Here is a 57671-nt window from a genome sequence, read left to right on the forward strand (position 1 = left end):
AAGATGACAATCTTGGCCCACAAATTTGTGATGCGTTGACCCGCGTTCCGGGGATCCACCATATTCTTGAAGTGGAAGACCGCAGCTACACTGATATGCACAATATTTTTGAGCAGACGCTGGAAGCCTACCGCGAAACATTGGTCGGAAAAACTTTCTGTGTTCGAGTGAAGCGCCGTGGTAAGCACGAGTTTTCTTCTGGTGATGTTGAGCGGTATGTCGGTGGTGGCCTCAATCAACATATTGAAAGCGCCAAAGTTAAACTGAACCACCCTCAAGTGACCGTTCATCTGGAAATTGATCAGGACAAACTAACACTGATCAAAGCGCGTCATGAAGGGTTGGGCGGCTTCCCAATCGGTACGCAAGAAGATGTTTTATCTTTGATTTCGGGTGGTTTTGACTCCGGTGTATCGAGCTATATGCTGATGCGTCGTGGTTGTCGCGTACACTATTGCTTCTTTAATCTCGGTGGTTCAGCCCACGAGATTGGTGTTAAACAAGTTGCGCATTATCTGTGGAATCGTTTTGGTAGCTCTCATCGGGTACGTTTTATTGCCATTGATTTCGAACCCGTGGTCGGAGAGATTCTCGAAAAAGTTGAAGATGGCCAGATGGGCGTCGTCCTAAAACGTATGATGGTGCGTGCAGCGTCTCAGGTTGCTGAGCGCTATGGCGTACAGGCGTTGGTTACTGGTGAAGCTCTGGGGCAGGTATCCAGTCAGACACTGACTAACTTGCGCTTAATTGATAATGCTTCTGACACTTTGATTTTGCGCCCACTTATCTCGCATGATAAAGAGCACATCATTAATTTGGCGCGGGAAATTGGTACTGAAGATTTCGCGAAAACCATGCCAGAATATTGCGGTGTTATCTCAAAAAGCCCAACAGTAAAAGCTGTTAAGGCCAAGATTGAGGAAGAGGAATCTCACTTTGATTTCTCTATTCTGGACCGTGTTGTCAGCGAAGCCAAAAATGTTGATATCCGTGAAATCGCCGAGCAGAGTCGTGAACAGGTCGTCGAAGTTGAAACTGTTGCAGAGTTGGCCGATACCGATGTGTTACTGGATATCCGTGCGCCGGATGAACAGGATGAAAAACCGCTGAAACTCGATAGTATTGAGGTTCGCGCTTTGCCTTTCTATAAGCTGAGTTCGCAATTTGCCGACTTGGATCAGAGCAAAACTTATTTGCTGTATTGCGATCGCGGTGTGATGAGCCGTTTACAGGCGCTGTATCTGCGCGAACAGGGATATTCTAACGTGAAAGTCTATCGCCCTTAAGAGTGTGATATGTCAGCAGCTACTGCGCTTTGCCATTTCGGGATTGCGCAGTGCCCAAGCCTTGTATCATCGCCCCACCTGAATAATTCTCAGCCTTAAAACAAGCGTGGGGCGACCCTGAGGCTATTTAAATTCAACTAAATCGTCAGGTTTGATATTTGGTACAGTTGGTGAGAATGGGCAACAAATACCACCAATATCGCTGGGATCAAAACAGCGACCGTCTGGAAAACAGACTTTAATATTAAATTTGGGTATAAGAATTTTACTGTTTAATGGCGACTCAGCAGCTAGGGAAACAGAAGAAAATAGGCTAAACGAAGCCATTAATGTACTAGCTAATAATAAATTTTTCATATTTTCACCTTATTTATTTTAGATTAGCATATTAAAGTAGAATTAGGATGTATCAGTAATTCTAATTTGTTAAGTATCTCTAACTAAATTTGATGTTATATGAACTCTTCACTGCTCACAATAATTAAATAGATGTTCATTATTTTGCTTTTCGTAATGATTTTTATTTCCAAGTGTCATTATTAATATTTATATTATTGATTAATATTGTTATTTTGTTTTTTGATATCACTAAAATCATAGTGGGAATATTTTTGTTTTCCGCTCTATAGCTATATTAACTGATAACAATTTCGTCTTTTTGATTGATTGAAAGCATGAGGTAAGAGTGAGTTTATAAATGATTTAAGAGTAAAAGCCGCTGATGGTAAAGAAATACTAACTTGATTCATAAAAACACTATAAGATGAGACACTATTAATAACAGTGTCCCCCTTCTTTATTTACAGTGACTTATTTACTCGCGGTAGTTATAAATTCCCGGCGGCAATACTAATTGCCAGGCAATTTCTTCTGCTTTCTCGCGTCCAAGCAATAAGAAAACAATCTTTAGGGCGAAATCGATGGACGTTCCCGGCCCTTGGCTGGTCACTAAATTAACCCGTCGGTCATAAACTACCCGCTGATCCATCCATTTAGTCGTAGCGATTTTATCTTTCAGCCCCGGAAAACCTGTCATATTGCCCACCGGGAACAGATTGTGATGTTCAAGCACTAAGGCGGGGGCGGCACAGATTGCCGCAACCAAGCGGCCTTCATTATGTGTTTGCTGCACAGTCGCGACTAATAGTGGGCTGTCACGAAAGCATTCTGCCCCTTTGATGCCACCGGGCAGTACCACCACATCAAATTTTTCATCTGCGACATCAACTAGTCGAGCATCAGCCAATAACCGCACACCGCGCGAACAGACGATTTCTAATGCGCCATCGCTGGCGACACTGGCTGTCGTGACCTGAATTCCCGCGCGTACCAGAATATCAATCGTGGTAACTGCTTCTGTTTCTTCGCTACCAGGAGCCAGGCAAACCAGCGCCGATACGCTCATACTCATTTTCCTTACGCTTAATTAAATCATACAGCCGGGAGTTTTCCGGTAATGTCATACCGTGACTGCGTGCTCGGCGTAATAAATAGCCGGTGATATAGTCTATTTCGGTGTGCCGCTGACAGCGTAAATCCTGCAATAGGGAGGAGATATTATCGGCCGTATTTTGGATAACGTCGTTAACATAGCTGAGCAGACTGTCTGTAGAGGTATGGTAGCCCTCCATCTCCATCACACTGGCAACTTCAGCGCATAGACGAGCAATTTGATCTGGATAGCGCTGCAAATCACCATTGCGGCAGTCATAGAGACCGGTCAGTGGGTTAATCACACAGTTTACCGCCAATTTTTGCCAGCACGCAGCTGAGATATCGTTGTGCCAGGCGACATCGGGCAATGCTTGATGGAGAACATCGGCCAGATGGCTGATATCCATTGCGATAGGAACTGTCGGGCCGATATGCGTTATGCCACTCGCCACATGGACAATCGTGTTACCGTCCCGACGCGCGGCATGGGTTGTGACACCATGTAGAAAAATATGCTCATCACGAGGCAATTCTTCCTGAGTTCCCATCCCATTATGTAACAGTAAAATCTGACATTCAGGGTGGAGTTTAGGTAGTAAAGCGGTTACGGCGCTGGAAACTTGCCATGCTTTTAAGCAAACCAGCAGTAATTCACTTTTCGACAAGTGCTCTGGGTCATTAGTGGGGAGGTTTTGGTTGAATGCTTCACCACTTAACGTAATGACATTGACCGAACAAAAGGGCTGCGGTACACGTAACCAGCCTTGTACATCATGGCCTTGCTGGTATAACGCTGATAACCATAATTGCCCAAGAGCTCCGCAACCAAGCACAGTAATTTTCATTGAGACCTCCTTGGTGTGAGCGCAATACACTGCTTCTTTCTAAGTGTTATGCTTTGATTATAGACTTTTTGGTCATTAAAAGCAGAGTTAGCTACACGCGGGATTAGCGAAGAACACTGTAATTGCAGTGGCTTGACTTTGTCTGCGGGGATAAAGCGGTTATTATGCTCGCCATTCATCTTATCAGGAGGAGGGAATATGCCATCTTTCGACATCGTATCTGAAATTGATATGCAGGAAGTGCGTAACGCCGTTGAAAACGCCACCCGTGATCTGGCGAACCGTTGGGATTTTCGTAATGTTCCAGCGAGTTTTGAATTAAATGAAAAGAACGAAAGTATCAAAGTAGCCAGCGAGTCTGATTTTCAGGTCGAACAGTTACTGGATATTTTGCGTGCTCAACTCAGTAAACGTGGCATTGAAGGCGCGGCACTGGAGATCCCAGAAGAAATGGATCGCAGCGGCAAAACCTACAGTGTAGAAGCCAAGCTGAAACAAGGCATTGAAAGTGTGCAAGCGAAGAAGCTGGTTAAGCTGATCAAAGACAGCAAATTGAAAGTTCAAGCTCAAATTCAGGGTGAACAAGTTCGTGTCACCGGTAAAGCTCGTGATGATTTACAGAGTGTCATGGCCTTGGTTCGTGGTGCTGATCTGGGGCAACCCTTCCAGTTCAATAATTTCCGTGACTGATATTTAGCTGAATCAGGTACAAAGGTATTGACCACCTTTGTACCTTCTTTGGATTTATAGCGCGTTGACTAACTGCTCCAACTGACTGCGATTGGTTTTTTTGGTATCCACTTTGACGTAAGCACTGCGCTCTGCTGTCACGACAATAGCTTCTGTAACACCCGGTTGTGCTTTGATTCGTTCTTCCAATGCCGAGTCTTTTACCGCCAATTCTGACAAGGTGATGCGCAGGCTACTGACGTAAGGGGGTTCTTGCATGGTAGCACTGACGGCAAACCACACTAGTGCGATAACCGCTCCGGCGGCAAACACCATACTCGCGCCTTCCAGACCAAATATCCAACCCCCTAAACTCCCGCCGATAGCCACACCAATAAACTGGCTGGTGGAGTAAATTCCCATAGCGGTGCCTTTATAGCCAGCAGGCGATTCTTTACTGATTAATGACGGCAATATAGCCTCCATCACGTTGAAAGCAATAAAGAATAACTGTACACCGGCAATGATGATCCAGAGCTGCTGCCCAGCAGACCATAGCACGACTTCGGCGGCAAATAGCACAGCAACGCAGCCCATAAACACGTGCTTCATGCGGCGTTTGACTTCGGCATAGATAATGAATGGTACGACGGCGGCGAACGAGACCAACATAGTCACTAAATAGACAATCCAATGCTGAGCAGGGGCTAATCCGGCGCTGGCCATAATTTGTGGTAAAGCAACAAAGCTCGACATCAGCAAAATATGCAGGCACATGATGCCGAAATTGAGTTTAAGCAGCCGGCTATTATTAAGCACTTTGCTCACACTGCCTTTGACGATACTGGATTCGCGGTTAAGCACGTGCTTATCCGCATCAGGTACTACGGCTAAAGTGATGACAATACCCAATAGCGCCAGTATGGCTATTCCCCAGAATAAAGCTTGTAAACCAAAAGCATGGGTTACTATTGGCCCTATCACCATCGCAATGGCAAAGGTGATACCAAAGCTGACACCAATAAATGCCATCGCTTTGGTTCGATTTTGTTCGCGAGTCAGGTCAGACAGTAGCGCCATGACGGCAGCCGCGATAGCACCGGAACCTTGCAATGCACGACCCAGAATGATGCCCCAGATAGAATCACTCAGTGCAGCAATAACACTTCCCAAAGCAAATACCAGCAAACCACCGACGATCAGGGGTTTGCGGCCAATACGATCGGAAATCAGCCCAAAGGGGATCTGGAAAATAGCCTGTGATAGACCGTAGATGCCAATGGCAATACCAATCAGAGCCTCACTGGCACCGGAAAGTGCCATGCCATAGGTGGTGAGAACCGGCAACACCATGAACATGCCCAGCATGCGCAGGGAGAAAACCGTACCCAGCCCCCAAGTAGCCCGAAGCTCTAACGGGGTCATTTTATTGTCGTTCATTACCACCTCAGAAAAACCAATTGCGCTATTGTAATGATGTTAATGCCAACCGGTAAATCTATTGATGTTTAGAATGTATTACCGGCGATATTTTAAGCATGAATTAGTAGGATATCGTCTCTATAAGGACACACTTTACAAATAATGGGATTGACTGTTATAGGCACATGCGAACATAGAAACAGGCAGATAGAGAAATGGGTATGTGTAAAAGGCAGGGGAGGGCCAAAATACAAAGCGGCTGGTAGGTTATCTGCCTACCAGCCGCTCACATTATTTTCTTACATCAACCCGATGGACCTTACCCGACGTAAGTCAGCAATCCAGCCGAGGAGGGGACGTTGAAGTCAACCGACATCATAACGCTCAATGACGTAATCGCAATGATAGAGAAGACAAAGAGTTTTCTCGCCCAAACGATGTCATTGGTTGCCTTGTAACCGCGCAACGCCATACCCAACCACCAGACACTGACCGCCGCAGCCACAACCAGATATTTATAACCGGCATAGCCACTTAACGTCAGCATCAAGGTTGCCACCATAAATGCCAGAATATAAAGGGTAATATGGTTTTTGGTGACCGATATTCCTTTTATGACCGGCAGTACTGGAATGTTGGCAGCTTGATAATCCTTAAAGCGGAAAATCGCGATGGCATAAGAGTGCGGCATCTGCCACAAACTGAAGATCAGCAGCAGGATCAACGCACCCATATCGAACTGCCCGGTAACGGCACAGTAACCAATCACTGGCGGTGCGGCACCTGACAAGCTACCAATTAACGTGCCATAGACTGATTTACGTTTCATATAGAGGCTATAAACCCCGACATAGATAACGAAACCGATGACTGCCAGCATCATTGCTAATGGATTGGCGGCGACGTAGAGCAACAGCATGCCAGCAATACCCAGTACTGATGCATAAATCAGGCTCACTTTCGGATCGATAAGCCCTTTGACCAGGACACGATTCTTCGTTCTCTCCATGATACGGTCGATATCACGGTCGATATAGTTGTTAAATACACACCCGGAGGCAACAACTAACGAGACACCGAACAGGGTGGCGAGAAAAAGGGGGTAATCAATCACGCCTTTGGAAGCGAGGAGAAATCCCCCAACGACAGAAATTAAATTGCCGAAAATAATTCCTGGTTTAGTTACTTGCAGGTATTGCTTAATCATCACATGCAGCTCTTCAGTCAACCATCATATTGATGTTGAGGTTGTACATAATCCAGAGTGAGCCCACAACAACGATTGCGATAATCATAGCGGTGAACAGGAACGCCACCAGATTCCAACGTTCTTCGGACGATCCATTCATATGCAGGAAGTACACCAGGTGCACAATAATCTGCACCACGGCTAAACCGACCACTGTGGCCAGAATAGTCGTATGGGAGGCGGTACCGCTCATCACCATAGCAAATGGAATAACTGTCAGAATGACCGACAGAATGAAGCCAATAAGATATGACTTCAAGCTACCGTGGCTGGCTCCACCGTGAGTAGTTGTTGGATGACTCATTACATGGCTCCTAACAGATAGACAACGGTGAATACGCAGATCCAAACCACGTCCAAGAAGTGCCAGAACAAGCTCAGACACATCAGGCGGGTACGGTTCGTCTCATTCAGGCCGCGTTTTGCTACTTGAATCATCATAATGATGATCCAAACCAGGCCAGCAGTAACGTGAATACCGTGGGTGGCAACCAGTGCAAAGAAGCTGGACAGGAACGCACTGCGGTCCGGACCATAGCCTTCAGCAATCAGGTGATGGAATTCATAGATTTCCATTGCCACAAAGCCTAGGCCGAACAGGAAAGTCAGACCTAACCAAGTGTTTACTTGGTTTTTATGGCCTTTATTCATGCCCAGCATAGCGATGCCGTAAGTAATACTACTGAACAGTAACAGGAAGGTTTCGACCAGAACAAAGTTCAAGTCGAAGATATCCCGTCCTGAAGGACCGCCAGCGGTCCCGTTTACCAGCACTGCATAAGTTGCGAATAAGGTCGCAAACAAAATACAGTCGCTCATCAGGTAGATCCAGAAGCCGAATACTTTCGTCGCTCCCGCATCGTGATGCCCATGCTCTGCATGGGCGACGTTGTGGTTAGTCAGAGTTTCAGTTGACATGATTCACGCCTGCTTTGCTGATTTGTTCATAATGAAGATCTTCAATGCGCTCAACTTCTGCAACCGGCACATAGTAATCAACATCCTCGTCGAAGCTTTTCACAATCCAGGTCACAATCATGCCGACGAAGCCAACGATGGCTAGCCACCAGATATACCAGATCATGGCAAAGCCAAAGATCAAGCTGAAGCCAGCAATAATCACACCTGCACCGGTATTCTTCGGCATGTGGATCTCTTCGTATTTCGCTGGGCGTTTGTATGCTTCGCCTTTCTCTTTCATATCCCAGAATTCGTCACGGTCAACAACTTCAGGAACAACGGCGAAGTTATAGAACGGCGGTGGGGAAGAGGTAGACCACTCCAGTGTACGGCCACCCCATGGGTCACCCGTCAGATCGCGATTTTGCTCGCGGTCGCGAATACTGACAAACACTTGGATAACCTGACACAAGATACCGCATGCAATCAGTGCTGCACCGCCTGCAGCTACCATCAACATCGGGTGGAATTCCGGGTTGATGTCTTGGCTTAGACGACGGGTCATACCCATGAAGCCCAGTACGTACAGCGGCATAAAGGCGACGAAGAAACCAATAATCCAGAACCAGAATGCACGGATGCCCCATTTTTCATTCAGCGTGAAGCCGAAGGACTTAGGCCACCAGTAAGTCAGGCCAGCGAAGCAACCGAATACCACACCACCGATAATCACGTTATGGAAGTGCGCAATCAGGAACAGGCTGTTATGCAGGACAAAGTTTGCACCCGGAACGGCGAGCAGAACACCGGTCATCCCACCGATAGAGAAGGTGATGATGAAGCCAACAGTCCACAACATTGCAGAGTTAAACTGAATGCGGCCTTGGTACATGGTGAACAACCAGTTGAAGATTTTCACCCCAGTAGGGATGGAAATGATCATCGTGGCTATACCGAAGAAGGCGTTAACGTTGGCACCGGACCCCATGGTGAAGAAGTGGTGTAGCCAAACAATAAACGACAGTACGGTAATGGCGATGGTTGCCCAGACTAAAGAGGTGTAACCAAACAGACGCTTTCTTGAGAAAGTCGCAGTCACTTCGGAGAACACACCGAATACTGGCAGCACCAAAATGTACACTTCCGGATGGCCCCAGGCCCAAATCAGGTTGATGTACATCATCATGTTGCCACCCATATCATTGGTAAAGAAATGGGTGCCAAGGTAACGGTCCAGTGTCAGTAACGCGACGGTCACTGTCAGGATTGGGAAAGAAACGATAATCAAAATGTTGGTGCAGAGTGCCGCCCATGTGAAGACAGGCATCTTCATCATCGACATGCCTGGTGCACGCATTTTCAAAATAGTCGCGAAGAAGTTAACACCGGTCAACAAGGTCCCAAGACCCGAAATCTGTAGACTCCAGATCCAGTAATCGACCCCGACACCAGGGTTGTACTCTTTACCCGACAGTGGCGGATAAGCCAACCAACCGGTTTGTGCGAATTCACCGACCCCCAGAGAGATGTTAATTAACACCACCCCGACGACAAAGAACCAGAAGCTCAGTGAGTTCAGGAACGGGAAGGCGACGTCACGAGCGCCGATTTGTAGCGGTACAACCACGTTCATCAAGCCGACGACAAAAGGCATCGCCATGAAGAAAATCATGATAACGCCGTGCGCCGTGAAAATCTGATCATAGTGATGAGGCGGGAGGAACCCAGCCTCACCAGCTGAAGCAAGTGCTTGCTGGCTGCGCATCATGATAGCATCGGCAAAGCCACGCAACAGCATGACCATGGCGACCAGAATGTACATGATACCGATTTTTTTATGGTCAACCGAGGTCAGCCATTCGCTCCATAACCATTTCCATTTGCCAAAATAGGTCAGAGCGGCGACAAGAGCCAGCCCACCCAGAACAATTGCAGCAACGGTAACCATAATGATTGGTTCGTGTAGCGGAACCGCATCAAGTGTTAATTTTCCCAACATCGTTTTATTCCTCGGCTCCGGCGTGAGCGGCGTGTTCGCCCATATCCATGCCCTGGCTCATGTCCATACCTTTATGGGGGTCATTGCCTTTCTGGTGCATGTTCATATCGCCCATAAACTTGCCAATAATTCCTTTAAACAGCTCCGGTTTAACACTGGAGAAATACTCAACCGGGTTATTTTCACTCGGTTCAGCCAGCTTATTGAAATCGTCAGTGGTATTAAGGGTATTTGGCGATTTTTTCACTTGTGCGACCCACTGGTTGAAGTCTTCCTGCGTTGGTGTCGCTATCGCAGTAAATTTCATACCAGAGAAGCCTTTGCCGCTGAAGCTACTGGAAATACCATTGTATTTACCGGCTTCGTTGGCGATCAGATGCAGTTTGGTTTGCATCCCGGCCATCGCATAAATCTGCCCGCCTAACTGAGGGATAAAGAACGAGTTCATTACTGAGTTAGAGGTGATTTTGAAGTTCACCGGAACATCAGTAGGGAAAGCCAGTTCATTTACTGTAGCAATACCTTGTTCTGGATAGATAAATAGCCATTTCCAGTCAAGGGAGACCACTTCAATAGTGATCGGTTCTTTGCCAGCCACTTCAAGCGGTTTGAACGGGTCAAGTTCGTGGGAGGTTTTCCAGGTTATCGTTGCCAAAATAGCGATGATAATGATTGGAACAGCCCAAACAACAAGCTCAATTTTGTTGGAATGGGACCAGTTTGGGGTGTAGGTCGCACTTTTGTTGGACGCGCGGTACTTCCATGCAAAAGCAAACGCCATAAAAATAACCGGAACTACGACGATCAACATTAAACCGATAGCAGTAAGTATCAGTGTTTTTTGTTCGACTCCGATTGCGCCTTTGGGATTCATCAATACCATATCGCAACCACTGAGCATTACCGTGGCTGCTAATAAAGACAACATACCCATATTTTTAATGTATTTCTTAAGTCTCATCTAACGACCTCAATTACAAAAGGGCTCTATTGTCGTTTCATGTGTGCGGGCATTTTACGGGAAGGTTGCAGGACTGTAAACATGCTTAAGATTGTGTCAGCGGCTTGTTGACACTTTATGTTAAGGGGGTCACAGATGTTGCCATGCGTGACAATTTACTAATAGCAACAATATGTTGGCGATAGTGACTGGTGGAGAATCGCTAGATGTTAAGGAAAAACAACGGTAATTAGCGTTTTATTCATGGGAAATACTGATTTTAAATTATTACCTAGGCTTATTTTATGTAAATAATATGTGATGACACGGTAAAATAAAATATATTCAGGGGCGCTATAAATAGTCACCCCAGAATCATTTAACTAGAAATTATATTTAATTGAGTAAACGATACCGTCTTGTAAGAAATCTTCACCCAATTTGTTATAAGCATAACGGTACTGAATACCAGTAGTGAATTGTTTTACCGGTGTCCACCAAAGTGCAATGGCACCATTTACCCCATTACGGCCACCGTTACCTGCGGCATAACGTTCAGCGCGATTAAACTCCAGTTCATTCCAGTTGGTGATACTGAAGTTTTCATCGAATGCGGTGAAGTCATAACCTGCAACCCAGCCCACTACATAACCGTTATTACCTGAGTAATAGGTTTGGTCAACATAATGCAATGCGACGAAAGGTTTCATCCAGACACCTGCTACGGTGGCGTTATAGCCGATACCGTACAGGGTATTTACTTCGTGGAAGTTGCTGTAATTGTTACCTTCAGCACTCGGTAGCGAGTAAGTGCCATAAAGATGACCATACAGGTTGAAGCCGGAATCACCTAAATAGTAGCGGCCTGTTGTTTTGAAGGTATAGCGCTGGTTATCACCCGGTTGCGCCGTTTTTGAGTTGAATGGGTTTTCTAAATCAAAGAAGCCGTAGACCTCACCCCAGCTATAACCTGCACCACCTTCAAGTTCGATATAAGCAAAGTCATCTTTGTGCGAAGAATCACCTGATTTATGCGTAGTGCTGCGGGTCCAGTCAAGATAGTTCATGCTGATATTAGCAAATCCCCACTGGTATTCAGCTTGTACGGCGGGAGCCACCGTGACCGCAGTCAGCGCGACAGCGCCGAGAAGAATTTTACGCATAAATGCCTCTGTGTAGTTGAAAGATATCAGGAGAAATAAAAGGACACAGTCCTTAACAAAAAGTGCGCACATCATAGTCTCAGAGCACGAAAGGATAAATAGCTAGAGGTGATGCAAGTCTCATTTTGTGAATAATATTTTGCAAGTGTTGCTGTAATTTGTGACTTGGTTCAATAAATATGCAGGGTTCTTCCGAGAGTAGAATGAGTGGAGCGGGCTGATAAATGCAAAAAAGCCGGCACAAGTGCCGGCTTTGGTTAATGAGTGTGGTTTATTAAGCTAATTTTTCTCGTCTTAGCGCAAGATAATCCAATACCCCGCCAAGAACCATGCCGACCACACTGAGCTGAATGCCGCGTAGCAACAATATATCGGCTATTTGTGGGACTGCCGTCCAATCCAGAGCGTTACAGATCAGTAAAACTAACCATGCACCTAATAATATGCAGCCAATCGTTAAAAAGCGTAGCGCCCAACGATAAGCTGTTTTGAACGCCGTTCGAGGCATAAATTCATCTGTTTTCTGGGTATGTTCCAGCGTCTGTCGGCAGATATAAAGCAGAAGCAAGCCGGGAATCGCGGCAGCAATTGAAAACAAATAAAACAGCGGCCAACCGTGAGTCTCAACGAACCATCCAGCAATTGGGCCGACATAAACTCGACCTACCGCAGAAAGTGCCGATAACAACGCAAATTGTGTGGCGGAGAACGATTTATTACAAAGCGTCATCAGCAGTGCAACAAATGCCGCAGTTCCCATTCCCCCACACAAGTTCTCCAAGAAGATAGCGCTGCCCATGGAGATTATATTCTTGTCGGTGATGGATAATAGCCAATAACCAATGTTGGAGATCGCTTGTAAAATCCCGAAAATCATCAATGCGCGGAATAAACTCAAGCGCTGCATCAGCAAACCGCCATACAGAGCGCCAATAATAGTGGCAATCAACCCTAGCGTTTTATTAACCAGCCCGACTTCGCCGGCATCAAAACCGACTCCACGGATCAGGAACGTTGTACTGAGGCTGGCTGCAAATGCATCCCCCATTTTGTACAACACAATCAGCAGCAGAATCAGCCATGCATTATTACGACCAAAAAAATCACGCAACGGCTCAACAATTGCCTGCTCCAGCGTTTTTGGTGGGGCAATTCGAATCTCAGGTTCAGGGGCAAACAGCGTGGCAAACACCCCAATTAGCATTAACCCAGCCATCAGCCAGTAAGTGGATTGCCAGCCAAGATAGCGGTCAGCTATCCATAGCGCTAACCCACCCGACACCAACATGGCGAGACGATAGCCTAAGACGGAAACTGCCGCCCCTGTACCGCGATCTTCCGCTGCGAGCAAATCGGTTTTATAGGCATCAAAAACAATATCTTGTGATGCAGAGCAGAAGGCAACCAGCACGGCAATTGCGGCCAGCCACCATAAATGTTTGGCAGGCTCCATAAAGCCCATGGCGATAATAGCCACAATTAATAACAACTGACTGACCAGCAACCAACCACGTCGACGGCCAAGGAATGAGGGAGTGTAGCGGTCCATCAACGGGGACCAGAGGAACTTAAATACGTAAGCCTGACCGACCAGCGAAAAGATACCAATAGTTTTCAGGCTGACGTTTTCGACCGTCATCCAGGCTTGCAGCGTTCCGCCCGTAAGGGCCAGAGGAAGGCCTGAAGCAAAACCCAACAATAGCAGAACAAGAGAATTTCGCTGGGTAAAAAGATTTGAATAGCGATTGGGCATGTGAGACCTACATGCTCCACCCCATGAGCGGGGCAGAGCATTCTGTTAAGCAGTAATCATGATGTTAAACGCACAACCAATTAACGGGCATTTTGCTTGATAAAGCTGCTGACGCTAGTGTCTTGCGCCATATCGGCAATAACATCGCTTAATACGGTATTCACTGCGTCAGTAATCTTTTCATTGGTCGCAGTAAATGCGCCCTGAACATTGTAGCTGGCACGGTAATTCTTCACCTGTTTATTGCCATTTTTCGCGGTAGCGGTAATAGAAATATCGGCTTTCGTGGTGATGTTGTAGCGCAGGTTACCTTCTTGTACATCGGCATACAGTTGATTGACAACAATTTGCAGGTCAACAGGTGCATTAGTACCAATCATGTAACCACGGGCGGTCATTTGTTTTTCAAGCACTTCTTGTAACAGGAACCGCAGATCACGAGATGGGGTCAACACGACCAGTTGACCATCACGATTGACTTTAGCCAGCGCAGAGTCCTGACGCTGGTCTGCCCCATTAATGCTGATAGTAATCCCCATTAATGTTGGGTCTTGTGGTGGTAATACGACTTTTGGGGTGACATTCAAGGTGTTGTTACTGGCAGCACAACCCGCCAATATAAAAACAGCCAACAGCGGGAAAAGAATTTTCTTTAGCATGTTCACTTTCTCAATAGTTATGGAATTTTTTAATAATCAGAGCGGGATAGCAGCCATGTTATTTTGCAAGTTTGCAGTTGCCACATCATATCACCGCGATTGACGGGTGGAAGATCCCGATGCAGAGATATTCAGGATATTTTGTATCTGAAATGTTATAAAACAGCGAAAATCAACTAATATTGTAATAAATAGTAGGCAGTTTTCTGCCTCAGTAGTAAGGAGAGCATGATGATTTTGATTCGAGAACAAATTGAAGAAAAACTAAAAAGGGCATTCGAACCGGATCATCTGGAGGTGATTAATGAAAGTTATCGCCACAATGTTCCCGCGGGTTCTGAAAGTCATTTTAAAATTGTGATCGTCAGCAATAAATTTCAAGATCAACGCTTTCTGAATCGCCATCGCGCGATTTATAGTGCGTTGGCTGATGAGCTGGCAAGCACTGTTCATGCGCTGGCCTTACATACTTACACTCAAAAAGAGTGGGCGGGTTTACAAGATACTGTACCGGCTTCACCTTCTTGTCGTGGCGCGGGTACACTGGCTTAATCTGCGAGCGTAATCAAATACAAACCGGATAACAGTAGTAATTCTGGTCTGATTTAGGGTATTAGTAGGTGAGAATTTTGCGAGCGGCCTATAGGGCCGCTTCTGTTTCTGTATAGGCGACGTCTTAGTTTAATCGGTGCGCCGCAGGAGTTTTAGCCGAGGGAACGATTCACGCGTGAATTTTACCGCGACAACATTCGCTTGCTTTCCTCGACTCATAACCTGTGCGCCGCTATAATGTCGCGTCTTATTTTTCCGGAATGGTTTCGGGACGCTTCTGACATCTGGGATACTCGGTTCTGTTTAATGCGGCCGTCCCGGTTCTTAGAGGGTGTTTTCAGAGTTCGCATCATTCCTGAAAGGGTAATGGTGCTGCTTCGTTGCAGCTTCTGGAGTTGACCGAGCACTGTGATTTTTTTGAGGTAACAAGATGCAAGTTTCTGTTGAAACCACTCAAGGCCTTGGCCGCCGTGTAACAATTACTGTTGCTGCTGACAGCATTGAGAAAGCAGTAAAAAGCGAATTAGTTAAAGCCGCTAAAAATGTTCGTATCGACGGTTTCCGTAAAGGCCATGTGCCAATGAACATCGTTGAACAGCGTTACGGCGCATCAGTTCGTCAGGATGTGCTGGGTGATCTGATGCAACGTAATTTCGTTGATGCGATCATTAAAGAAAAAATCAACCCAGCAGGCGCGCCAAACTATGTGCCGGGCCAGTACAAGCAGGGTGAAGATTTTACTTATTCCGTTGAGTTTGAAGTGTATCCGGAAGTTGAGCTGAAAGATCTGGAAAGCATTGAAGTTGAAAAGCCAGTTGTTGAAGTTAATGACGCTGACGTTGATACCATGCTGGAAACTCTGCGTAAGCAACAAGCAACTTGGAAAGAAACTGACGCTGCAGTAACGGCTGAAGATCGCGTCACTCTGGATTTCACTGGTTCTATCGACGGTGAAGTGTTCGAAGGTGGCAAAGCATCTGATTTCGTGCTGGCAATGGGCCAGGGTCGTATGATCCCAGGTTTCGAAGAAGGTGTAATCGGCCATAAAGCCGGTGAAGAATTCACCATCGACGTCAACTTCCCAGAAGATTACCACGCAGAAAACCTGAAAGGTAAATCAGCTAAATTCGACATCGTGTTGAAAAAAGTTGAAGTGCGTGAATTGCCAGAACTCACTGAAGAATTCATCAAACGTTTCGGCGTTGCTGATGGTTCATTAGCGGGTCTGCGTGCTGAAGTGCGCAAAAACATGGAACGTGAGCTGAAAGGTGCAGTGCGTAACCGTGTTAAAACTCAGGCAATCGACGGTCTGGTTAGTGCTAACGAAATCGACGTTCCAGCAGCACTGGTTGAAGGTGAAATCGACGTTCTGCGCCGTCAAGCTGCACAGCGTTTCGGTGGTAACGAGAAACAAGCTGCTGAACTGCCACGTGAATTGTTCGAAGAACAAGCTAAACGTCGCGTTGTTGTTGGTCTGTTGCTGGGTGAGGTTATCAGCCAGCACGAGCTGAAAGCTGATGAAGATCGTGTGAAAGCACTGATCGAAGAAATGGCTTCTGCTTACGAAGATCCACAAGAAGTGATTGAGTTCTACAGCAAAAACAAAGAGCTGATGAACAATATGCGCAATGTTGCTCTGGAAGAACAAGCCGTAGAAACTCTTCTGGCTAAAGCCAAAGTAACTGAAAAACCAACGACCTTTAGTGAACTGATGAATCAGACCACGACTGCGTAATGTTTTTTTAGCGTAGTAAACTGATTAAGCCCGTCGCCTTTGGCTACGGGCTTTTTCTTTTAGTAACAATAATCCCTCAATAGTATGATTAATCTGGCATGTTTCGCTGTAATCTGCGCTATATTTGAAAAGTGAAATGAAGTCATTAACAAATAATTTATTAATACGGCGTCGGGATTACGGCAGGGATCGCGAACGATGGTTAGGTTGAAAAATGTGTGTGGGACTTGAAAAAGAATATTAATCCCCCAATTAACTTAATAGACGTTCATATTCGATGTTGATAAAACACTGGCTGAATACCACCGTCAAATGAGTCTGGATAACCAGACTGTTTGCATGCGACCTTGATGCATGAACATAGTCATCATTGCTTATCTCAAGTAGAATCGGTTATGAATGGCGCCAAAGTAAATTCTATTAGGAGACGGTAATGTCATACAGTGGCGAACGAGATCAATTTGCACCTAACATGGCTCTGGTGCCAATGGTAGTTGAGCAGACTTCACGTGGGGAGCGTTCTTACGATATCTTCTCCCGTCTGCTGAAAGAGCGCATCATTTTTCTGACCGGTCAAGTTGAAGACCATATGGCCAACTTGATCACAGCGCAAATGCTGTTTCTGGAAGCAGAGAATCCGGAAAAAGACATTTTCCTGTATATCAACTCACCAGGTGGGGTGATTACTGCCGGGATGTCAATTTATGACACCATGCAATTTATTAAGCCTGATGTCAGCACTATTTGTATGGGCCAGGCGTGTTCGATGGGCGCATTCTTGTTGACTGCGGGTGCCAAAGGTAAACGTTTCTGCCTGCCGAATTCGCGGGTGATGATTCATCAACCGTTGGGCGGCTTCCAGGGCCAGGCCACAGATATTGAAATTCATGCAAAAGAGATTTTAAAAGTGAAATCACGCATGAACGAACTGATGGCGCATCACACGGGAAAATCTCTCGAAGAAATAGAGAGAGACACTGAGCGCGACCGTTTCCTGTCTGCCGAACAGGCTGTAGAATACGGTTTAGTCGATTCTGTGTTCACCCGTCGTGACTAACGACTTATTTCTGTGAGCCGATATACTATAGTGAATGTAAATAGAACAAATCGCGATGCTTAATTAGCCAAGTTGCGTATTGTTTGTTCACTCCATATGATGTCGACTGTCCGTTGAAGGCTAACGTGGCGTACAGAAGTTGCGAGAATAGTCTCCCTGCCGCAGGTTTTCGATGTGGCAGATATTAAAGAAGAGGTTTGCTGATGACAGATAAGCGCAAAGACGGTTCTGGAAAGCTGCTGTATTGCTCTTTCTGCGGCAAAAGCCAGCATGAAGTGCGTAAGCTAATTGCCGGGCCGTCAGTGTATATCTGCGATGAATGTGTCGATTTGTGTAACGACATTATTCGCGAAGAGATCAAAGAAGTCGCACCGCACCGCGAGCGTAGCTCGCTGCCAACGCCACACGAAATTCGTCGCCACCTTGATGATTACGTCATCGGGCAAGAACCGGCGAAAAAAGTATTGGCGGTTGCGGTGTATAACCACTACAAACGTTTACGCAATGGCGACACCAGCAATGGTATCGAATTGGGTAAAAGTAACATTCTGCTGATTGGCCCGACAGGCAGTGGTAAAACGCTGTTGGCGGAAACGCTGGCTCGCTTCTTGGATGTGCCATTTACGATGGCAGATGCAACCACACTGACTGAAGCCGGTTATGTGGGTGAAGATGTTGAAAACATCATTCAGAAGTTGCTGCAGAAATGTGATTACGATGTGCAGAAAGCACAGCGCGGTATCGTCTATATCGATGAAATTGATAAAATTTCACGCAAGTCTGATAACCCATCTATCACCCGTGATGTGTCGGGTGAAGGTGTGCAACAGGCCCTGTTGAAATTGATCGAAGGGACTATTGCTGCTGTTCCGCCGCAAGGTGGCCGTAAACATCCTCAGCAGGAGTTTTTGCAGGTTGATACCTCTAAGATTCTGTTTATCTGTGGTGGTGCTTTCGCGGGCTTGGATAAAGTTATCGGGCAGCGTATTAACACCGGTAGCGGTATTGGCTTTGGTGCCACAGTAAAAGGTAAGTCAGAAAAGGCGACTGAAGGTGAATTATTACGCCAGGCAGAGCCAGAAGACTTAATTAAATTCGGTTTAATCCCTGAGTTTATCGGCCGTTTACCTGTTGTAGCGACCTTGAGCGAGTTGAGCGAAGATGCTCTGATTCAGATTCTAAAAGAGCCGAAAAACGCTCTGACGAAACAATATCAGGCATTGTTCAATCTTGAAGGGGTAGAGCTTGAGTTCCGTGATGAAGCGTTGACCGCTATCGCTAAAAAAGCGATGGCGCGTAAAACCGGTGCTCGTGGCCTGCGTTCTATCGTAGAAGCTGCTTTGCTCGATACCATGTATGACTTGCCATCAATGGACAGTGTGGAAAAAGTCGTAGTAGACGAGTCAGTTATTGCTGGTCAGTCTGCGCCAATGCTAATTTATGGTCAGCCTGAAGCTCAAGCTTCTGGCGAATAATTAGCCAAATAATCCAGATGGTTAGTACGACAATGGGGGATTTTATCCCCCATTTCTTTTTCCTCGCATTGTAATCGTTGAATGTAAGACATTCGTCCCCATATACTCAATTACCTATTTAGTGAAACTCGTGATGATTCGTGTTTCACGAGATTCCCAGTAATCTGGCGGAAGCTAAACTAAGAGAGAGCTCTATGAACCCTGAGCGTTCCGAACGCATAGAAATCCCTGTATTGCCTCTGCGCGATGTGGTGGTTTATCCGCATATGGTGATTCCACTGTTTGTCGGCCGGGAAAAGTCGATTCGGTGCCTGGAAGCGGCAATGGACCATGATAAAAAAATCATGCTGGTTGCGCAGAAAGAAGCCTCAACTGATGAGCCTGGTATCAACGATCTGTTTTCAGTCGGCACTGTAGCCTCAATTCTGCAAATGCTTAAATTGCCTGATGGCACAGTCAAAGTGCTGGTTGAAGGGCTACAGCGTGCGCGTATTACCACGCTTTCCGACAGCGGTGAGCACTTTGCTGCTCAAGCAGAATATTTAGAATCACCGGTGATGGACGATCGCGAGCAAGAAGTGCTGGTTCGCACGGCGATTAATCAGTTTGAAGGTTACATCAAACTGAACAAAAAAATCCCACCAGAGGTACTGGCTTCATTGCACAGTATTGATGATGCAGCACGTCTTGCTGACACTATCGCGGCACATATGCCGTTGAAATTAAATGATAAGCAAGCTGTTCTGGAAATGTTCGATGTGACCGAGCGTCTGGAATATCTGATGGCGATGATGGAGTCTGAAATTGACCTGTTGCAGGTTGAAAAACGGATTCGTAATCGCGTCAAAAAACAGATGGAAAAGAGCCAGCGTGAGTACTATCTGAATGAGCAAATGAAAGCTATTCAGAAAGAACTGGGCGAGATGGATGACGCACCAGACGAACATGAAGCATTAAAACGCAAAATCGAAGCGGCCAAAATGCCGAAAGATGCGCGTGAAAAAACAGAAGCTGAACTGCAAAAACTGAAAATGATGTCGCCGATGTCGGCGGAGGCCACCGTTGTTCGTGGTTACATTGATTGGATGTTGCAGGTTCCGTGGAACAGCCGCAGTAAAGTGAAAAAAGATCTGGTCAAAGCGCAGGAAGTTCTGGATACCGACCACTACGGCTTAGAACGTGTTAAAGATCGTATTTTGGAATACCTCGCAGTACAAAGCCGGGTTAGCAAAATTAAAGGGCCAATTTTGTGTCTGGTAGGGCCTCCTGGGGTAGGTAAAACCTCCTTGGGGCAGTCTATTGCCAAAGCAACCGGGCGCCAATATGTGCGCATGGCATTGGGTGGCGTGCGGGATGAAGCGGAAATTCGCGGTCACCGCCGTACCTATATTGGTTCTATGCCAGGTAAATTGATCCAGAAAATGGCAAAAGTTGGAGTGAAAAACCCACTTTTCCTGTTAGATGAGATCGACAAAATGGCATCTGATATGCGTGGTGATCCTGCCTCTGCATTGCTTGAAGTATTAGATCCAGAACAAAACGTCGCATTTAACGATCACTATCTGGAAGTGGATTATGATCTGTCAGATGTCATGTTTGTAGCAACGTCTAACTCCATGAATATTCCGGCCCCACTGCTGGATCGTATGGAAGTTATCCGTCTGTCTGGCTATACCGAAGATGAGAAACTCAATATTGCCAAGCAGCATCTGCTGCCAAAACAATTTGAGCGCAACGCCATCAAAAAAGGCGAGCTGACCATCGACGATAGCGCCATTATGAGCATTATCCGTTATTACACCCGTGAAGCAGGGGTACGTAGTTTGGAACGTGAAATCTCCAAACTGTGTCGGAAAGCGGTAAAAAATCTGCTGATGGATAAAACGGTTAAGCACATTGAAATCACAGGCGACAATCTGAAAGATTTCTTAGGTGTACAGAAAGTCGATTATGGCCGTGCTGATACTGAAAACCGTGTTGGTCAAGTCACTGGCTTGGCATGGACCGAAGTCGGCGGCGATTTGCTGACTATCGAAACGGCCTGTGTTCCGGGTAAAGGTAAACTGACTTACACCGGTTCGCTGGGCGAAGTCATGCAAGAGTCAATTCAGGCCGCATTGACGGTGGTGCGCGCACGTGCAGATAAATTGGGCATTAACCCTGATTTTTATGAAAAACGTGATATTCACGTGCATGTGCCTGAAGGTGCGACACCGAAAGATGGTCCAAGCGCAGGTATTGCAATGTGTACCGCATTGGTTTCTTGCTTGACCGGTAACCCAGTTCGGGCCGATGTGGCGATGACCGGCGAAATCACTTTACGTGGTTTAGTATTACCTATCGGTGGTTTAAAAGAGAAATTACTGGCCGCTCACCGTGGTGGGATCAAAGTGGTGCTGATTCCAGATGATAATAAACGTGATTTAGAAGAGATTCCGGATAACGTTATTGCTGATCTGGAGATTCACCCGGTTAAACGGATTGATGATGTTTTAGCCATTGCTTTGCAAAATCCAGCCTTCGGGGCACAGCCGGTAGCGTCAAAATAGTGACGGATCGCAAAAAGTATTGATAAAACTGATGCTGGTGAGTGAAATGCTACTTGCCAGCTATTTTTTGTGCGGCTAAGTTAGTTCGGCTGTCTGGCAAAAGTTTAAGCCTTTGGGCTGCTTGCTAAGGTCGGGCAGGATTGATATAACAGCTGCGCTGTCGTGTTGTCCGTAGGGATTTTCGGCGCGACGATAGAATTCTAAAGGGGATGAAAGAGTGAATAAGTCACAACTGATCGACAAAATTGCCGCAGGTGCTGATATTTCTAAAGCGGCCGCTGGGCGCGCATTGGATGCAATTATTTCTTCTGTTACTGATACCTTGAAAGATGGGGATGAAGTAGCTCTGGTTGGTTTTGGTTCTTTTACAGTTCGTGAGCGTGCTGCACGAACTGGCCGTAACCCTCAGACTGGTAAAGAAATCAGTATTCCAGCAGCTAAAGTACCAGGCTTCAAGGCCGGCAAGGGTCTGAAAGACGCTGTAAACTGATTGCCGCGTCAATTCTCACCTGCGTTTGTGTTAAACAATAACCTGACGCAGTTGAGCTGGTAAGGTAAGATACAAGGCGCATCGTTAATGATGCGCTTTTTTTTCGTTTAGGCAGTTGAACTGACTTAGCGCTGAACTTACGTAACATTCTGGTTTGTCGAAAAAATGTCGGTAGCCTTTTGAGTAAAAAATGCAGTAGTAAGAAAGTACAATAAGCAGTTTTAACGCGCAGCAGCACGAAGGGCTGTCGCAAGGAATGCTGGGTTTATTTAGACCTGCGCAACAGTTTTAATCCATATTACAGCGGAGTATTGTCACATTATGATGGACAATTTACGCGCGGCTGCTAATAACGTCGTGCTCAAAATCATTCTGGCCTTGATCATGTTGTCCTTTATCCTGACTGGGGTTGGCAGCTATCTGATTGGTGGTTCCAACGACTTCGCCGCCAAGGTTAATGGCCAAGAGATTAGTCGTGCTCAGTTAGAACAGGCTGTACAGAGTGAACGTGGCCGCTTGCAACAGCAATTAGGTGAACAGTTCTCCGCACTGGCTGCGAACGAAGGCTACATGCTGCAACTGCGCCAGCAAGTTCTTGGGCAGTTGGTCAACAATATGTTACTTGACCAATATGCTAAAAAACTGGGCCTGACAGCGAGCGACGAACAAGTTAAAGATGCCATTCGCCAGGCACCTTATTTCCAAACTGATGGTAAGTTCGATAACAGCAAATATCTTGAGCTGGTTAATCGCATGGGTTACACCCCAGATCAATTTGCTCAATTACAACGTCAGCAGCTCATTAATCAACAATTGCTGCAAGCCTTTGGCGATACTGGTTTTGTTCTTCCTGTCGAAGCACAAGCCATGTCAGAGCTGATTTTGCAGCAACGTGAAGTCCGCTTGGCAACCATCGACCTTAAAGCTCTACAAGCACAGCAAAAAGTGACCGATGAAGAGCTGCAAGCCTACTATGATCAGAACAAAAATAGCTTCATCGCGCCGGAACAGATGAAAGTCAGTTTCATTGTGATGGATGCTGCAGCGATGCAGGACAAGATTACGGTTACCGAAGAAGACATTTCTGCTTATTACGACCAACACAAAAGCAGCTACACCCAACCAGAACAGCGTAATTACAGTGTTATTCAGTTTAAAACCGAAGCAGAAGCCAAAGCTGCACTGGATGAACTGAAAAAAGGTGCTGATTTTGCCGCGATGGCAAAAGAGAAATCTACCGATATCATCTCTCGTAAGAATGGCGGCGAATTGGGTTGGTTGGAGCCAGAAACTACTGCGGATGAACTGAAACAAGCTAATCTGACTGAAAAAGGTCAGTTATCTGATGTAGTTAAATCTTCTGTAGGCTACTTGATTGTCCGTTTGAATGACATCAAGCCAGAGCAAGTTAAACCATTATCTGAAGTGCATGATGCGCTGGCTAAACAGGTTAAGCAGGAAAAAGCGGTTGATGCTTATTACGCGTTACAGCAAAAAGTGAGCGAAGCGGCAACCAGTGATAACGAGTCTTTGGCCTCCGCCGAAGAAGCAGCAGGGGCTAAAGCCAAACAAACAGATTGGTTTACCCGTGATACGGTACCCGCTGAAGTTAATTTCAAACCTGTTGTTCAAGCCATCTTTGATGGCGGTTTAGTGGGTGAGAATGGCGCACCGGGTAGCAACTCAGATGTCATCACTGTTGATGGTGATCGTGCGTTTGTTATTCGTATTGATGGGCATAAACCAGAAGGTATTGAGCCATTCGCTCAAGTTCGTGATCAAGTTGCTGAATTGGTGAAACGCCAGAAAGCAGAACAACTGGCACGAGTTGATGGTGAGAAGATCCTAACGGCGCTGAAACAAGGTAAAGGCGAAGAAGCCATGAAAGCCGCGGGTATCAGCTTCGGTGAGAAGAAAACCTTGTCGCGGGCACCAGATGATGATCAACTGGTGCAGACCATCTTTGCATTGCCTCATCCGCAAAAAGACCAACCGGTTTATGGTTTGTCTCAGGACCGTCAGGACAACATTGTATTGATTGAACTGTTATCAGTGACGCCGGGTAAATTGCCGGAAGGTGAAATGAAAACCTTTATTGCTAAAATGCAAGAGGGTTCCAGCGGTGTCACTTTTGATGCGTTGATGGCTAACCTGCACAAACAGGCGACTATCAAGATGGGGCCTGCGGAGCAGCAGCAACCGCAATAAGTCTCGCATTCATTTGCAAATCGATGTAACAACGAAAGGTCGCTTTGGCGGCCTTTCGCATATCTGAAATCTGTCATTTGCGGTGAGTCGGGAGGTACGGCAAGGTAGTCATGCTGTCAAATACAAGGAGGACACAGCATGAAATCCCTAGGAAAATTATTTGTAGTTACGTTGCTATTAACCGGTTTAAATATCCACTCTCCAGCCCACGCAGTAGCTGCAAGTTCCGCCAGTAGCTCCCCGCAAGAAAAAGTGCTTCATTCGTCAGGTAAGGTGGCCGTATCCAGTAACGCATCAAAAGTGGTACAGGACAAAATGACGGTAACCGCTACAGCGGACAAGCACTCAGCAAATAAAGCATCAGATAGTCTACAAAGCCAAATTGATATTAATCGTGCTGATGCAGAACAGTTAGCGCAGTACCTCAATGGTGTTGGTAGGAAAAAAGCCGAGGCAATTGTTAGCTATCGCGAGCAATTCGGCCCTTTTACAGAGGCTGAACAACTGCTTGAAGTCCCGGGGATTGGTCCCTCTTTTCTAGAGAAAAATAGCACCAGAATTAAGATATAAATAGGGCAGTCAGGCAGATTCGAGAGAGTGTTTGCCTGACTATTTTCATAACGAATAATTCCCAGTATTTCATAATGTAAGTCGCAAAGGTGGGGTAAAACTGTGATGCTGATCCAGATTATATAGTCAGCGTGCTATGAAGTGTTTTTCCTCTGCTAATCTTTCTTTTTGAGGTCATACCAGTTGTGCCCGTCACTCTATAATTACAATTAACTGTCTGGAGAAGCTCGTCGTCATGCATACTCATATTAAAGTTAGGGGTTTCCATATTGATGTTTTTCAACATGTTAATAATGCCCGCTACTTAGAGTTTCTCGAAGAGGCGCGTTGGGAGTGGCTTGAGGGAGAGCCAGCAGCACAGTGGATGGCGGAACACCAAATCGCTTTTATCGTAGTTAATATCAATATTAACTACCGACGGCCTGCAGTATTGGGTGATCTGTTGCGCATTGATAGTCAGCTATTGAGGCTGAATGGTAAAAGCGGCGTAATGAAGCAAACTGTCACACTGGAACCAGAGTCTATTGCTGTCGCTGATGCGGAATTGACTTTTGTTTGTATTGATTTACGTAGCCAAAAGGCATTGCCCATTGAAGGGGCGCTGCGCGAAAAACTTGAGGAGTTTGTGAATCGGGAGCGCTAAAAGAAACGGCTTTGCTATTTATAATCATAACGAATTATTGCTTATTAATAGCTACCTCGGCCGGATAGCACGAGGTAGCGACAATAAAGAGTTAAATCAATCCGGTTTTTTGCTTTAGGCTCAGCAGAACATTAGATTTATTCGCCAGATAAAACTCTAACCCTTTAGCACGCAAATGACATGCGGCACATTGGCCGCAGCCATAACCCTGAATTCCATTGTAACAGGTGAGGGTGTTATGGCGGACTCGTTCGAGTTGCTGATAATAATCGGCTAGGGCCCAGGTTTCGGCCTTATCTAGCCACATCAAAGGCGTGATGAACGCGATATCTCGGCCAATACCTAAATCTATGGCATGGTTGAGTGCTTTAACGAACTCATCCCGGCAATCTGGATAGCCGGAGAAATCAGTTTCGCAGACCCCAGTGATGACGGCTTCAGCTTGTACCTGATATGCATAAATAGCCGCTAAGGTAAGAAATAAAATATTACGGCCAGGGACAAAAGTACTGGGAACAGCATCTTTTTCGTCCTCACTGTAGAGAGGGACGGGGATACTGTCGCGGGTCAGGCTACTAACCGCTAACTCATTGAGCATACCGACATCCAGGACTTTGTGAGCCGCAGCACCAAGTTCAGTTGCCAATTTTTGGGCAACCTCTATTTCTGCACGGTGGCGCTGCCCGTAATCGAATGTAATACAGTGGACTTCATCATATTGCTGTAATGCTTGGATTAAACAGGTGGTGGAGTCTTGCCCACCACTAAAAACAACGACGGCGCGTGTCATGCTATTACCTCGTGCGGCTGTGGGATTTAAGGACGTCATCCCCTACAGCAAAATTAAGAACTGACAGTATGGTACTCAGTTAGCACGAGAAAAGGTAGCAAGGTGCGTTTGGCCATCAGACTGTAGTTGGGGGGAGCCACGCCTGACTAAAGTCGAACCAGCCGTAAGCAGTTAACGTAACACCATTAATTCGTGGTGGGGCATTGACCTGATATTGATAGTTAAACAGTGGCAGAATCAGCCCTGACAGCATTAACTCATTGTAATGTGCGCGCAATTGGCGAAAGCGCTCTGGAGAGGGTTCGATTTGCTGAATACGGGTCAGCGTTTTTTGCTGCTGTTCCCACTGTTCGGGTGAGAGAATGCCACGCCACAGCGGGTCAAGCCGGAGCCAACTTTCCATCGTCGCTTCAGGTGATTCACCAACTAAATGGTCTGCAAGCAATAAGTCAGCTTCTTCAATTTGGCGAATACTTTTCCACTGCTTATCATTGTTGGCGCGAATATCTAATGTGCAGCCGTGAACAGCCAGAACTGTTTTGAGTTGCATGGCGACCGTCTCAAGCTCCATTGGCGGCTGATAAACCAATACCAAATGGTCTGGCAGTGGTGGGTCTTCATTGGTGCTAAATTGTGGAATAGGCCAGCCCGGCAGCATCTCATGGCTGGGGGTGATAATACCGCGCTTGATGGAAAGCTCCTCCAATATTCCAGAGGTTTGCACGATCATCAGTAACTTAGCGGTTTGCTGCGAAGTCATATGATGTCGGTGCTGATTAATTGCCAGATAGCAAAAGCCAAGGCTCATACTGCGCTGGACAGGGCGAACCAGAGGGAAATCCTCTTCTTGACCGATGGTGATGCGCACCGGATGCTGACAACTGCCATCGGTTGAGGGGATCGCCAGACTTGGCGTTATCCAGTATTCGATGATTTCCAGATAAGGGTGCTGCAAATGGTAAAATTCATGCTGTTCTAATCGCACCAGATGCGGTTCAAACGTGGCTAGCTTAAAAGGGCCAGCCCCTAGCAGCGGATGCTCTGGATGAAATAACCGGCAGGGTAAATCAGCTAATCGGTGAGCCAGCCAGTAATCAGGCCGAGAAAGCGTAAATTGCAGACACAGAGCATGGGGCAGGGTAATAGTTAAAATATTGGCGAAACTAGGCTGACTGCGCGTATTTTCCTGCAGCAGTGTCAGTGTTTGTAATAATTGTTCGCCACGGATGTGTTCACCGTTATGCCAGCGCAATTGGCTACGTAAAAAGAATTGCCAGATTAAACCATCTTCACTGACGTGCCAGTGATGGGCCAGATCGGGTTGGGGCTGTGGGTCACCGGTATTAAACCGAGTCAGGCCCGCATGTAACGTATAAATTAAGTGTTGTTCAGCCCGGCCTGTGGCGGTAAGAGGGTTTAATGGTTCAAGTTTGCGGTAGTAAGGGATTCGCAATATTGGGCTATCGGCTTGCCACTGCCCACCCATATGCGGGTTCAACAACGCTTGGAGGCGTTCAGGTTCCAACTGAGCTAATTCAAATGCGGCTTGATGATCACCTTGCTCAAGAAAGATTTGCAGATAACTTGCCCTGAGTATTTCCGGGCTTTTCAGGCATTGCAACTGCGCGCGTTTTCCTCGGCCAACCTGAGAGTGCCAACTGAGCCAGTCGTTCGCTTGTAGTTGCTGAATCAGGGTGCGAGCATGACGTTCACTGCAAAATAGTAGACCCGCAATTTCACCTACCGTGGTAGATACCTGCTGGTCTGCAAACTTCTTGTATAGACGCTGATATTGGGCAAGTCGGTGAATAATGCGCATAATTAATAACCTATTCCATTAGGGCTATCTTATCTGCCAATTCGAATCTCACCAGCACTCGCATAAAAATAGACCACTGATTGAATCGATGCTAAATACAGAACAGTTTAAATTAATTGTTCACTATTAGTTCCGTAAATATTACGCCATAATTTTATACATATCACCAGTTTCACTCTTTATGAGGTTTTGAATGTACCGTTTAGCCGCTTTTGATATGGATGGAACTTTACTGATGCGCGACCATAATATTGGTGGCGCGACATTGAACGCGTTACATCAATTGGTGGAAAATGGCATCATCCTGACCTTTGCGACTGGTCGACATTACATTGATATGAAAGGGATCTTATCCCACTCAGGTATTAACGGCTATTTGATTACGGGTAATGGTACTCGCGTCTGTGGCATGGATGGGGAGCCGCTTTATGGCATGGATTTGCCTGCAGAACTGGTGGAATTTGCTCTACACGCACCATGGCAAACGAATGCCAGTATTCATATCTTCCGTGATGAGGGCTGGTTTACTGACTGCAATGATTCCACCCTGTTGACGGCACATAAAACCAGTGGTTTCCGGTTCCAACATACTCAATGGGATACATTGCCCCTGACAGGCAATCACAAAATTTGTTTTATCGCGCCTCATGAAGAGCTGGTTGAGCTGAAAACTCAACTTGAGCAGCAAATGGGGGGGAAAGCTGACTTCTGTTTCTCTGCGCTGGAGTGTCTGGAAGTTTTACCCCTCGGTTGTAATAAAGGGGCGGCTTTGGAGCGATTAAGTCACCACCTCGATTTAACTCTGGCAGATTGCATGGCATTTGGTGATGCCATGAATGATAAAGAGATGTTGTCGCGAGTGGGTCGTGGTTTGGTGATGGGAAATGCATTGCCACAATTGAAGCAAGAGTTACCTCAATTACAAGTTATTGGACGCTGCGAGCAACAAGGCGTGGCGCACTATTTGCAACATTGGCTAAGTTCACCACACCTCACCTATTCCCCCGAATTCTGAGGTATATCCCAGCGTACTTTACGTTGGGGTAGCTATTAGCCAGCCGGATAACCATCCGGTTTTTTTCTTCCGAAAGGGGCCAGTGTCAAGGCCCCTTTTATCTGTCAGCTACAGGTTGTTTAACTCATGGCTGAAGGGGGTTAAGTCGCCGATATTACTGCTTACCCAGGGTGGGTTGTAGTAGGTATCAAGATAACGTTCACCGCTATCACAGAGCAAAGTCACAATCGCGCCGCTTTTACCCTCTTCGCGCATTTTCTTGGCCAATTGCAGCGCTCCCCAGACGTTTGTGCCGGTTGACGCTCCCACTTTACGGCCAAGAATACCTTCTAACCAATGAATGGTAGCGATACTGGCAGCATCCGGTACGCGTAACATACTGTCGATCACTTCTGGAATAAATGAAGGCTCTGCACGTGGCCGGCCAATACCTTCAATACGGCTCCCACAACTGCCAGTGACTGCGCGGTCACGATTGCAGAAGCAGTCATAAAATACTGAATTTTCCGGATCAACCACCACAAGCTGAGTATCATGACCTTGATAACGGATATAGCGGCCTAAGGTCGCCGATGTGCCGCCAGTACCTGCACTCATCACAATATAGTCAGGGACTGGGAAAGGTTCGCGGGCCATTTGGCGGAAGATACTATCGGCGATGTTATTGTTGCCACGCCAATCGGTCGCCCGCTCGGCGTAGGTGAATTGATCCATATAGTGACCGTTAAGTTCGCGCGCCAATTGTTCTGATGCGGCATAAATTTGCCCTGCACTTTCAACAAAATGGCAGCGGCCACCATAGAAGGCGATTTGTTCAACTTTACGTCGGGCGGTACAACTAGGCATTACTGCAATAAAGGGTAAACCAATCAGACGTGCAAAATAGGCTTCAGATACCGCGGTGCTTCCTGACGATGCCTCTATTATCGTAGTGCCTTCTTTTATCCAACCATTACACAAACCATAGAGAAACAGTGAGCGGGCTAAACGGTGCTTCAAACTGCCTGTTGGATGTGTACTTTCATCTTTTAAATAGAGATAAATGCCGGGAAAAGCGGGCAAGTTGAGTCGAATTAGGTGTGTATCAGCGGAGCGTTGAAAATCGGCTTCTATTTCGCTGATAGCGTTTTTTACCCAAGTATTGGTCATTTCATGGCCTGCGATGTAGGTAGTAAACTAATGATGACTAGATTAACGGTTATCAAAGAAAAAAACGTTGCCATTTTTCCTGCTTTATCGCCAAATGGTAGAAATTTATTCTATGGTTAATCGCTATGCTAGATAAAACTGACCGTAAACTCCTCTGTATGTTGCAAGAAGATTGCACACAGTCACTGCAAGTTCTGGCCGAGGCGGTCAATCTGACCTCCACTCCGTGTTGGAAACGTTTAAAGCGCCTTGAAGATGAGGGGTTTATTCGTGGGCGAGTCGCGTTATTAGATAGTGAAAAATTAGGATTAGGACTCACCGCATTTGTGCTGATCAAAACACAACAGCATAATAGTGGCTGGTATCAAGAATTCGTCGAGTTTACTAAGCAAATGCCAGAGGTGTTGGCGTTTTACCGTATGGCGGGTGAATATGACTATCTGATGCAGGTTGAAGTTGCCGATATGAAGAGCTATGACCGTTTTTACAAACGAATGGTTAATGGTGTGCCTGGGTTGATTGATGTGACTTCGAGCTTTGCGATGGAAAAGATAAAATATACAACCATGCTACCTGTGCCCGAATGATTTTTTGAATAAAAAGCTATTTTAATGATGATATTCTACTCTTAGTCGCTGTAGTGAAATACCGATGCTTTTCGGTGTCAAACCATGGAATAAAACTGCGTGAGATTGTTTGCACAATTAGGCTGGTATTTCCGCCGTGAATGGCGCCGTTACGTGGGCGCGGTATTGTTGCTGATCATTATTGCTATCTTGCAATTATTGCCACCTAAGCTGGTCGGGGTGATAGTCGATGGCATCAGTACAAAACAGATGTCGACTAATATGCTGTTGGTCTGGGTCGGCGTGATGCTGTTAACGGCGATTGTGGTCTATCTATTGCGCTATGTGTGGCGCGTCCTACTTTTTGGTGCTTCTTATCAATTAGCCGTAGAGTTGCGGGCAAAATTTTACCGCCAACTCAGCCGGCAGGCCCCAGGTTTCTATTTACGTCATCGCACTGGCGATTTAATGGCGCGTGCCACAAATGATGTTGACCGCGTGGTATTTGCTGCCGGTGAAGGGGTCTTGACGCTAGTAGATTCACTTGTGATGGGCTGCGCGGTGTTGATTGTGATGAGCACGCAAATTAGTTGGCAGCTCACCTTGTTGTCATTACTGCCGATGCCAGTCATGGCAGTGGTCATCAAATATTACGGTGACCAGCTACATCAGCGATTCAAGTCAGCTCAAGGGGCATTTTCTACCCTCAATAATCAGGCGCAAGAAAGTCTAACCAGCATTCGCATGATTAAAGCTTTTGGTTTGGAAGATAGCCAGTCACATCAGTTTGCGCAGGTCGCAGAGCAGGCTGGTGCGAAGAACATGTACGTTGCACAAATTGACGCCCGCTTTGACCCGACGATTTATATCGCCATCGGCGTCGCTAATTTATTGGCCATCGGCGGCGGCAGCTGGATGGTGGTGAATCACAGCATTACCCTTGGGCAGTTGACCAGTTTTGTCATGTACTTAGGGTTGATGATTTGGCCGATGCTGGCACTGGCATGGATGTTTAATATCGTCGAACGGGGCAGTGCGGCCTATAGTCGCATTCGCAGTTTGTTGGAAGAAGTGCCAGTGGTAAAAGATGGCGATATGGCTTTATCTGATGAGCGCGGCACTTTGGCGGTGAATATTCACCACTTCCAGTATCCGGGGGCTGAAAAACCATCATTACATGATGTGGCGCTGACATTGGCCCCGGGGCAAATGCTAGGACTCTGTGGGCCTACGGGGTCGGGTAAAAGTACCTTACTGGCATTAATTCAGCGGCAATTTGATGTTGATGATGGCTCGATTTGCTATCAGGGACATTCGCTGTCTGATATCCGCTTGCATGACTGGCGCGGGCGATTATCTGTGGTCAGTCAGACGCCATTTCTGTTCTCTGATACGGTCGCTGGCAATATTGCGTTGGGTAAACCCGATGCCACCCAAGCACAGATTGAACGGGCAGCCCGTTTAGCCAGCGTGCATGAAGACATTCTCCGTCTCCCGCAAGGTTATGAGACGGAAGTGGGGGAGCGTGGTGTGATGCTGTCAGGCGGGCAGAAACAGCGAATTTCTATTGCTCGCGCACTGTTGCTTGACACTGAAATTTTGATCCTAGATGACGCGCTTTCAGCGGTTGATGGTCAGACGGAGTATGAAATATTAAAAAATCTGCGCGAATGGGGCGAACATCGCACCGTTATTATCAGTGCTCATCGTCTTTCTGCTTTGACTGAGGCGAATGAAATTTTGGTGATGCAACAAGGTGGCGTGATGCAGCGAGGCACGCATAACGTATTGGTTAATCAGTCTGGTTGGTATAGAGAAATGTACCGTTATCAGCAGTTAGAGGCCGCTTTGGATGAGGGTGAATCGGAGGCCAAAACCGATGAGTAAAGTTCAGCAACCTCTACCAATACGGAAACTCTGGCCCACACTAAAGCGCCTGCTCTCTTATGGATCTCCGTACCGTAAACCTTTAGGGCTGGCAGTCTTCATGCTGTGGGTAGCGGCGGCGGCAGAGGTTAGTGGCCCCTTGCTTATTAGTTATTTTATCGACCATGTGGTTGCCAAAGGCACGTTGCCTCTGGGGTTGGTCAGTGGGTTGGCGTTGGCTTATTTGCTGCTGCAATTACTGGCTGCATCATTGCACTATTTTCAGGCATTGCTATTTAACCGAGCGGCAGTCGGCGTGGTTCAACGGTTGCGTATTGAAGTGATGGATGCCGCTTTGCGCCAGCCTCTGAGTGCTTTTGATACTCAACCGGTAGGGCAATTAATATCTCGCGTAACGAATGACACCGAAGTGATAAAAGATTTGTATGTGATGGTGGTGTCAACGGTGCTGAAAAGTGCAGCATTAATCGGTGCGATGCTGGTAGCTATGTTCAGCTTGGATTGGCGCATGGCGTTGATTTCGATTTGTATTTTCCCTGCGGTGCTGGTGGTTATGGCGATTTATCAGCGCTATAGCACGCCTGTTGTGCGCCGGGTTCGGGCTTATTTAGCGGATATTAATGACGGCTTTAATGAAGTTATTAACGGCATGGGTGTTATTCAACAGTTCCGCCAGCAAGCCCGTTTTGGGGAGCGTATGGAGTCTGTCAGTCGCGCGCATTATGTTGCGCGTATGCAGACGCTGCGTTTAGAAGGTTTTCTCTTGCGCCCGCTACTGAGCTTATTCTCCGCCATGGTGCTCTGCGGCTTGTTACTCCTGTTCGGCTTCAGCCCAGAAGGTTCCGTGGGGGTTGGGGTGCTGTATGCGTTCATTAACTATCTGGGGCGCTTGAACGAACCATTGATTGAGCTGACATCTCAACAATCCATCATGCAGCAGGCTGTGGTGGCAGGGGAGCGTATTTTCGAGCTGATGGATCGCACCCAGCAAGGTTATGGTACGGATGACAATCCACTGACCAGTGGTCGTATTCAAGTGAATAACGTTAGTTTTGCTTACCGTAGCGATAAAATGGTGCTGCAAAATATCTCCCTTGATGTGCCTTCTCGTGGTTTTGTTGCTTTAGTCGGGCATACGGGCAGTGGTAAAAGCACCTTGGCTAACTTGTTGATGGGCTACTATCCCGTGCAGAAAGGTGAGATTTTGCTTGATGGCCGGCCTCTATCGACATTATCACATCAAACCTTGCGCCAAGGTGTAGCTATGGTGCAGCAAGACCCCGTGGTTTTGGCAGACTCGTTTTATGCCAATGTGGCCTTAGGTCGTGATATCAGTGAACAGCAAGTGTGGGATGCTCTGGAAACGGTGCAATTGGCTGCCTTGGTCCGTGCCTTGCCTGATGGGTTGCACAGTTTGCTTGGTGAGCAGGGCAACACTTTGTCTGTTGGGCAAAAACAATTACTCGCGATGGCTCGGGTGTTGGTGCAGGCACCACAAATTCTGATTTTGGATGAAGCAACAGCGAATATTGATTCTGGCACAGAGCAGGCGATTCAGCGGGCATTACAACTTATTCGGAAAAATACCACACTGGTAGTGATCGCTCACCGCCTCTCAACCATTGTTGATGCAGATACTATTTTGGTATTGCACCGCGGTGTTGCTGTTGAGCAAGGGACACATCAAGCGCTATTAGCGGCTCACGGGCGCTATTATCAAATGTATCAGTTGCAATTAGTCAGTGAAGATTTAGCCGCCATTGATCAGGTGGAAACCGCTGCAAGTTAAGCAAGAGTCTGCGGAGTTGCTGGCTCCGCAGATTTTTTCAGTCAATATCTCCTAATTTCTTCAGCCCATAGCCCCGTAAACGCCCATCTACTATGAATTCCGCACCATAATCTGGCAGCGCAATCCTGAGCTAAAGGCGGAGTGCACTTCTGTGACGCGCATCGCACTATTATGGTGCACAAAAACTAGTCAATCTGCTTGATTCCTTCAGGCTGTCACTAAGCTGACTATCTCAACCTCCCTGTGTTCGCCCTTTTTGCATTAAATTCTCGTGACTGATATTTGTGGCATAGCCTTTGCTTTATCTGTTTCGTGGCAGACATGAATTCGACTTAATTCGAGAAGGGGCAAATATGAAGCTGGTTACCGTGGTGATCAAACCATTTAAGCTGGAGGATGTGCGTGAAGCCTTGTCCTCTGTGGGTATTCAGGGGCTGACCGTCACCGAAGTAAAAGGATTTGGTCGCCAGAAAGGGCACGCCGAACTTTATCGAGGGGCTGAATACAGCGTTAATTTCTTACCCAAAGTGAAAATTGATATCGCTATTGCGGATGATCAATTGGATGAAGTTATTGATGTGATCAGTAAGGCGGCCTACACCGGCAAAATTGGTGATGGCAAAATTTTCGTTGCTGAATTGCAACGTGTTATTCGCATTCGTACCGGCGAAACAGACGAAGCAGCACTGTAATTTGCAGGCTCAAATTTAGTGAATAGGGATGGGTTGATGATGAAAAAACTTTTATCCGTGTTGGGCCTGAGTTCGGTAGCGATGCTGCCCTCTTTGGCAATGGCCGCAGCACCGGCTGTAGCTGACAAAGCCGATAACGCTTTTATGATGATTTGTACCGCTTTAGTGCTGTTTATGACTGTGCCCGGTATTGCCCTGTTCTATGGTGGCCTGCTGCGTTCTAAGAACGTGTTATCCATGATGACTCAGGTCATGGTCAGTTTTGCGCTGATTTGTGTGCTGTGGGTGCTGTATGGTTACAGCTTGGCGTTCAGTACCGGTAATGCATTCTTTGGCAGTTTCGATATGGCGATGCTTAAAGGGATTGAGCTGACAAGCTTGAGCGGCACGTTCTATCAATATATCCATGTGGTTTTCCAGGCTTCATTTGCCTGTATCACGGTGGCATTGGTTGTGGGTTCATTCGCTGAACGTATTCGCTTCTCCGCCGTATTAATCTTTGCGGTGCTGTGGTTCACCTTCTCATACCTGCCAATGGCGCACATGGTATGGGGCGGCGGTTTCCTGGCAATGGACGGCGCGCTGGACTTTGCGGGTGGGACCGTGGTGCATATTAATGCCGCGATTGCAGGTCTGGTTGGCGCTTACTTGTTGGGTAAACGTGCCGGTTTTGGTAAAGAGGCCTTCAAACCGCACAACTTACCGATGGTCTTCACTGGGACCGCTATCCTGTATATCGGCTGGTTTGGTTTCAATGCTGGCTCCGCTAGCGCGGCTAACGAGATTGCGGCACTTGCCTTCTTAAATACTGTCGTGGCAACCGCGGGTGCCATCCTCTCTTGGGTCTTTGCTGAGTGGATTTTGCGTGGCAAACCGTCACTGTTAGGTGCATGCTCTGGTTGTATCGCGGGTCTGGTAGCGATTACTCCTGCGGCAGGGACTGTCGGAGTGGGGGGCGCATTGATTATCGGCTTGATTGGCGGGGTTGCAGGTCTGTGGGGTGTGGTACTGCTGAAAAAATGGCTGCGGGTGGATGACACCTGTGACGTGTTTGGCGTCCACGGAGTGTGTGGGATTGTCGGTTGTATTCTGACCGGTGTCTTCACCTCAGCTTCACTCGGCGGTACAGGCTATGCCGCCGGCGTCACAATGGGGCATCAAGTTGGTGTTCAGTTGTTCAGCGTCGGGGTCTGTTTAGTCTGGTCGGGTGTTGTTGCTTTCGTTGCTTACAAAATTGCTGACTTGGTGGTCGGATTGCGAGTACCGGAAGAGCAAGAACGCGAAGGTCTGGATGTTAACAGCCACGGCGAAAATGCATACAACCAGTAATGGCTGGCAAGTTAGAAAATAATAATTAATGATGATGGTAACAGGGGCGATGGAAACATCGCCCCTGAACTTTTCAAGGAACTAACGGTGTAAACGAATAACCCCTTCCTGAACCGTTGAGGCGACCAACACGCCTTCGCGAGTATAGATTTGCCCACGAACAAAACCGCGAGCGCCTGAAGTTGAGGTACTCTCCACGGCATACAATAGCCACTCATCCATACGGAATGGCCGGTGGAACCACATTGAATGGTCTATCGTGGCAATTTGCACACCCGGTTCTAGGAAACCAATACCGTGCGGTTGTAAAGCGGTCAGTAGAAAATTGAAATCAGAGGCATAACCCAGCAAATACTGATGAATTCGTAAGTCATCTGGCATTTTTCCATTGGCGCGGAACCAGACATAGCGATGGGGTTCATCAATTGAGCCTTGCAGGGGATTGTGGAATTTCACAGGCCGCATTTCTATCGGCTGAGGACCAATGAACTTTTCTCGTACTTTTTCGGGGATTAGATGGGCAAATTGACGAGCGATATCCGTTTCAGACATTAATCCCTCCGGCGGAGGAACATCTGGCATGGTATTTTGGTGCTCAAGACCTTCTTCCTGACCTTGGAAAGATGCTGTCATATAGAAGATAGGTTTACCATTCTGGATCGCGCTGACCCGGCGGGCACTAAAACTGTTGCCATCACGCAATGTTTCCACGTCATAAATAATTGGCTTGCTGCTATCACCCGGACGTAAAAAATAGCTGTGAAATGAGTGGACGAGCCGATCACTAGGGACGGTCTGCTTTGCAGCATAAATCGCCTGACCCACCACCTGACCACCAAACACCTGACGTAAGCCAAGGTCTTCACTTTGGCCACGGAAGAGCCTTTCTTCAATTTTTTCCAAATCGAGTAGATCGAGCAGTTCTTTTAATGCTTGGCTCATGTTGTGGCCTCTGATGATTGAGTTCAGCCACAGTGTGCTGAATCCGTTAGGGGGTCGTCAATATATTGCTGTGAAACTGCTACCTAACTGATACTTCTTTTATAAGGATTAGTCTGATAAATAGCTTAATTGGGCCGAGAACGGTAGGTGGTAGCATATTGTGCTATAATTAGCTAGCTAGGTGGTTGAAGCCACTTATTAAACGCGGGCTTTTCTGTGAGTAGCCAGCATCTTAATAATAAGAAGGAGTGCGACCTATGAAACCTTGGCAACCCATAAAATTTTGTCAGTTAGCGGGTGGGGCGATATTGGTAGTGAGCCTATCCGCATGTGCTCATCAGGGCGCAGATGTTCCGGTTCCAGCACCAGCTGGGATATCGACAGCCGCGGCACCTATTGCGCAACCTGCCGTACAAGGGACAGTGAATATCCGCGAGCGCATTGCCTTGCCACCTGATGCAGTTGTAACGGTGACGCTGTCGGATGCCTCACTGGCTGATGCCCCAACTCGGGTGATCGCTCAAAAAGCAATTCGTACCGAGGGTAAACAGGCACCTTTCACTTTTACCTTGCCGTTTAACCCATCAGAGATTCAGCCAAATGCACGTATTATCGTCAGTGCGGCGATTACGCATAATGGCCAGCTGATGTTTATCACTGATACCATTCAAGAGGTGATTAACAATGGCAACGGGACTCAGGCTAATCTGCTGCTGGTTCCAATGACTTCAGTCGCCATTGAAACAGCGCCGACTGCGACAACATCAGGTACTGGGACGATACAGTAATCCTATATAGCGCAGCAGGATAATCGTTATTCTGTTGCGCTAAAGTCATGTGTATTGCCAACGATATTGCTGTAAATCAATCCGTCCAGCTGGGGTTATTTCAATGCCCTCGGCCAATAATGCCTTTTTCTGCCTGAGATAATCTTCTCCGACTAATGATATTTCGCCATGGCGATTAATAACACGATACCAAGGGAGTGTAGAACCTTCCGGTAAGCGCTTTAACACCCCGCCAACTTGTCGTGCGGCTCTGGGGGAACCTATCAGCCGGGCAATATCACCATAGGTGGTCACTTGGCCGTAGGGAATAGCGGCGACCACATGAAATACGCGTTGGCGAAAGCTGTCTATTGTCGGCGTGTTGCTTTGCTCTGCCATCTGATTCTGAGCATCCGCTTCATCCCAGTTTGCAGTTTCTGTTTTTGATGATGTCACAGCATCCTCTTTATTTTCTGTTTTTGGCACAATGCGCTAGGAATAAATAATATCATCAGCGTTTTTTTTGCTAGAAGAAAATAAATTCAGCATTCATTAACAGATAGCTGGGTAAGAAATCACCGGTTAGCGCGGGTTGTCTTGCTATTTGGTGGGGCATGGTCGATAATGCCCGTCGCTCCAGAGCATAAGGAGCCGTTAACGTCAATGGAGGCCCTGTTGGTTCTCCCGCAACACTAACTTGTGAACTCGGTCAGGTCCGGAAGGAAGCAGCCGCAGCAGGCGAGGTGTGTGCCGGGATGTAGCTGGCAGGGCCTCCACCATTTCTAACGTATCACTCTTTTGTCTGATTAGTTCCGAAAGCAATTCAATGTGTCATGTTTCCATCACGTTTACTGGGATTTTCCAAACGAGGTATCTTTAAGTTTTGGGGATGAACTGCGCGGATAGGATATTACACGGTGTAGTAGGATTTTTCTTATTTCTATGTGTGTTAGGTTTTCTAATTACGCTTTAAGTTTAGCGAGGAATTAATAAAGTCTCTAAATTATTAGCGATAAGATCGAATGTTAATAAGTTAAATAGGGCAAAATGCACTTTTACTTAAATGCTCTGATCGGGTTCAGAACTTCACTTAATCACACATAGGCAATAACGCGGGATTAAAGATAACCTTCAATACCGTATCACTATCACGACATTTATCCCAAATTAAAACACGTACAAACCGCTTGCTGCATTGAAGCCGATAACGATTATCGGCTCAACGTTGTGTGTCTTAACCAGCGTTAAGCAGACTATTTCACATGTTGCCAGACAGTAGGCGGAATTTTATCATAAAGTTTATTCATTGTGAGTTCCGCTAAACGATGGTCAGCAGCTGAGTAAAACAATTCCAGCTCATCATCGGATAGTTCGTACTTATTTTTTTCAATTACACGCTCCAATGTATCAATAGTCGTACATTTTCTTAAACGCATCAGGTAGTCAGTTTTTGTCATGGTGATTTTTCTTCTCAATATACAAATAATATTAGGGAAACTATCCCTTAAGTTTTCATCAGGGTACAGATGTATTCCCCTGAGAAAAGTCTGAATAAACGGTCTTTGGTTTTTTGCCAGCGACGCAATTCAGGATCATTGATCCCATAACTACTAAACAGAGTATATGTATCGTCTAAATATTCTTCCACTAACTCTGAGAGATCGCCGCCGTCAGGGTATTTTATTTTAAAACTCATCACAAATGAAGCTATATGCTCGATCAAATCATTGAGTTGTAGGTTTACGGCAGATGTGGGGTCATTTACCCAGCCATGGTGGCTATCACCTAGAGTGGCAATGCCTTCATCATACAAACTCTCACATAAGAACTTCAATTGGGCAATGTCATGCCGCTTCGGTGAGTACTCATCCATATCATCCCCTCCGTAAATTCTTAATTCGGTGTTGATAACACAATGTGAGTAGATCGGTAATCATATTAACGCAGAAGCTTATCGGTAAAGTAAATAAGCTTGTCTTGCTATGAATATAAATCATTTCTCCGCTCACCGCGCAACTTTATTACTTAATCTTACAATTCGTCAGCGGTTGAAGGCCTGTCTTTGTTAATTATATCAAAGATGATTTTATCTGGATGTACAACAAATCTTACAGTATCTGTTAGTGATTCTTCAGTATTGATATCTAAACAAGGATTAAAAATATACCACTGATAACAGTAAGTCATTGAATAACAGCTAACTTCCAACTCGGTAATATCAAGAATTTCTAATGAACCAGCACTGTATCTGGCATTTTCAGAATAATACATTAAGCCGGAAACTAAGCTTCCTTCAATTTTCTGGATATTATTGCTGATAACATTCTTCAGTAATGAAATTGGGTAACACCCTGAGGTGAAATCGCCAGCTATTTCATTGTTCATTAATTGTCCGCTCATGGTGGTAAGAATAATTCATTACCGTGTTGCTATCGTTACAAAAAATGCGATGATATTTGTTTTCAACAACTATTGACATGATTTGAATCAGAAAATTCAAATTTAATGAGATTTATCAACCCAAATGGTTAGCGAACACATAGTGATGTTATTTGAATCACCCTCTCAATAACACGGTCTTGCAATAAAATAACAATACTTAAATAGAATTCTCAATATTTAAGATAATTACCCGCGATTAATTTAACACATCACTATTAATTTAGAATGCCCAACGAGTTTTATCAAGTGTGCGGTTGCCACTGGCGTTATTTTTTATTGTGTAATTTACCATTTTGCGAGCGTTAACGAGTCATTCTCACCGTAGAGTACCAAAATCCAACCAACCATAACCAGCCAAGCTCCCGTAAAGATAGTTTAATTTACTGTAACTAATCATGTTTGCAGTGCTTGTTATATCTACAGCGGTAATTTTCCTTCCTCCCGTCATCTTCATTGATCAGCTATCTCGCTAGAGTTTGTTACTAATGATATCGATAAGACATCCACCAGCTCTTGAATCGAAGTAAAACATGTGATGTTATATTGTATCAATTGTGGCTATGTGTTTCTTTCCGATATGAATAGATTATCTGCCTGGCTTAACTTTTTTTCTTACAGAACCCTGTTTTCACTTTCTTCATCATGGCGTGTTGCCGCCGTTGCACCGCTTTGCATATTGCTATGGTGCGCTATTTATTGGGCTAATGTACTGCCATGATAAATTTGAGAAATATCGAAATTGGATATGAGCAGCATGCTCTCACTCCTCCTATCAATGGTTGTTTTTTGGCCGGGTCTTTGACTGCCATCATTGGAGCAAATGGCACGGGAAAATCAACACTACTCAAAACATTGGCAGGTTTACAACCAACAGTCAGTGGCCAAATAGCATTCACTGGCGGTAAAGCCCCACAAATTGCCTATCTTCCCCAACAGGCTGAATTAGATAAGCAGTTTCCTATTGCTGTCCAAGATGTTGTGGCGATGGGGTGTTGGCCGCAAAGTGGATTACTCGGTGGGATTAATCTTCAATCACGTCAACGAATCAAGCAGGCACTGAGTATTGTCGGTATGCAGGATATGGCGCGGTGGCCCGTAGGGGAGCTTTCAGGTGGTCAGTTACAACGTGTGCTATTTGCTCGTCTGTTAGTCCAGCAGGCCCCCTTGATTTTACTGGATGAGCCTTTTACCGGCATTGATAGCCATACACTGCAATTATTACTTGAGGTTATTCATCGGTTACATAATGAGGGGCGAACAATTATTGCAGTTCTGCACGATATGTCGATGGTCGCAGAACATTTTCCTCATGCATTGTGGTTAACCCCTCAGGGCTATTGTTGGCAATCATCTGAGCAGGTTTTAGCGCAATGGCATCACTCTCACCATTCATCTTGTGCACTTTCCTCGTTGGACCTACATGAACCATTGAGAGTGATGAACTCATGATTTTGCTTCATTTACTTACCGACCCTTTTATCGATTTCGGTTTTATGCGCCGAGCTTTGATAGCTTGTTTAGCATTGTCACTAAGTTCAGCTCCTTTGGGCGTTTTCTTATTATTACGTCGCATGAGTTTAGTCGGCGACGCTTTGTCCCACGCAGTATTGCCCGGAGCAGCCATCGGTTATTTGATTTCAGGGATGTCACTGGTCGCCATGGGGATAGGGGGCTTTATTGCTGGGCTGGCCGTTGCCATGATGTCTGGATGGGTCAGTCGGCGAACACTCTTAAAAGAAGATGCCAGTTTTGCCGGCTTCTATCTTGGCTCTCTGGCCTTAGGGGTGACGCTGGTATCACTGCGGGGGTCCAGTATGGATCTGCTCCATGTGTTATTCGGTTCTATTCTGGCCGTTGATACCAGCGCCATGGCGATGGTCGGCATCATCACTACATCATCCATGTTGGTACTCGCGGTTATTTATCGCGCACTGGTGGTTGAATCGTTCGATCCTGTCTTTTTGCGCGTCAGTATGGGCCGTTGGTTGATGGTGGTCCACGCACTATTTTTGTCACTGGTGGTACTCAATCTTGTGGCTGGGTTCCAGATCCTTGGCACCTTGATGTCAGTCGGGTTAATGATGTTGCCGGCAGCTAGTGCGCGTTTTTGGGCTAAAAATCTACCCCAAACTCTGGGCGTAGCCATGCTAATTGGCATGATTGCCAGCATTGTTGGCTTGCTCTGGTCTTATTACGCCTCATTACCCGCCGGACCGGCAATTGTGCTGAGTGCCAGTCTGATTTTCTTTTTATCTATTCTATTTGGAACGCGAGGTGGCGTTTGGGTCACTGCGCGCCGTTGAGAAGTACCTGTCATTAAAGGAGAGTAAAATGAAGCGTTTACCTATCGCTTTGGCGGTGGCTGCCCTACTGTCAAGCCCATTGGCAATGGCCAAAACTGTTGAGGCCGTTGCCAGTTTTTCTATTTTAGGTGACATCGTCCAGCAGGTCGGGGGGGAGCATGTCAATGTCGTCACTTTGGTTGGAGCAGATGGTGATCCCCATGGTTTTGAGCCGACACCGAAAAATAGCAGGCAATTATCTAAAGCGGATGTGGTGTTTATCAGTGGGTTAGGGCTTGAGGGGTGGTTGGAGCGATTAATCAGTGCTTCAGGTTATAAAGGACAGGTTGTTATCGCATCAACTGGAGTCGACACTCGTAAAATGGATGAAGAGGGCAAAGTGGTGACTGATCCTCATGCATGGAACAGCATGGCTAATGGTATTAAATATGCCACCAATGTGATGAATGCATTAATTGTCGCCGATCCAGAAGATGCGGATTATTTTCGCAAACGGGGAGGGGAATATATTCAGCAGTTAGAAAAGCTGGATGCTTATGCCAAAGCCCAGTTTGCCGCGATCCCTGCCGGACAGCGAAAAGTACTGACCAGCCATGATGCTTTTGGTTATTTTAGCCAGGAATATGGGGTTCGCTTTTTGTCACCAGTCGGATTTTCTACGGAGTCTGAAGCCAGTGCCAGTGGTGTGGCGGCACTGATTCATCAAATCAAGCAAGAGAAAATAAAAACATATTTCATTGAAAATCAGACGGATCCACGTCTGGTTAAGCAAATTGCTGCAGCCAGTGGCGCTAAAGCGGGTGGGGAACTGTATCCAGAAGCGCTGTCTGATGTAGGTGGCCCGGCTGCGACCTATGCTGAGGCGTTTAAGCACAATGTAGATACGATTGTGGGCAGTATGAAGTAGTTGCAAGAATGAAGACAGTTCGGTCTCTGATTGATATCAGAGGCTGAATTTCAGTGCCTTTTATGACAGAAAAAAGCCCCGTTGGGCAGCAACGGGGCTTATTCGTAGGCATATAACTCAACATCAACGCTTTTTATGCGTACCTCCTTGAACCGCTTTAAAACGTGGGTTGCTTTTGCAGATAACATACACCCGACCACGGCGGCGGACGATTTTACAATCGGGATGGCGGTTTTTTGCTGAACGTAATGAACTCAATACTTGCATAATTAACTCTCAGAATTAGCTGGCTTTTTTGGTCAAAAAACTACCGAAACGTTGATGGAAGCGTGCTGTGCTGCCCTCTTTTGAAAACTCTTTTTGTTTACCGGTGTAATACGGATGAGAAGCTGAAGAAATATCCAATGTGACATATGGATACGTCTGGCCATCGCGTTCAATCGTGCGTGATGTGGCTATGGTAGAGCCGACAGTGAAATAGGTGTCAGCGCTGGTGTCGTGAAAAACCACTGTCCGGTAGTTAGGATGGATGGCAGGTTTCATAAGAACTCCATTTGTTATGTTATAATATAACAATAATTATGCGCCATTCACTTTCCAGTTTCAAGCCCGAATAAAAAAAAACCGCAGACTGATGCCTGCGGTTTCTCAATACGGATGACACTATAGTGGTGTTTCAGGCAACAACATGTAATCCGAGAACAGCAAAGATATTTGCCAACACCCCGACGATAATGGCGGCAATTGGGCCAGCAGCCAGTTTCATGACTGGGCGACCACAAATTTCGTTCAGGATGTATAAGCTGACGACGACAAAAATACCGGTGCCGGGCCAGATCTGATTAGCTGCATTGACCCCGCCAACTAATAGTGCAATTTCAAGAATTTGTGTCATGGCGGTACGAATATTGTCACCGGACATCTTTAAGGATGGGAAGCGGTTCATTGCTTTGCCAATTCGGCTCAGGCTGGTAATTTCCACCCCCATAGCGCCAGCGCCGAGGATGCCAGCTACCACCGGGTTTGGGGCAAGATAGCCCAATCCGAGGAACCAGTCACACCAGCCGTTAGTGCCATACACACCACTTATCATTGCGGTAGTAATAATCAGCGGCATAAAAGCAAGTGCCTGGACAATGGCCACAATGGCCGCTGATGTGATTTGCCCTTTGCCGAGCAATGCCGCGGCAATGGGTTCACCTGCAATCCAATGGTAGTGGGCAGTGATGGTGATCAGTGCTGCCATGGGCAATAGATAAATCGCATTTTTCCGAATACGTTTAATATTGTCATCAAATAGGCTGTGCTCAACTTCTTCGCCATGGCGCTTATCGCGAGAGGCAAAAAACAGCAGGCAAATCATGCCAAACAGCATCGCGATCCCTTCAGGACTGAGCGCAACTTCATTGCCGGCAATGGTGACCGGGTTAATGCGCTCAATCACTACGCGGGCCAAGAAGGCAATGATAATGGTGATTAACCCGGCTTTCTTGCCAAATTGATAACCGACGGCAATCGCGGGGAAGGCCACAAATGCATAAATTATGGGATCTCCCACTGATGCTAATGCATCGAGGAAATTTACTGGCAGATAAGCAAAACCTTTAATCAGACCATCCAGTGCAATCGTGACTAATGCACCATAAACCGTACCAATTAATACAGCCAGTTTAGTATTGCTCAGTGATACCCCAATAATATCGGCCGTCAGCAACACAATATGGATAACAATAATCCCGGTTGCCAACGTAATCGGCATTGCAAAGCCGGTGATAAAACCAATGCTGATGGCAAAAGATATACCGGCAAGTTCTTTGCGGCTCATATTGCCGTTCATAAACTCCGGCATTATAGGGCGCAATCCATCGTGATAAACCGCGATAGATTTATTGGCAAGAAAAGTGGCATATCCTCCCATTAACGAGAAAAGGATAATCTTGACTAAATTAAACGATTCCATATCACAATCCCATCAGGACCAATCGGCCCTAGGTTAATTTGTTTATTATTGTTGTTAGCTGTAACGCCAAATCCTTTGGATATAGGCAACAAAGTGACTAAGCGTTATTAATTGACAGCATTATTTGTCGGCCAGTAAAACGGCGCATAAAGCTTTAACTGAGTTTTCAACGCGGTCATTGGTAAACCCAAATGCTTTTTTTCCCTGTTCTATCAATTGACTCACATTCGCTTCTGAAGGTTGAGTCAGCGCATTGGCGATAGTGGCACATTTGTCGCGGCCAATCAGGGCATAGGCCATAGCCAGAGCACCGCCTGCGCCACTTTGGCAAGCACCGACATAATAATCGAAGCTACCATTTTTAACTTTCATGGCAGCATCCATGTCGGTGAATATTTCAGAAGAAACTTTCCCTGCACCATATTTAATTAAACAATCTTGTATTTCATTTTTATTAAGCTGCCCACCAATAGCAATTTTAAGCATTTCCACGTCCCCACTTTGAATATTATTTAAGCAGTCTGTATTTATTCCATTATTTGCTGGCATTAGTTAGTTGATGCCAGAAAGAGTGGCCATTTTGTGGTGCAGGAGCGGCAAAGAACTCACAAACTGTCGCGCCGACATCAGACATTGTTTTGCGGATCCCTAGCTGAATAGGTTTCTGCATTGAGCCTTGGGTGCCCGCATGATAAACCAGCAGCGGGACCTGCTCTCGTGTGTGTTTACTGTGGCCAATTGTCGGGTCATTACCGTGGTCAGCCATCACGACCAGACAATCACCTGCGGACATGGCTGAAATTATTTTGCCTAACATAGGGTCGACCAATTGCAGACGTTCAGCATAACGCTCGACATCTTGCCCATGCCCCGCCAAGTCGGTTTCCTGAATGTTGGTGCAGATAAATGCACTGCCGGCACGTTGAACCTCTTCCAATGTGATATCCAAAATAACTTGGGAATCAACCAATTGTTGGTAATTTCGCCCTGCTGGATTGGCAACAATATCAGCAACTTTACCGACTAAAACCGTTGGAATATTCACTTTCTCCAACTGGCGTGGAACTTGCACATCGGCATCAACACCATAACCGAGATGAATAACTTGAAAGCCGTTATCGTAAACTCCGGATTTTGGGCTATTGATGCCAATATAATGTTGTTGCTTCACTTCAGCAGCGCTGATGATTGCGAGACTGTCCGTCAGTTGCCCACCATAGGCAATCACGCGGTTCACTTCCACACAACCGCGCACTATCCTACCTATTTTTTCTACCTGAGAAAAATCAATGGCGCTTAAATTAGCACAAATATTAAATACTTGACCTAAATCTGCCTCAAGATTATCGCCAATGGCGACGCAGTTATTGACCCATAGAAATTGTAAATTGCTGCTATCACCTGGCGCACTGCGCTCTTCCACCCAATATCCCTGCTGGCGTAATGCATCAGCCACCAGTGATCTTAGGGTGGAAAATGGCATGCTTAAGGGCGAACGGGGCAGGGTACCCATAATTTCCTGATGGCCCATAAACGTATCTCCGCCCTCGTGTTGCAGTAGCGCGACACCAAAATTGGCCTGTGGATTATCTTGCATCACACTGTCATTGAAATCAGGTGAGCCAATATGCAGCGCATTGATTAACCCCAACGTCTCCAGATTTGGTAAACGTAACGTCGGGTAGGTTTGCAAAATGTGGGCGCAGGTATTGGCCTCTTTATCTTGTGGTCGAACGTCACAAACATCAGGCATGGCACCCACGCCAAAACTGTCGATAACCAGCACGATAAACTTACTCATAACCCCTCCTGTCCTCTGGACGTTGGAATGGTATTACCTTGACTATCATAAATACCCAGCAAGGTTGGCTGACCGCAGTGAATCCCAGCGACAAGAGCTACGTCACTGCGTGTGGCAAAAATTTGGGTACGAAAACACATCACAACCGGGCTACCAACAGTGAATGACTCGGTGAGGCTCAGCGTATAGTCGATGCTGTCATTAGCGGGTTTCAATACCTTGCTCATTTGCCATTGTTGGTCATAAACCAGCGCATTACTGAGGTGACCACGCCGATAATATCCGCCGCCATAGCAATAGCTTTTGCCTTGGTGACAATGCGAGATTTCAGTGAGATAGAGCATGGCGACTTGCTCGGGCTGATTGCCATGCTGATTGGACGGCATGGTGCCGGTCAATGAATGCCCCGGCTCGGCATGAGTTACACCAAAGCGAGCCAACTGTGGAAGACTTTCAACTCCCGTGGCCGAAGGGCCATTAACTTGCTCTACCTGTATTCCCTTTTGTTCAAGGATACTTTTTGCCTCAATTAAGGTATTGAGGTTGGGGCTGGGCAATGTTTTTCCTTTTTCATCATCAAACAACATGCAAGGAAAATGTGTGACGCCCACCAGACGAACACCGGATAAGGTTTTTATTTCATTAATAATGGAAGGTAGTTCTTCGAGGGCGAATCCCGCCTCTTGCCCAGGATAAATTAGGTCACTGTGGTGCCAAACTTTTAGTAATAAAGCCTGTTCTGTTTTTTGGCGTAGGGCCGCGGCGGCAATTTCCCGCGCTTTAGCGATGCTGTATACCGTGATCACCTCTGGCCGATGAGCCACAACATCATCCACCATTGCACTGGGGATTTGCACCAAATGTCCGACATGGGCCACTGGTAAGTGATGTTGGTAAAGCTGGCGTGCCTCTTTGAAGTCCACCGCCACGATACCTTGATAACCCCATTCGAGCAGTAGTTTGCAGAGTAGGGGGTTACGGCCAAACTGTTTACTCATCAGATAAAGTGTAATGCCATAACGGGCAGCGGTTTCCAGCAATAAATGGGCATTTTGCTTGACCTGATCGACGTCAATGACATAGCTATCGGGTTTAATTGCACCTTTCTGCCAGAGTAAAAGTGCTGCATCTATAAGTGCTGGATTCTGTTTTTGTAGTGCTTTCAATAGCATATTAAATTTCCAAATAGCGATATTTTATTATTCATTTTTTTGAATATTTAGCTTATGTAAATACAATTAGCTCTCTGCCTGCTGGGCAAGATGCAGGCCATATAGGTTGACGAGTAAATATCCTATTTCGTAATCGGGAACATTAAAGGTAAACAGCGAGAGTAAATCGTTATTAATTTCCCTGATATTGGCATAAATTTCTGCGGCTTCGATTTCTTTTAATATTTCTTCATCAATAGGGGGAATTGCCTGTCCTTGGTTGGCCCGCATCAGCGCATTAGCCATATGCGTTATCAGCATTTCTCCCTGAGGATGGCGAATAGAGAGTTGCCAGTGTTGTTCTAGGCGCTCGAGGACATTAAGCATACCGAGATAAACATCGGAGTTAATAACCTGCGCCTCATAGAGAATTTTTAATCTTGTTTCCATCTATCTTTCCTTGATACTGCTTGTCTTTATCTTCATTTTTATGAATATTTACATCATAGTAACTTATTTCCTTACTGCAAATACTCAACTCACCATTTGGCATAGAGATCACAATATAGTCACATTAATGGAATTGTCTGCTTTATCGCAGAGACAGTGCCCTGTTTTCTACTGCATCAGTGGGGCATTGATAAAGTAGAGATAAAGAAAAAGGCCGCTTTTGCGGCCTTTTAGGTATGACATCATCTGCTGTCAGTTTGAATTATTTCACTTATGCTCAACTGGATGTGCATGTTCTACATCTTCGCTTTTCCGACTGAAACGGCGGCGAACTACCACGAAGAAGACTGGAACAAAGAAGATAGCCAGTACTGTCGCGGTTATCATACCGCCCATAACACCAGTACCAACCGCGTTCTGTGCGCCAGAACCTGCACCGCTACTGATAACTAGCGGTAGAACCCCAAGGATAAAGGCCAGTGAGGTCATCAGGATTGGACGCAGACGCATACGCACGGCTTCCAATGTTGACTCAACCAAGCCTTTGCCTTCTTTGTCCATCAAGTCCTTGGCGAACTCAACAATCAATATGGCGTTCTTGGCCGATAGCCCGATGGTGGTCAATAAGCCGACCTGGAAGTAAACGTCATTTTCCAACCCACGCAGTGTCGCAGCCAGTAACGCACCGACTACACCCAGCGGAACCACCAACATAACAGAGAATGGAATCGACCAGCTTTCATACAACGCAGCCAGACATAAGAAGACCACAATCAGCGAGATGGCATACAGTGCTGGAGCTTGGTTACCAGACAAACGCTCTTGATAGGACATACCCGTCCAGTCATAGCCAATGCCGCTTGGTAATTTAGCCGCTAACTCCTGCATCAGATCCATTGCTTCACCGGTACTTTTACCCGGTGCTGCTTGACCCAAAATTTCCATGGATGGCAAGCCGTTATAACGCTCTAATCGCGGCGAACCATATTCCCATTTCGCGCTGGAGAAGGTAGCAAATGACACCATCTGGCCAGAACTGTTACGGACATACCATTTATCGATATCACCCGGCAACATACGGAATGGGGCATCAGCTTGTACGTAAACTTTCTTCACACGACCGCGGTCGATAAAGTCATTGACATAGCTGCCGCCCATAGCGGAACCCAGAGTGGTATTGATATCAGAAATGGCGACGCCAAGGGCTTGTGCTTTTTCCTGATCAACTTCCACTTTGAACTGCGGTGTATCTTCCAGCCCGTTTGGACGCATTCCCACTAACATATCGGGATGTTGCGCAGCCATACCAAGCAGTTGGTTACGTGCTTCAGTTAATTTCTGATGCCCCAAGTTACCTTGGTCAATTAACTGGAAGTCAAAGCCGGTAGCTGTACCTAATTCTACAATCGCTGGCAAGTTAAAGGCGAAGACCAAACCGTCTTTAATTTGTGAGAAAGCAGCAGAAGCACGGCCCACAATGGCTGGAACTTTGTTTTGCTCACCCGGGCGTTCGTCCCAGTTTTTCAGACTCACGAATGCCAGACCGGTGTTCTGACCTTGACCACTGAAACCGAAGCCGTTAACGGTAAAGACCGAGTTAACCACATCTTTTTCTTTGTCGAGGTAATAATCAGTCACCTGATTCAGTACATTCTGAGTACGTTCTTGGGTTGCCCCCGCAGGCATTTGTACCATGGTCAGGAACACGCCCTGATCTTCTTCTGGTAAGAATGACGAAGGTAAGCGCAGGAACAGCAAGCCCATACCAATCACCAGTGCCAGATAGATCACCAGATAACGGCCGGTGCTGCGCAGGATGTTGGCAACACTGTCGGTATAATGGTGGGTACTGCTCTCAAACATGCGGTTAAACCAACCAAAGAAGCCGGTTTTCGGGCCATGTTCGCCTTTGGCGATAGGTTTCAACATGGTGGCGCACAGTGCTGGTGTCAGAATTAATGCCACCATAACCGAGAGCACCATGGCCGAAACGATAGTGATAGAGAACTGACGATAAATCGCCCCGGTTGCGCCGCCGAAGAAGGCCATCGGGATAAATACCGCAGAAAGTACCAAGGCTATCCCCACCAATGCACCCTGGATCTGCTCCATGGATTTCTTGGTCGCTTCTTTCGGTGGTAGCCCTTCCTCTTGCATGACACGTTCGACGTTCTCGACGACCACGATGGCGTCATCCACCAATAGCCCTATCGCCAACACCATCCCGAACATTGTTAGGGTGTTTATCGAATAGCCAAAGGCAGAAAGGATGGCAAACGTCCCCATCAATACAACCGGTACCGCAATCGTTGGGATCAACGTTGCGCGGAAGTTTTGCAAGAACAGGTACATGACCAAGAACACCAGAATGATAGCTTCTACCAGTGTTTTAACCACTTCGTTAATCGAGATCTTAACGAACGGCGTGGTGTCATACGGATAGACTACTTTCAACCCAGCGGGGAAGAACGGCTGTAATTTTGCCAGTTCAGCTTTAACCGCAGCAGAGGTATTCAGGGCGTTAGCCCCTGTTGCCAACTTAATACCGATACCTGCTGCTGGCTTACCATTATAACGGGCAATGATGTTATAGCTTTCAGCGCCCAGTTCAACAATAGCCACATCTTTCAGACGAACCTGCGAACCATCGGTATTGACTTTCAGCATGATCTGGCTGAATTCTTCCGCATTGGTTAAACGGGTTTGCGCAATAATGGATGAGTTCAGCTCTTGGCCCGGTACGGGTGGTGTTCCACCTAACTGGCCGGCTGCAACCTGATTGTTCTGTACTTTAATGGCGCTAATAACGTCAACAGGTGTCAAACCGAAGTTATTCAGCTTGTGCGGGTCCATCCAAATACGCATCGCATATTGGGAACCGAACAACTGAACGTCACCAACCCCTGTCGTACGGCTGATCGGATCTTTAACGTTTGAACCCACATAGTCTGCAATATCTTCCTGTTTCATCGTACCGTCTTCAGAAATAAAGCCGGCCACCATCAGGAAGCTACTACTAGACTTTTCAACGCTCACACCTTGTTGCTGCACTTCTTGTGGCAACAGTGGCATGGCTAATTGCAGTTTGTTCTGGACCTGAACCTGAGCGATATCCGGGTCAGTGCCTGAGTTAAAGGTCAACGTCAACTGAACGTTACCGGATGAGTCGCTGCTCGAAGACATATACAACAGGTTATCGATACCGTTCATATTCTGTTCGATAACCTGCGTAACTGTATTCTGCACAGTTGTCGCATCGGCGCCAGGGTAGTTGGCGGAGATTGTAATTGCCGGTGGCGCAATGGTCGGATATTGCGCGACAGGTAATTTCATTATCGCCAGGGCGCCCGCCAACATAATTATGATAGCGATAACCCAAGCGAAAATAGGGCGATCTATAAAGAACTTAGCCATGAATTACCGGCTCCTTTTAAGACTTCTTCGCTGTATCAGCTGGGGCTGCTGCTTGCGTCTGCTCAGTAACTTCCTGCACTTTTACCTGCACGCCCGGTCTGATTTTCTGCAAGCCGGAAACAATAAGGCGATCGCCTGCTTTCAACCCTTCGGTAACCAACCATTTATTACCAATAGCTTGATTAGCAACCAGCGTACGCATTTCAACTTTGTCGTCGGCACCAACGACCATTGCTGTTGCCTCACCACGTGGGTTACGGGTCACACCTTGTTGAGGCACTAACAGTGCATCAGGTCTAACACCTTCATCCAGACGGGCTCGGACAAACATCCCTGGCAGTAATGCTTCATTCGGGTTAGGGAAGATGGCACGAATAGTGATTGAACCGGTGGTTTCATCCACGGTCACACCCGAGAATTCCAACGTACCTGTTTCAGAGTACTCAGTCCCGTTTTCCAGCAACAAGCGAACTTTGGCTTTGCCGTTCTCTTGTTTGAGCGTGCCGTCAGCCAGCTCTTTTTTCAGGCGCAAGAATTCATCGCTTGATTGAGTGACATCAACATACATCGGATCAAGCTGCTGAACAGTGGTCAGTGCAACGGTCTGGCCGCTAGTCACCAGTGCGCCTTCAGTGACTGAAGATTTACCTGTACGGCCACTGATTGGTGATGTGACCTGAGTGTATGCCAGATTAATGCGCGCAGTTTCTACTGCGGCTTTTGCAGCGACAACCGCAGCATTGGCTTGCATTGAACTTGACACTGCCTGGTCATATTCTTGCTTACTGATGTAATTGGTGCCCAGTAATGGTTTGTAGCGATTTACTGTCAGACGTGCGATTTCCGCAGCCGCTTGCGCCTTAGCTAAATCACCTTTTGCACTATCATAAGCCGCCTGATAAGTCGCAGGGTCGATTTGATAAAGAGATGTTCCAGCGGTGACATCACTGCCTTCAACATAGTTACGTTTAAGGATAATCCCGCTAACTTGCGGACGAACTTCTGCAACACGGAATGCGGACGTGCGGCCTGGCAATTCGGTCGTGATGTTCAGTGGAGCCGCTTTCAATGTCACAATGCCGACTTCAGGTGCCTGTTGAGCATGGGCTTGCGCCGCATCTTTATCATTACATCCTATAAGTACTAAGCTGCCTGAAAGAACCAGAATTGCAGCCAGAGGCATTACCCCTCTGTTTTTGCTCATAGATAAACCTCAAGTGTCCGATTTTTAATTTAATCCAATGGATCACAAGCTTTAAAACCCATTGCTGCGTAAATTATATGTGCGTGCTATGGTACATACATTCGTGAATGTATGTAAATCGCACCCCCTCGAAAAAACAACGCTATGGCACGAAAAACCAAACAACAAGCCGAAGAGACCCGGCAACAAATTCTAGATGCCGCCGTGCGGGAATTTTCTGCGCACGGTGTTTCCAGCACCTCGCTTACTGATATTGCCGCCGCCGCTGGTGTCACTCGAGGGGCAATTTACTGGCACTTCAAGAATAAGGTAGACCTCTTTAACGAGGTTTGGGAATTATCAGAGTCTAAAATTGATCAGCTCGAATCAGAGTATCAGGTAAAATATCCTGATAATCCACTACGTATTCTGCGCGAAATACTCATCTATGTACTTGTTTCTACGCGTGAGGATTGTCGACGCCGCGCATTGATGGAGATTGTATTCCATAAATGTGAATTTGTTGGTGAGATGACCTCAGTCCATGATGCGCGTAAAGTTCTTGATTTAGCTAGTTATGAGCGAATTGAATCGGTTTTGCAAGGTTGTATTGAAGCAAATCAATTACCCGTCGATCTTGATACTCGCCGTGCTGCGATAATCATGAGAGCCTATATTACAGGTTTGATGGAAAATTGGCTTTTTATGCCAGAAAGTTTTGACATAAAACAAGAGGCCCCTACATTAATTGATGCATATCTGGATATGTTAAGTCACAGCCTTTCATTGCGAAAAGAGATTAATAGCAAGGTATAGGATTAACTGGAGAAGTTTATATGAGCGATAAAACGAATTCACTGGTCGTGATTGCAAGTGGTGCCGCTTATGGTCACGAATCACTATTTAATGCGCTGCGTTTATCCATCGCTTTGAAAGAACAACAAATAGATCTTGATTTACGTCTATTCTTAATGTCAGACGCGGTTATTGCAGGCCTTGATGGGCAGAAACCAAATGAAGGCTATAATTTGCAGCAGATGCTGGAAATACTGACGGCGCAGAATGTTCCGGTGCTGCTCTGTAAAACCTGCGCCAATGCGCGGGGGATTAGTGAGTTGAAATTGGTCGATGGTGTGGAAATTGGCACTTTAGTCGAACTGGCCCAATGGACACTGGCTGCTGAAAAAGTACTGACATTCTGAGTGCTGATGATCGCTGTTTTTTTGATTTATTGAATTAACTGATATTTCTGGCGGTTGCATCCCATCGAGCTGTCATTGCATCACTGCTCGCATTATTGCAGCTATTCATGCTCAGAAATATTTTTCCTATTATGGCCTGAGACTGAACGTGATAGGATCTCAGCTTCTCTGTTGAAATGAAGTTCAAATATGAGCATCAGATTTCACAATCAATATTCTTTACCCTTCTCTTTGCCAATAATGGCGTTAACAGGTGTATTTTTATTACGCCTGAAAGTAATGGTTACTCTGCTTATAATTGCATTTACATTTTCTCCGTCGATCTTTGCTGCGGGAATGAATATTGATGTACCGACCCGCTCAGAAGTGATGAGCCAGTTGGATACATTATCCAAGCAAAAGATATTGTCACCAGCGGAAAAACTATCGCAGCAGGATCTGACTAAGACGCTCGAGTATCTTGATACTATTGAGCGGACTCGGCAGGAAACGGCTCAGCTTAAGCAGCAACTAGCGCAGGCTCCGGCGAAGTTACGTCAGGCGACAGAAGGGCTGGATACACTCAAAAACGATAGCGCAGATACTCTAACTCGCGAGTCGCTGGCCAATTATTCATTACGCCAGTTAGAGTCACGTCTCAACGAAACGCTGGATGATTTACAATCTGCTCAGGAAGATCTCTCCGCCTATAATAGCCAGCTCATTTCTCTGCAAACTCAGCCTGAACGCGTACAGAGTGCGATGTACAATGCATCTATGCGTTTAATGCAGATTCGTAATCAACTCAATGGGTTGACTTCAAATCAAGAGGTTTTACGGCCCACCCAACAGCAAGAGTTATTGACTGAACAAGTCATGTTAAATGCGCAGCTAGATTTGCAGCGTAAAAATCTGGAAGCTAATACGACGTTGCAAGATTTGCTGCAAAAACAGCGCGATTACACCACGGCACACATTAATCAATTAGAGCGCTATGTTCAGCTACTGCAAGAAGTTGTTAGCGGAAAGCGGCTAATCCTATCAGAGAAAACAGCCAAAGAAGCGCAAGCACCCAGTGATGCGACTGATATCCAAAATGATCCTTTAGTCAGTCGTGAATTAGCCATTAATAAAGAATTAAGCCAACGGCTTATTAATGCCACTAAAGAAGGCAATACACTGGTACAGCAGAACATCAGGGTTAAAAACTGGCTCGATCGTGCCCTGCAATCTGAACGTAATTTAAAGGAGCAAATTACCGTATTGCGTGGCAGCTTACTGCTTTCTCGTATTCTGTATCAGCAACAACTCAATTTACCGACTTCTGGCTTGATTACTAATATGGGGCCACGCATTGCTGACCTGCGACTTGAGCAGTTTGAAATTAACCAGCAGCGTGACCAGTTATTCCAAGGCAATGACTATATTCAAACCCTGACGAGTGACAGTAAAGAGAAAGTTAGCCCCGATGTGGAGGATGCCTTAGGGCAAATTGTTGATATTCGGCGTGAATTGCTGGACCAATTAAATAAGCAACTGGGTAACCAACTGACGCTGGCAATTAATCTGCAAATTAACCAACAGCAGCTTTTGAGTGTCAATGAATCACTGCAGCATACATTGACGCAGCAGATTTTTTGGGTCAGCAGTAACAAACCGATGGATTGGTCTTGGTTGAAAGCATTACCAGGGGCGATTAAAGCAGAATTAAGCAGTTTTCATTTTACCCTGTCATGGGATGATGTATTTGCGGGATTACTTAAGTCATTGGTATTCCTGATACCAATGCTGGTTGTGGTCGCAGTCATCCGCTCACGCTATAAAATCATCAATAAGCATTTGGAGCGGCTGGCTGCTGATGTCGGGCAGCTAAAGCACGATAGTCAAATGCACACGCCCAACGCCATTATGCTCACTTTACTGAAAGTGCTGCCGGGGGCCTTGATCATTCTTGGTGTGGGTTACTGGTGTTTCCGCTCAGACTTCAACCTCAGTGATTTATTCTGGAGCTTCTTCCAGCGTCTTGCCCTGTTCTGGCTCGTGTTTGACTTGTCATACCGCATGTTATCGCCCGGGGGCATCACTGAGCGGCACTTTATGATAGCGGCTGACCGATGTGCACATTACCGCCGCCAAATGGTGCGGTTAGGTGCGGCCTTATTACCTGTTATTTTCTGGTCTGTGTTGGGGGCGAAAAGCCCACTTCGTTTGGTCGATGATGTCATTGGGCAGATTGTTATTGTGATTGCTTTGGGGCTGCTGGCCCTATTTGTCTATCCGTTCTGCCGAGATAGTTGGCGTGAGAAAAACTCACATGCAGTACGGTTAGTGATTGTTACCGCAGTAGCGATAACACCGATAATACTGATCGGCTTAATGATCGCTGGGTATTTCTACACAGCATTACAGCTTGCTGGCCGCTGGATTGATAGCCTGTATTTATTATTCTTGTGGAATATTGTTTATCTAACGGCTATTCGCGGCTTGGGGGTTGCAGCACGGCGCTTGGCCTATCGGCGAGCCATTGCGCGGCGAC

General features: G+C 46.4%; 54 protein-coding genes and 1 other RNA gene (2 of these 55 running past the window's edge). 25 read left to right on the forward strand and 30 right to left on the reverse strand.

Features of this window, described 5'->3' with window-relative positions; genetic code table 11:
* Positions 1-1286: the 3' portion of a tRNA uracil 4-sulfurtransferase ThiI gene (gene thiI, locus HUZ92_RS10720; protein ID WP_050099173.1), read on the forward strand. It extends 166 nt beyond the left edge of the window; the window shows 1286 of its 1452 coding nt (coding positions 167-1452); its start codon lies beyond the left edge, outside the window; the stop codon is at positions 1284-1286.
* A 123-nt stretch (positions 1287-1409) separates the two neighbouring features.
* On the opposite strand, the gene HUZ92_RS10725 is transcribed toward thiI, so the two are convergent.
* From HUZ92_RS10725 to panE, 3 genes are all read right to left on the reverse strand, one after another.
* Positions 1410-1643, reverse strand: a complete 234-nt coding sequence (locus tag HUZ92_RS10725) for a hypothetical protein (protein WP_145579584.1) — start codon at positions 1641-1643, stop codon at positions 1410-1412.
* A gap of 457 nt (positions 1644-2100) precedes the next feature.
* Positions 2101-2691 (reverse strand): protein deglycase YajL, encoded by a 591-nt coding sequence (gene yajL, locus HUZ92_RS10730; RefSeq protein WP_050099169.1) that lies wholly within the window; start codon positions 2689-2691, stop codon positions 2101-2103.
* Positions 2654-3565 carry a 2-dehydropantoate 2-reductase gene (panE, locus tag HUZ92_RS10735; protein WP_050099167.1) on the reverse strand — a complete coding sequence of 304 codons (912 nt, stop codon included), beginning with the start codon at positions 3563-3565 and terminating at the stop codon, positions 2654-2656. Before panE ends, yajL begins: the two co-directional genes overlap by 38 nt.
* A 198-nt stretch (positions 3566-3763) precedes the next feature.
* Between panE and HUZ92_RS10740 the strand changes: the two genes are divergently transcribed.
* On the forward strand, positions 3764-4255 hold the full coding sequence (locus HUZ92_RS10740) for a YajQ family cyclic di-GMP-binding protein (RefSeq protein ID WP_050099166.1): 492 nt from the start codon (positions 3764-3766) through the stop codon (positions 4253-4255).
* Positions 4256-4309: 54 nt separating this feature from the next.
* Here HUZ92_RS10740 and HUZ92_RS10745 read toward each other — a convergent pair whose 3' ends face one another.
* From HUZ92_RS10745 to HUZ92_RS10785, 9 genes are all read right to left on the reverse strand, one after another.
* Complete coding sequence (locus HUZ92_RS10745; protein ID WP_050099164.1) at positions 4310-5674, reverse strand: MFS transporter; 1365 nt, start codon at positions 5672-5674, stop codon at positions 4310-4312.
* Positions 5675-5975: 301 nt separating this feature from the next.
* Positions 5976-6863 (reverse strand): heme o synthase, encoded by an 888-nt coding sequence (gene cyoE, locus HUZ92_RS10750; protein WP_050099162.1) that lies wholly within the window; start codon positions 6861-6863, stop codon positions 5976-5978.
* Positions 6864-6876: 13 nt separating this feature from the next.
* Positions 6877-7209: a cytochrome o ubiquinol oxidase subunit IV gene (locus HUZ92_RS10755; protein WP_025377412.1), complete on the reverse strand. Its 333-nt coding sequence runs from the start codon at positions 7207-7209 to the stop codon at positions 6877-6879.
* Complete coding sequence (locus tag HUZ92_RS10760) at positions 7209-7823, reverse strand: cytochrome o ubiquinol oxidase subunit III (RefSeq protein ID WP_005163525.1); 615 nt, start codon at positions 7821-7823, stop codon at positions 7209-7211. The genes HUZ92_RS10755 and HUZ92_RS10760 overlap by 1 nt, the downstream gene beginning before the upstream one ends.
* On the reverse strand, positions 7813-9804 hold the full coding sequence (cyoB, locus tag HUZ92_RS10765) for a cytochrome o ubiquinol oxidase subunit I (protein WP_050099160.1): 1992 nt from the start codon (positions 9802-9804) through the stop codon (positions 7813-7815). The genes HUZ92_RS10760 and cyoB overlap by 11 nt, the downstream gene beginning before the upstream one ends.
* Positions 9805-9808: 4 nt before the next feature.
* Positions 9809-10765 (reverse strand): cytochrome o ubiquinol oxidase subunit II, encoded by a 957-nt coding sequence (gene cyoA, locus HUZ92_RS10770; protein WP_145579585.1) that lies wholly within the window; start codon positions 10763-10765, stop codon positions 9809-9811.
* Positions 10766-11127: 362 nt separating this feature from the next.
* The gene (locus HUZ92_RS10775) at positions 11128-11907 is read right to left on the reverse strand and encodes a nucleoside-specific channel-forming Tsx family protein (protein ID WP_050099157.1); all 780 of its coding nucleotides are present in this window, start codon (positions 11905-11907) and stop codon (positions 11128-11130) included.
* A 274-nt stretch (positions 11908-12181) separates the two neighbouring features.
* Positions 12182-13660 (reverse strand): muropeptide MFS transporter AmpG, encoded by a 1479-nt coding sequence (gene ampG, locus HUZ92_RS10780; protein WP_050139922.1) that lies wholly within the window; start codon positions 13658-13660, stop codon positions 12182-12184.
* An 80-nt stretch (positions 13661-13740) separates the two neighbouring features.
* A complete protein-coding gene (locus HUZ92_RS10785; RefSeq protein ID WP_050099154.1) occupies positions 13741-14319 on the reverse strand; it encodes a lipoprotein in 579 nt (192 codons plus the stop codon).
* A 231-nt stretch (positions 14320-14550) separates the two neighbouring features.
* On the opposite strand from HUZ92_RS10785, the gene bolA reads away from it, so the two are divergent.
* From bolA to HUZ92_RS10830, 9 genes are all read left to right on the forward strand, one after another.
* On the forward strand, positions 14551-14871 hold the full coding sequence (bolA, locus tag HUZ92_RS10790; RefSeq protein WP_072086593.1) for a transcriptional regulator BolA: 321 nt from the start codon (positions 14551-14553) through the stop codon (positions 14869-14871).
* Between the two features lie 430 nt (positions 14872-15301).
* Complete coding sequence (gene tig, locus HUZ92_RS10795) at positions 15302-16606, forward strand: trigger factor (RefSeq protein WP_050099152.1); 1305 nt, start codon at positions 15302-15304, stop codon at positions 16604-16606.
* Positions 16607-17039: 433 nt separating this feature from the next.
* Positions 17040-17663 carry an ATP-dependent Clp endopeptidase proteolytic subunit ClpP gene (gene clpP, locus HUZ92_RS10800; RefSeq protein ID WP_004714577.1) on the forward strand — a complete coding sequence of 208 codons (624 nt, stop codon included), beginning with the start codon at positions 17040-17042 and terminating at the stop codon, positions 17661-17663.
* A gap of 203 nt (positions 17664-17866) precedes the next feature.
* On the forward strand, positions 17867-19138 hold the full coding sequence (gene clpX, locus HUZ92_RS10805; protein WP_050099151.1) for an ATP-dependent protease ATP-binding subunit ClpX: 1272 nt from the start codon (positions 17867-17869) through the stop codon (positions 19136-19138).
* Between the two features lie 194 nt (positions 19139-19332).
* The gene (gene lon, locus HUZ92_RS10810) at positions 19333-21687 is read left to right on the forward strand and encodes an endopeptidase La (protein ID WP_050077342.1); all 2355 of its coding nucleotides are present in this window, start codon (positions 19333-19335) and stop codon (positions 21685-21687) included.
* Between the two features lie 217 nt (positions 21688-21904).
* Entirely contained in the window at positions 21905-22177 is a 273-nt protein-coding gene (gene hupB / locus HUZ92_RS10815; protein ID WP_050099149.1) for a nucleoid-associated protein HU-beta, read from the forward strand.
* 321 nt (positions 22178-22498) lie between these two features.
* Entirely contained in the window at positions 22499-24385 is a 1887-nt protein-coding gene (ppiD, locus tag HUZ92_RS10820) for a peptidylprolyl isomerase (RefSeq protein WP_050099147.1), read from the forward strand.
* A gap of 138 nt (positions 24386-24523) precedes the next feature.
* Positions 24524-24955 (forward strand): ComEA family DNA-binding protein, encoded by a 432-nt coding sequence (locus tag HUZ92_RS10825; protein ID WP_050296031.1) that lies wholly within the window; start codon positions 24524-24526, stop codon positions 24953-24955.
* A 235-nt stretch (positions 24956-25190) separates the two neighbouring features.
* The gene (locus HUZ92_RS10830; RefSeq protein WP_050099144.1) at positions 25191-25598 is read left to right on the forward strand and encodes a YbgC/FadM family acyl-CoA thioesterase; all 408 of its coding nucleotides are present in this window, start codon (positions 25191-25193) and stop codon (positions 25596-25598) included.
* A gap of 91 nt (positions 25599-25689) precedes the next feature.
* Here the strand turns inward: HUZ92_RS10830 and queC are convergent, their stop codons facing one another.
* Positions 25690-26388 carry a 7-cyano-7-deazaguanine synthase QueC gene (queC, locus tag HUZ92_RS10835; RefSeq protein ID WP_050296030.1) on the reverse strand — a complete coding sequence of 233 codons (699 nt, stop codon included), beginning with the start codon at positions 26386-26388 and terminating at the stop codon, positions 25690-25692.
* A gap of 115 nt (positions 26389-26503) precedes the next feature.
* Positions 26504-28207, reverse strand: coding sequence for an SgrR family transcriptional regulator (locus HUZ92_RS10840; protein ID WP_050139917.1), 1704 nt, complete (start codon positions 28205-28207; stop codon positions 26504-26506).
* A 193-nt stretch (positions 28208-28400) separates the two neighbouring features.
* Between HUZ92_RS10840 and cof the strand changes: the two genes are divergently transcribed.
* On the forward strand, positions 28401-29222 hold the full coding sequence (gene cof, locus HUZ92_RS10845; RefSeq protein ID WP_050139916.1) for an HMP-PP phosphatase: 822 nt from the start codon (positions 28401-28403) through the stop codon (positions 29220-29222).
* 108 nt (positions 29223-29330) lie between these two features.
* On the opposite strand, the gene HUZ92_RS10850 is transcribed toward cof, so the two are convergent.
* Entirely contained in the window at positions 29331-30371 is a 1041-nt protein-coding gene (locus HUZ92_RS10850; protein ID WP_050099137.1) for a PLP-dependent cysteine synthase family protein, read from the reverse strand.
* 125 nt (positions 30372-30496) lie between these two features.
* Here HUZ92_RS10850 and HUZ92_RS10855 point away from each other — a divergent pair, with 125 nt between their 5' ends.
* The 5 genes from HUZ92_RS10855 to amtB all read left to right on the forward strand — a co-directional run bounded on the left by HUZ92_RS10855 (position 30497) and on the right by amtB (position 36634).
* Complete coding sequence (locus HUZ92_RS10855; RefSeq protein ID WP_050099134.1) at positions 30497-30958, forward strand: Lrp/AsnC family transcriptional regulator; 462 nt, start codon at positions 30497-30499, stop codon at positions 30956-30958.
* Between the two features lie 99 nt (positions 30959-31057).
* Positions 31058-32824 (forward strand): SmdA family multidrug ABC transporter permease/ATP-binding protein, encoded by a 1767-nt coding sequence (locus tag HUZ92_RS10860; protein ID WP_050099133.1) that lies wholly within the window; start codon positions 31058-31060, stop codon positions 32822-32824.
* Complete coding sequence (locus HUZ92_RS10865; RefSeq protein WP_050099131.1) at positions 32817-34613, forward strand: SmdB family multidrug efflux ABC transporter permease/ATP-binding protein; 1797 nt, start codon at positions 32817-32819, stop codon at positions 34611-34613. Before HUZ92_RS10860 ends, HUZ92_RS10865 begins: the two co-directional genes overlap by 8 nt.
* Positions 34614-34966: 353 nt before the next feature.
* Positions 34967-35305 carry a P-II family nitrogen regulator gene (glnK, locus tag HUZ92_RS10870; protein ID WP_002208627.1) on the forward strand — a complete coding sequence of 113 codons (339 nt, stop codon included), beginning with the start codon at positions 34967-34969 and terminating at the stop codon, positions 35303-35305.
* A gap of 39 nt (positions 35306-35344) precedes the next feature.
* Entirely contained in the window at positions 35345-36634 is a 1290-nt protein-coding gene (gene amtB / locus HUZ92_RS10875) for an ammonium transporter AmtB (protein WP_050099252.1), read from the forward strand.
* An 81-nt stretch (positions 36635-36715) separates the two neighbouring features.
* On the opposite strand, the gene tesB is transcribed toward amtB, so the two are convergent.
* On the reverse strand, positions 36716-37576 hold the full coding sequence (gene tesB / locus HUZ92_RS10880) for an acyl-CoA thioesterase II (protein WP_145579586.1): 861 nt from the start codon (positions 37574-37576) through the stop codon (positions 36716-36718).
* A gap of 257 nt (positions 37577-37833) precedes the next feature.
* On the opposite strand from tesB, the gene HUZ92_RS10885 reads away from it, so the two are divergent.
* Entirely contained in the window at positions 37834-38364 is a 531-nt protein-coding gene (locus tag HUZ92_RS10885; RefSeq protein WP_050139915.1) for a YbaY family lipoprotein, read from the forward strand.
* A 45-nt stretch (positions 38365-38409) separates the two neighbouring features.
* Here HUZ92_RS10885 and HUZ92_RS10890 read toward each other — a convergent pair whose 3' ends face one another.
* Both HUZ92_RS10890 and HUZ92_RS10895 read right to left on the reverse strand, forming a co-directional pair.
* Complete coding sequence (locus tag HUZ92_RS10890) at positions 38410-38799, reverse strand: MGMT family protein (protein ID WP_050099127.1); 390 nt, start codon at positions 38797-38799, stop codon at positions 38410-38412.
* Between the two features lie 70 nt (positions 38800-38869).
* Positions 38870-39007 carry a hypothetical protein gene (locus tag HUZ92_RS10895; RefSeq protein WP_155409023.1) on the reverse strand — a complete coding sequence of 46 codons (138 nt, stop codon included), beginning with the start codon at positions 39005-39007 and terminating at the stop codon, positions 38870-38872.
* Positions 39008-39016: 9 nt separating this feature from the next.
* Between HUZ92_RS10895 and ffs the strand changes: the two genes are divergently transcribed.
* Positions 39017-39113, forward strand: an RNA gene (gene ffs / locus HUZ92_RS10900) — signal recognition particle sRNA small type.
* Between the two features lie 483 nt (positions 39114-39596).
* Here ffs and ymoA read toward each other — a convergent pair.
* The 3 genes from ymoA to HUZ92_RS10915 all read right to left on the reverse strand — a co-directional run bounded on the left by ymoA (position 39597) and on the right by HUZ92_RS10915 (position 40728).
* Entirely contained in the window at positions 39597-39800 is a 204-nt protein-coding gene (gene ymoA, locus HUZ92_RS10905; protein WP_002208622.1) for an expression modulating protein YmoA, read from the reverse strand.
* Between the two features lie 47 nt (positions 39801-39847).
* Positions 39848-40216 carry an Hha toxicity modulator TomB gene (tomB, locus tag HUZ92_RS10910; RefSeq protein WP_050099126.1) on the reverse strand — a complete coding sequence of 123 codons (369 nt, stop codon included), beginning with the start codon at positions 40214-40216 and terminating at the stop codon, positions 39848-39850.
* A 158-nt stretch (positions 40217-40374) separates the two neighbouring features.
* Positions 40375-40728, reverse strand: coding sequence for a hypothetical protein (locus HUZ92_RS10915; protein WP_050099125.1), 354 nt, complete (start codon positions 40726-40728; stop codon positions 40375-40377).
* Positions 40729-41499: 771 nt separating this feature from the next.
* Here HUZ92_RS10915 and HUZ92_RS10920 point away from each other — a divergent pair.
* Genes HUZ92_RS10920 through HUZ92_RS10930 form a run of 3 tightly spaced genes read left to right on the forward strand, consistent with a single transcriptional unit; the run spans position 41500 to position 43995 of the window.
* Positions 41500-42234 (forward strand): metal ABC transporter ATP-binding protein, encoded by a 735-nt coding sequence (locus HUZ92_RS10920; protein WP_050099124.1) that lies wholly within the window; start codon positions 41500-41502, stop codon positions 42232-42234.
* On the forward strand, positions 42231-43088 hold the full coding sequence (locus HUZ92_RS10925; protein ID WP_145579587.1) for a metal ABC transporter permease: 858 nt from the start codon (positions 42231-42233) through the stop codon (positions 43086-43088). The genes HUZ92_RS10920 and HUZ92_RS10925 overlap by 4 nt, the downstream gene beginning before the upstream one ends.
* A 28-nt stretch (positions 43089-43116) precedes the next feature.
* Positions 43117-43995: a metal ABC transporter substrate-binding protein gene (locus HUZ92_RS10930; RefSeq protein WP_145579588.1), complete on the forward strand. Its 879-nt coding sequence runs from the start codon at positions 43117-43119 to the stop codon at positions 43993-43995.
* A gap of 123 nt (positions 43996-44118) precedes the next feature.
* On the opposite strand, the gene ykgO is transcribed toward HUZ92_RS10930, so the two are convergent.
* From ykgO to acrA, 9 genes are all read right to left on the reverse strand, one after another.
* Positions 44119-44262 (reverse strand): type B 50S ribosomal protein L36, encoded by a 144-nt coding sequence (gene ykgO, locus HUZ92_RS10935; RefSeq protein ID WP_002208618.1) that lies wholly within the window; start codon positions 44260-44262, stop codon positions 44119-44121.
* A gap of 15 nt (positions 44263-44277) precedes the next feature.
* Complete coding sequence (locus HUZ92_RS10940; protein WP_145579589.1) at positions 44278-44538, reverse strand: type B 50S ribosomal protein L31; 261 nt, start codon at positions 44536-44538, stop codon at positions 44278-44280.
* Between the two features lie 133 nt (positions 44539-44671).
* On the reverse strand, positions 44672-45955 hold the full coding sequence (locus HUZ92_RS10945) for a YhfT family protein (protein ID WP_050099117.1): 1284 nt from the start codon (positions 45953-45955) through the stop codon (positions 44672-44674).
* Positions 45956-46075: 120 nt separating this feature from the next.
* Positions 46076-46441 carry a DUF2620 domain-containing protein gene (locus tag HUZ92_RS10950; RefSeq protein WP_050099116.1) on the reverse strand — a complete coding sequence of 122 codons (366 nt, stop codon included), beginning with the start codon at positions 46439-46441 and terminating at the stop codon, positions 46076-46078.
* Between the two features lie 49 nt (positions 46442-46490).
* Positions 46491-47756, reverse strand: a complete 1266-nt coding sequence (locus HUZ92_RS10955; RefSeq protein WP_050099115.1) for a phosphopentomutase — start codon at positions 47754-47756, stop codon at positions 46491-46493.
* Complete coding sequence (locus tag HUZ92_RS10960; RefSeq protein ID WP_050296026.1) at positions 47753-48928, reverse strand: YhfX family PLP-dependent enzyme; 1176 nt, start codon at positions 48926-48928, stop codon at positions 47753-47755. Before HUZ92_RS10960 ends, HUZ92_RS10955 begins: the two co-directional genes overlap by 4 nt.
* Before the next feature lie 66 nt (positions 48929-48994).
* A complete protein-coding gene (locus HUZ92_RS10965) occupies positions 48995-49357 on the reverse strand; it encodes a PRD domain-containing protein (protein WP_050099112.1) in 363 nt (120 codons plus the stop codon).
* 267 nt (positions 49358-49624) lie between these two features.
* Positions 49625-52771 carry an efflux RND transporter permease AcrB gene (gene acrB, locus HUZ92_RS10970; protein ID WP_050296025.1) on the reverse strand — a complete coding sequence of 1049 codons (3147 nt, stop codon included), beginning with the start codon at positions 52769-52771 and terminating at the stop codon, positions 49625-49627.
* Between the two features lie 16 nt (positions 52772-52787).
* Positions 52788-53975 (reverse strand): efflux RND transporter adaptor subunit AcrA, encoded by a 1188-nt coding sequence (gene acrA, locus HUZ92_RS10975; protein WP_050099108.1) that lies wholly within the window; start codon positions 53973-53975, stop codon positions 52788-52790.
* Positions 53976-54119: 144 nt separating this feature from the next.
* Here acrA and acrR point away from each other — a divergent pair, with 144 nt between their 5' ends.
* The 3 genes from acrR to mscK form a co-directional block, all read left to right on the forward strand.
* Complete coding sequence (acrR, locus tag HUZ92_RS10980; RefSeq protein WP_050099106.1) at positions 54120-54770, forward strand: multidrug efflux transporter transcriptional repressor AcrR; 651 nt, start codon at positions 54120-54122, stop codon at positions 54768-54770.
* 20 nt (positions 54771-54790) lie between these two features.
* Positions 54791-55156, forward strand: a complete 366-nt coding sequence (locus HUZ92_RS10985) for a DsrE/DsrF/TusD sulfur relay family protein (protein ID WP_050099104.1) — start codon at positions 54791-54793, stop codon at positions 55154-55156.
* 189 nt (positions 55157-55345) lie between these two features.
* On the forward strand, positions 55346-57671 hold the 5' portion of the coding sequence (gene mscK, locus HUZ92_RS10990; protein ID WP_050099103.1) for a mechanosensitive channel MscK. Its footprint extends 1127 nt past the window's final position; only the first 2326 of its 3453 coding nucleotides appear in the window; it begins with the start codon at positions 55346-55348; the stop codon falls past the right edge of the window.

The organism is Yersinia vastinensis (assembly GCF_902726565.1).
Lineage (GTDB): Bacteria > Pseudomonadota > Gammaproteobacteria > Enterobacterales > Enterobacteriaceae > Yersinia > Yersinia vastinensis.

Bases quoted from the DNA above. Each gene is read 5' to 3' on its own strand.
- HUZ92_RS10725 (WP_145579584.1), bottom strand. From the start codon at position 1,643: ATGAAAAATTTATTATTAGCTAGTACATTAATGGCTTCGTTTAGCCTA.
- yajL (WP_050099169.1), bottom strand. From the start codon at position 2,691: ATGAGCGTATCGGCGCTGGTTTGCCTGGCTCCTGGTAGCGAAGAAACA.
- panE (WP_050099167.1), bottom strand. From the start codon at position 3,565: ATGAAAATTACTGTGCTTGGTTGCGGAGCTCTTGGGCAATTATGGTTA.
- HUZ92_RS10740 (WP_050099166.1), top strand. From the start codon at position 3,764: ATGCCATCTTTCGACATCGTATCTGAAATTGATATGCAGGAAGTGCGT.
- HUZ92_RS10745 (WP_050099164.1), bottom strand. From the start codon at position 5,674: ATGAACGACAATAAAATGACCCCGTTAGAGCTTCGGGCTACTTGGGGG.
- cyoE (WP_050099162.1), bottom strand. From the start codon at position 6,863: ATGATTAAGCAATACCTGCAAGTAACTAAACCAGGAATTATTTTCGGC.
- HUZ92_RS10755 (WP_025377412.1), bottom strand. From the start codon at position 7,209: ATGAGTCATCCAACAACTACTCACGGTGGAGCCAGCCACGGTAGCTTG.
- HUZ92_RS10760 (WP_005163525.1), bottom strand. From the start codon at position 7,823: ATGTCAACTGAAACTCTGACTAACCACAACGTCGCCCATGCAGAGCAT.
- cyoB (WP_050099160.1), bottom strand. From the start codon at position 9,804: ATGTTGGGAAAATTAACACTTGATGCGGTTCCGCTACACGAACCAATC.
- cyoA (WP_145579585.1), bottom strand. From the start codon at position 10,765: ATGAGACTTAAGAAATACATTAAAAATATGGGTATGTTGTCTTTATTA.
- HUZ92_RS10775 (WP_050099157.1), bottom strand. From the start codon at position 11,907: ATGCGTAAAATTCTTCTCGGCGCTGTCGCGCTGACTGCGGTCACGGTG.
- ampG (WP_050139922.1), bottom strand. From the start codon at position 13,660: ATGCCCAATCGCTATTCAAATCTTTTTACCCAGCGAAATTCTCTTGTT.
- HUZ92_RS10785 (WP_050099154.1), bottom strand. From the start codon at position 14,319: ATGCTAAAGAAAATTCTTTTCCCGCTGTTGGCTGTTTTTATATTGGCG.
- bolA (WP_072086593.1), top strand. From the start codon at position 14,551: ATGATTTTGATTCGAGAACAAATTGAAGAAAAACTAAAAAGGGCATTC.
- tig (WP_050099152.1), top strand. From the start codon at position 15,302: ATGCAAGTTTCTGTTGAAACCACTCAAGGCCTTGGCCGCCGTGTAACA.
- clpP (WP_004714577.1), top strand. From the start codon at position 17,040: ATGTCATACAGTGGCGAACGAGATCAATTTGCACCTAACATGGCTCTG.
- clpX (WP_050099151.1), top strand. From the start codon at position 17,867: ATGACAGATAAGCGCAAAGACGGTTCTGGAAAGCTGCTGTATTGCTCT.
- lon (WP_050077342.1), top strand. From the start codon at position 19,333: ATGAACCCTGAGCGTTCCGAACGCATAGAAATCCCTGTATTGCCTCTG.
- ppiD (WP_050099147.1), top strand. From the start codon at position 22,499: ATGATGGACAATTTACGCGCGGCTGCTAATAACGTCGTGCTCAAAATC.
- HUZ92_RS10825 (WP_050296031.1), top strand. From the start codon at position 24,524: ATGAAATCCCTAGGAAAATTATTTGTAGTTACGTTGCTATTAACCGGT.
- HUZ92_RS10830 (WP_050099144.1), top strand. From the start codon at position 25,191: ATGCATACTCATATTAAAGTTAGGGGTTTCCATATTGATGTTTTTCAA.
- queC (WP_050296030.1), bottom strand. From the start codon at position 26,388: ATGACACGCGCCGTCGTTGTTTTTAGTGGTGGGCAAGACTCCACCACC.
- HUZ92_RS10840 (WP_050139917.1), bottom strand. From the start codon at position 28,207: ATGCGCATTATTCACCGACTTGCCCAATATCAGCGTCTATACAAGAAG.
- cof (WP_050139916.1), top strand. From the start codon at position 28,401: ATGTACCGTTTAGCCGCTTTTGATATGGATGGAACTTTACTGATGCGC.
- HUZ92_RS10850 (WP_050099137.1), bottom strand. From the start codon at position 30,371: ATGACCAATACTTGGGTAAAAAACGCTATCAGCGAAATAGAAGCCGAT.
- HUZ92_RS10855 (WP_050099134.1), top strand. From the start codon at position 30,497: ATGCTAGATAAAACTGACCGTAAACTCCTCTGTATGTTGCAAGAAGAT.
- HUZ92_RS10865 (WP_050099131.1), top strand. From the start codon at position 32,817: ATGAGTAAAGTTCAGCAACCTCTACCAATACGGAAACTCTGGCCCACA.
- glnK (WP_002208627.1), top strand. From the start codon at position 34,967: ATGAAGCTGGTTACCGTGGTGATCAAACCATTTAAGCTGGAGGATGTG.
- amtB (WP_050099252.1), top strand. From the start codon at position 35,345: ATGAAAAAACTTTTATCCGTGTTGGGCCTGAGTTCGGTAGCGATGCTG.
- tesB (WP_145579586.1), bottom strand. From the start codon at position 37,576: ATGAGCCAAGCATTAAAAGAACTGCTCGATCTACTCGATTTGGAAAAA.
- HUZ92_RS10885 (WP_050139915.1), top strand. From the start codon at position 37,834: ATGAAACCTTGGCAACCCATAAAATTTTGTCAGTTAGCGGGTGGGGCG.
- ymoA (WP_002208622.1), bottom strand. From the start codon at position 39,800: ATGACAAAAACTGACTACCTGATGCGTTTAAGAAAATGTACGACTATT.
- tomB (WP_050099126.1), bottom strand. From the start codon at position 40,216: ATGGATGAGTACTCACCGAAGCGGCATGACATTGCCCAATTGAAGTTC.
- HUZ92_RS10915 (WP_050099125.1), bottom strand. From the start codon at position 40,728: ATGAACAATGAAATAGCTGGCGATTTCACCTCAGGGTGTTACCCAATT.
- HUZ92_RS10920 (WP_050099124.1), top strand. From the start codon at position 41,500: ATGATAAATTTGAGAAATATCGAAATTGGATATGAGCAGCATGCTCTC.
- HUZ92_RS10925 (WP_145579587.1), top strand. From the start codon at position 42,231: ATGATTTTGCTTCATTTACTTACCGACCCTTTTATCGATTTCGGTTTT.
- HUZ92_RS10930 (WP_145579588.1), top strand. From the start codon at position 43,117: ATGAAGCGTTTACCTATCGCTTTGGCGGTGGCTGCCCTACTGTCAAGC.
- ykgO (WP_002208618.1), bottom strand. From the start codon at position 44,262: ATGCAAGTATTGAGTTCATTACGTTCAGCAAAAAACCGCCATCCCGAT.
- HUZ92_RS10940 (WP_145579589.1), bottom strand. From the start codon at position 44,538: ATGAAACCTGCCATCCATCCTAACTACCGGACAGTGGTTTTTCACGAC.
- HUZ92_RS10945 (WP_050099117.1), bottom strand. From the start codon at position 45,955: ATGGAATCGTTTAATTTAGTCAAGATTATCCTTTTCTCGTTAATGGGA.
- HUZ92_RS10950 (WP_050099116.1), bottom strand. From the start codon at position 46,441: ATGCTTAAAATTGCTATTGGTGGGCAGCTTAATAAAAATGAAATACAA.
- HUZ92_RS10955 (WP_050099115.1), bottom strand. From the start codon at position 47,756: ATGAGTAAGTTTATCGTGCTGGTTATCGACAGTTTTGGCGTGGGTGCC.
- HUZ92_RS10960 (WP_050296026.1), bottom strand. From the start codon at position 48,928: ATGCTATTGAAAGCACTACAAAAACAGAATCCAGCACTTATAGATGCA.
- HUZ92_RS10965 (WP_050099112.1), bottom strand. From the start codon at position 49,357: ATGGAAACAAGATTAAAAATTCTCTATGAGGCGCAGGTTATTAACTCC.
- acrB (WP_050296025.1), bottom strand. From the start codon at position 52,771: ATGGCTAAGTTCTTTATAGATCGCCCTATTTTCGCTTGGGTTATCGCT.
- acrA (WP_050099108.1), bottom strand. From the start codon at position 53,975: ATGAGCAAAAACAGAGGGGTAATGCCTCTGGCTGCAATTCTGGTTCTT.
- acrR (WP_050099106.1), top strand. From the start codon at position 54,120: ATGGCACGAAAAACCAAACAACAAGCCGAAGAGACCCGGCAACAAATT.
- HUZ92_RS10985 (WP_050099104.1), top strand. From the start codon at position 54,791: ATGAGCGATAAAACGAATTCACTGGTCGTGATTGCAAGTGGTGCCGCT.